The following is a 56,316-nucleotide window of genomic DNA, read 5'->3' on the forward strand; positions in this document are numbered from 1 at the left end:
ACGCCGGCCGCGGACCGGTCCCGCTCGAACAGCCGCGCCTTGCTGGCCCAGTACTGCTCGACGGTGCCGTGGTGGTCGAGGTGGTCCTCCTCGAAGCCGGTGAAGACGGCGACGTCGAAGGCCAGCGCGTCGATGCGGCCCATGTCGAGCGCGATCGACGAGGCCTCCACCACGGCCCGCCGGGCGCCGGCGTCGACCATCCAGCGCAGCAGCTCGTGCAGCTCGGGGGCCTCGGGCGTGGTGAGCGACGTCCCGCGCGAGCGCCCGCCGACCGTGGCGCCCAGGGTGCTGACCACCCCGGTGCACGCGCCCGCCGCCTCGAGCACGCCGCGCACAAGCGTGCTCGTCGTCGTCTTGCCGTTGCTGCCGGTGACCCCGACCAGCCGCAGCGCCCGGGCCGGGTCGCCGGCGAGCAGGGCGCCGAGCGGGCCGAGCTGCGCGCGCACCGACGGGACCCGCAGCTGGGGGACCGCCGACCCGACCGGCCGGTCGACCAGCAGCGCGGCCGCGCCGGCCCGCGCGGCCGCCGCGGCGTGGCGGTGCCCGTCGCTGGCGGCGCCGCGGACGCAGGCGAACAGCGAGCCGGGGACGACGCGGCGCGAGTCGGTCACCAGGCCGCGGACGGTCAGGCCGGCGTCGCCGCCGGTGCGCGTGACGGGGCCGCCGGAGACGGCGCGGGCCCGGCGTTCCACCTCCGACCAGGGGACCGTGGGGAGCACCCGGCCGACGCTAGGTGCGCCCGGGGCACCCCGCAGATCGGGAGGGTGCGATCCGGTGGCGCGCCGCCGGTCCCCCGTCCGGGGTCACGAGCTGGTCACTCACCGCAGCAGGCGGGCGACGCCGGTCGGGCCCGCGTCGGTCTCCTCGGCCGGGAGCACCTCGGTGCGCTCGGCCAGCCGGGGCCGCCACACCGCGGGTGCGGACGCCAGCCAGCCGGCGCCGGCGTCGGTGAGCCGGCCGTCGGACCGCAGCGGCGCCCACCCGCGCAGGAAGCGCAGCCCCTCGGCGGCGGTGACCAGCGTCCGGGCCACCCCGCGGCGGCGGTACACCGGCGCGACGGTCACCGCGTCGACCAGCCCGGACCGGGTCCACCAGCGGACCTCCCCGATCCGGTCGGCCGGGCGGACACCGGCGGCGGCCAGCTCGTGCGGGCCGACCAGCGCACCGGGGGCGAACGCCGGGCCGCGGTAGGCCAGCAGCGACGTCGCGGGCAGGGCGCTCGAGGCGTGGTGCAGCTCGGCGAACCACATCGGCGGGCACCGGTCCGCCAGCTCCTCGGCCACCTCGATCCGGGTCACCCGGCCGTCGGCGGCGCGGTGGCGGACGTCGACCACCCACCCGGCGGGGCGGCGGCCGCGGGCGTCGACGGCGGTCATGTCCACCGGGGTCCCGTCGGGGAAGCGGTCGGAGTTCACCGCGACGAGCGAGTACTCGACCGGGCCGGGGCCGCGGCGCAGCAGCCGCGCCCACCACAGCGTCTCCGTCGGCGGGACGTCGGCGGGCAGCGGCGGGACCGCACGCAGGCGGGGGCCGGCCGGCGCCGGGTACGTCGTGTCGTGGGCCGCTGCCGTCGTGCTCATGTCGTCCTCCGTTGTCCGCGTCCCGTGGTCCCGGGACCGTGCCGGGACCGACTCTCCGGACCGCACTTGCGGTGCCCTTGCGGTCCGCTAGCGCCGTCCGCGGGAGACGGCCCCGCCGCCTGACCGAGGCGGCAGGGGCGCCGGTGATACTGGGGACCCTCATGACCCTTCCGACCCTCACGACCCGGACCCGACGGTGAGCGCCCCGCTGAACCTGCTCAACCTCGAGCGGGTCACCAAGGCCCACGGCACCACCGTGCTGCTCGACGACGTCTCCCTCGGCGTCGCGGCCGGCGAGCGGATCGGCGTCGTCGGCCGCAACGGCAGCGGCAAGTCCACGCTGCTCGGCGTCCTGACCGGTGCGGAGGAGCCCGACAGCGGCCGGGTCACCCAGCGCGGCGACCTCGCCGTCGGCGTCCTCGACCAGTCCGGCACGCTGCCGCCCGGCGCGACCGTCCGCGACGTCGTCCTGCCCGCCAGCCTCTTCGCCGCGGAGCACGAGTGGGCCGCCGACCCGGCCGTCCGCAGCGTGCTGAGCGGCCTGGAGCTCGACCGGCTGGGCCTCGACAGCCCCGTGGCGCCCATGTCGGGCGGTGAGCGGCGCCGGGTGGCGCTGGCCGCGCAGCTGATCCGGCCGCTGGACCTGCTCGTCCTCGACGAGCCCACCAACCACCTCGACGTCGAGGGCGTCGCCTGGCTCGCCGACTTCGTCAAGCGGCGGGTCGGCGCGCTCGTCGTCGTCACCCACGACCGGTGGTTCCTCGACGAGGTGTGCACGCAGACCTGGGAGGTCGCCGGCGGCGCGGTGCACGCCTACGAGGGCGGCTACGCGGCCTACACGCTCGCCCGCGCGGAGCGGGCGCGGGTGGCCGCGGTACAGGAACAACGGCGGATGGACCTGGTGCGCAAGGAGCTGGCCTGGCTGCGCCGCGGCCCGCCGGCGCGCACCAGCAAGCCGCGCTTCCGCATCGAGGCGGCCGAGGCGCTCATCGCCGACGAGCCGCCGCCGCGCGAGACGATGGCGCTCAAGGGCTTCGCCGCCCGCCGGCTCGGCCGGACGGTCTACGACGTCGAGGACGTCGGCTACGCGGTGCCCACCGACACCGGCCCGCGGATCCTCTTCGACGACCTCACCTGGCACGTCGGTCCCGGTGACCGCATCGGCGTCGTCGGGGTCAACGGCGCGGGCAAGACCTCGCTGCTGCGGCTGCTGGTCGGCGAGGCCGAGCCCGACCGCGGCCGGGTGGTGCGCGGGCAGACGGTGGCACCGGCGTACCTGTCGCAGCACGTGACCGAGCTGCCGGCGCGGCTGCGGGTGCTCGAGGCGGTGCAGGAGATCGCCCGGATCGCGCGCATCGGCGGGCAGGAGATCTCGGCGTCGTCCCTGGCCGAGCGGTTCGGCTTCCCGGCGTCGCGGCAGTGGACGCCGGTCGGCGACCTCTCCGGCGGCGAGCGTCGGCGGCTGCAGCTGCTGCGGCTGCTCATGGCCGAGCCCAACGTGCTGCTGCTCGACGAGCCGACCAACGACCTCGACATCGACACCCTCACCCAGCTCGAGGACCTGCTCGACTCCTTCCCCGGCACGGTGCTGGTGGTCAGCCACGACCGGTACTTCGTCGACCGGGTGTGCGACTCGGTGGTGGCGCTCATGGGCGACGGCTCGCTGGCCGCGCTGCCCGGCGGGGTGGAGGAGTACCTCGCCCGCCGGGCCGCGGGTGAGGCCGCGCTGCCGTCGGCGGCTGCCGGGCCGGCCCCGGCCGCGGCGCCCGCGCCCGCCGGGCCCTCGGCCGCCGAGGTGCGGGCCGCCCGCAAGGAGGCCGCCCGGCTGGAGCGCCGGCTGGAGAGGCTCGGCGCCGAGGAGGAGCGGCTGCACGCCGACCTCGCCGCCGCGGCCACCGACCACGCGCGGGTGCTCGAGCTCGACGGCCGGCTGCGGGAGCTGCTCGCCGAGAAGGAGCAGGTCGAGACCGACTGGCTGGCCGCCGCGGAGCTCGCCGAGGGCTGACCCCCGGGTCCTGGCTCGGCCGCCCGGTCGCGCAGGCCGACGGGAGCGGCCCGGTCGCGCCCGACCGGTAGGCTGGGGGCACCGCCGGCCGTCGTCGACCGACGTCTGTGGTCCCCGAGCCGCCCATCGACTCCCGGGAGACCCGTGATCGCACTGCTGACCCTCTACCTGCTGGCCGCGCTGCTGGCACCCCTCGTCGTGCGGTGGTGGGGCAGGCAGGCCTTCCTCGTCCTGGCGCTGGTGCCCGGCGCCGGCTTCGTGTGGACGCTGCTGCAGCTGGGCTCGGTCCTCGCCGGGGACGACGTCCGCGAGACGGTGCCGTGGGTCCCCGCCCTCCAACTGGAGGTGGCGCTGCGGCTCGACGCCCTGGCCCTGACGTTCGCCGCGTTCGTCACCGGCGTCGGGGCGCTGGTGCTCGTCTACTGCGCCCGCTACTTCTCCCCGGACGACGAGGGCACCGGCCGGTTCGCCGGCTGTCTCACCGCGTTCGCGGGCTCCATGCTCGGCCTCGTCCTGGCCGACGACCTGCTGCTCCTCTACGTGTTCTGGGAGCTCACGACCGTCTTCTCCTTCCTGCTGATCGGCGGGTCGGGACGGCGGCTGGCGGCGCGGCGGGCGGCGTCGCAGGCGCTGGTCCTGACCACCGCGGGCGGGCTGGCGATGCTGGTCGGGCTGATCCTGATCGGCCAGGCCAGCGGCTCCTTCCTCCTGTCGGAGGTCGTCGCCGACCCCGGCAGCGGCACCGCCGTGGTGTGGGGCGCGGTGCTGGTCCTGGCCGGGGCGGTGACCAAGTCCGCGCTGGTCCCCTTCCACTTCTGGCTGCCCGCGGCCATGGAGGCGCCCACCCCGGTCAGCGCCTACCTGCACGCCGCGGCGATGGTGAAGGCCGGCGTCTACGTGGTCGCCCGCCTGGCCCCCGGGCTCGCCGACGTCCCCGGCTGGCGGCCGCTCGTGCTGGGTCTCGGCGTGGCGACCATGCTCGTCGGCGGCTACCGCTCGCTGCGGCAGAGGGACCTCAAGCTGCTGCTGGCCTTCGGCACGGTCAGCCAGCTGGGCTTCCTCGTCACGCTGGTCGGCGCCGGCAGCCACGAGCTGGCCGCGGCGGGGCTGGTCATGACGCTCGCGCACGCGCTGTTCAAGTCCACGCTGTTCCTCACCGTCGGCGTCATCGACCACGCCACCGGCACCCGCGACCTGACCCGGCTGTCGGGCCTGGGCCGGCGGCTGCCGGTGCTGGCCGTCGCCGCCACCGCCGCCGCGGCGTCCATGGCCGGCCTGCCGCCGTTGCTGGGCTTCGTCGGCAAGGAGGCGGCGTTCACCGCGCTGCTCGACGGCGGGCTGCCCGACCGCACCGCCGCCCTCACCGTCCTGGCCGGGCTGGTGGCCGGCTCGGTGCTCACCGCCGCCTACACCGCCCGCTTCGTGTGGGGCGCCTTCGCCCGCAAGCCCGGCGCCGCGGACACCGACGTCGGGCACGCGCCCGATCCGCTGTTCGTGGCCGCGCCCGTGGTCCTCGCGCTGACCGGGCTGGTCCTCGGGCCGGCCAGCCCTCTGCTCGACGGGCTGGTCGCCGCCTACGCCGGGACGCTGCCGCTGCTCGCCCCCGAGGCGGAGCACCTGGCCCTGTGGCACGGGTGGCAGCCGGCGCTGGCGCTCTCCGCGCTCACCGTCGCCGGAGGCGCGGTCCTGTTCGCCCTCCGCGCGCCGGTGCTGCGGCTGCAGAAGCGGTTCGCCGTCGGCGCCTCGGCCGACGAGGGGTACTGGAACGTCCTGCAGGGCGTCGACCGGCTCTCCGTGCTGGTCACCGGCACCACGCAGCGCGGGTCGCTGCCGGCCTACCTGGGCACCATCCTGGTCGCGGTGCTGGCGCTGCCCGGGGTGCTGCTGCTGACCCGCGCGCCCTGGCCGGGGGAGTGGCGGGCCTGGGACACCCCGGTGCAGGCGGTCGTCGGTGTCGTCGTCGTGACAGCTGCCGCGCTCACCCTCCGGATCCGCCAGCGGCTGTCGGCGGTGCTGGTCGTGGGCGTCACCGGGTACGGCATCGCCGTCGTCTTCGCGCTGCAGGGCGCCCCGGACCTGGCGCTCACCCAGTTCCTCGTCGAGACGCTCACCCTCGTGGTCTTCGTCCTGGTGCTGCGCAAGCTGCCCAAGGACATCACCGAGCGGCACCGGCCGCGCGAGCGCGCCGTCCGCGGCGTGATCGCCGTGGCCGTGGGGGCGTTCATGGCGGCGGTCGGGGCGGTCGCGCTGTCGTCCCGCACCGCGACGCCGGTGTCGGAGGACTACCCCGGGCCCGCGTACGACTTCGGCGGCGGCAACAACGTCGTCAACGTCACGCTGGTCGACATCCGCGCGTGGGACACCCTCGGGGAGGTCTCCCTCCTGGTCGTCGCCGCCACCGGCGTGGCCAGCCTGGTGTTCCTGCGCCGCCGCACCGGCGGGGTGGACCGGGCACCCCGCACCGAGCTCGTGCAGGAGCGCGAGCGCGCCCGCCGGGCGCCGCGCGACCGCTGGCTGGCCGCCACCGCGACGCTCGACCCGGCCCGCCGCTCGGTGGTGCTGGAGGTCGTGACCCGGCTGCTGTTCCACACGATCACGGTCTTCTCGCTGTACCTGCTGTTCTCCGGGCACAACGAGCCCGGCGGCGGCTTCGCCGGCGGCCTGGTGGCCGGCCTCGCCCTGGTGCTGCGCTACCTGGCCGGCGGGCGCTACGAGCTGGGGGAGGCGGCGCCGGTCGCCCCGGGCCTGCTGCTGGGCAGCGGACTGCTGTTCGCCGGCGGCACCGGGATCGTCGGCCTGGCGCTGGGTGCGGGGGTCCTGCAGACGGCGATCCTGCAGGCCACGGTGCCGGTGCTCGGCGACGTCAAGCTGGTGACCTCGCTGTTCTTCGACATCGGCGTCTACCTCATCGTCGTCGGGCTGGTGCTCGACGTGCTGCGCAGCCTCGGGGCGGAGCTCGACCGCCAGGAGGACCAGGAGGACCCCGTCGAGCTCGACCCCGGGGAGATGGTCCTCCGATGACCCCCACGATCGTGCTGCCGCTGATGATCGGCGGCCTCTACGCGGCAGGGGTCTACCTGCTGCTCGACCGCAGCCTCACCCGCGTGCTGCTGGGCTTCCTGCTGCTGGGCAACGCGACGAACCTGCTGCTGCTGTCCGGCGGCGGGCCCGCGGGCCTGGCGCCGATCCTCGGCTACTCCGACGCCGAGGAGATCAACGACCCGCTGCCGCAGGCGCTGATCCTCACCGCGATCGTCATCACCTTCGGCGTCGCGGCGTTCGTGCTGGCGATGATCCACCGCTCCTGGCGGCTGGTGCGCGAGGAGGTCGTGGGCACCGACGAGGAGGACCGCCGCGTCGCCGCCCGGCGCGCTCCCGACGCCGACGAGCTCGACCCGGACGACCTCGCCCCCGACGACCGCATCGCCGGGCACGCCGACAGCCTGGCCGGGGACGCCGAGGAGCTGGCCGACGACGTCGACCTGCCCGCGGGGAGCGCCGGCCGGTGATCGAGGTCCTCGCCCCCCTGCCGGTGCTGCTCCCGCTGCTGGGGGCCGCCGGCGCCCTGCTGGTCAGCGGGCACCCGACGTTCCAGCGCACGCTGAGCACGGCGGTGCTCGCGGCGGTGCTCACCGTCTCGGTGGCGCTGCTGTTCATCGCCGACGCGGAGGGCGCGGGCTCGGTCTCCGTCGGCGGCTGGCCGGTGCCGCTGGGCATCGTGCTGGTCGTCGACCGGCTCTCGGCGCTGATGCTGGTGGTCGCCTCCACCGTGGCGCTCGGCGTCCTCGTCTTCGCCGTGGGCCAGGGGTCGGCCGACGGGGACGAGGGCACGCCCGTGTCGATCTTCCACCCGACGTTCCTGGTGCTGGTCGCGGGCGTGAGCAACGCCTTCCTCGCCGGCGACCTGTTCAACCTCTACGTCGGCTTCGAGATCCTGCTCATGGCGTCCTACGTGCTGCTCACCCTGGGCGGGACGGCGGCGCGCATCCGCGGCGGCATCACCTACGTCGTGGTCAGCCTGACCAGCTCGCTGGTGTTCCTCGCCGGGATCGCGCTGGTGTACGCCGCGACCGGCACGGTGAACATGGCGCAGCTCGCCGTGCGGCTGGGCGAGCTGCCCGAGGGCACCCAGGTCCTGCTGCAGTCGATGCTGCTCATCGCCTTCGGCATCAAGGCCGCCGTGTTCCCGCTCTCGGCCTGGCTGCCCGACAGCTACCCGACCGCACCCGCCCCGGTCACCGCGGTCTTCGCCGGCCTGCTCACCAAGGTTGGCGTCTACGCCATCATCCGCACCCAGACCCTGCTGTTCCCCGACGGGGCCCTCGACGACCTGCTCATGTGGGCGGCGCTGGCCACGATGCTGATCGGCATCCTCGGCGCGGTCGCGCAGAGCGACCTGCGCCGGATGCTGTCGTTCACCCTGGTCAGCCACATCGGCTACATGGTGTTCGGCATCGCCCTCGGGACGGCGGCCGGGCTGGCCGGCGCGGTCTTCTACGTCGCCCACCACATCGCCATCCAGACGACGCTGTTCCTGGTCGCGGGGCTGGTCGAGCGCCAGGGCGGGACGACGTCGGTGCACCGGCTCGGCGGCCTGGCGCGGCGCTCCCCGCTGCTGGCCGTGCTGTTCTTCGTGCCGGCGATGAACCTCGCCGGCATCCCGCCGCTGTCGGGCTTCATCGGCAAGCTCGGCCTGTTGCAGGCCGGGGTCGCCGAGGGCAGCGTGCTGGCCTTCGCGCTGGTCGGCGGCGGCGTGGTCACCAGCCTGCTCACCCTGCTCGCCGTCGCCCGCGTGTGGACCCGCGCCTTCTGGCGGCCGCCGAGCCAGTCGCCGGCCGACGACACCGCCGCCGCCGCGGCGATGGACGCCGGGCCGAGCCGGCCGGGGAGCGACGGCGGGGAGTCCCCGGACGGCCGGCCGCGCACCGCGCTGCAGGACGCCTGGCGCCGGCACACGGCCGTGGCGACGGCGTCCCAGCCCGACCTGCCGCCCGCGGCGGGGGCGGTCCGGGCACTGCGCCCGCTGCCCCGGACGATGGTGGGGGCCACGGCCGCGCTGGTCGCGCTCACCGTCGCCCTCACCGGCCTGGCCGGTCCGCTGTACGGGCTGACCGACCGGGCCGCGACCGACCTGCTCGACCGCACGCCCTACCTCACCTCGGTGTTCGGGACGGAGGACATCCCGTGACCGTCGAGCCCGCGGCGACCCGGTTGCGCCACCAGGTCCCGCTGGTGGTCTGGCTCGTGCTGGTCTGGATGCTGCTCTGGGGCACCTGGTCGTGGGCGAACCTGCTCTCCGGCCTGCTCGTGGCGCTGACCGTGCTCATCCTGCTGCCGCTGCCGCACGTGATCGACGGCACCCGGGTGCGGCCGGTCCCGCTGCTGGTCTTCCTCGGCCACTTCGTCGTCGACCTGTTCACGTCCGGGGCCGAGGTCGCCTGGCAGGCCCTGCGCCCGGGTGGCGTGCACCGGACGGCGATCGTGCAGGTGCAGCTGCGCGCCGACTCGGACCTGCTGCTGACGCTGGTCGCCGAGGCGACCTCGCTCGTGCCGGGCTCCCTGGTGCTCGACCTGGACCGGGAGCACCGGGTGATCACGCTGCACCTGCTGCCCGTCCGCGACCTCGCGGACGTGGAGCGGAAGAAGGCCCACGTGCTGGTGGTGGAGCGGCGCCTGGTCCGGGCGTTCGGGTCGGCCGCGGACGTCGCCGCCCTCGAGGGGACCCGCAGAGAGGGGGTGCCGGCGCCGTGACGATCGTGGAGTCCGCGCTGTACGCGCTCATCGGCGGCGGGGCGCTGCTGTCCCTGGTCCGGCTGGCGCGGGGGCCCTCGCTGCTGGACCGGGTCGTCGCGACCGACACGCTGCTGGTCATCATCGCGGCCGGGCTGGCGGTGCACGCCGCGCTCGTGCAGGACCCCACCCTGCTGCCGGTGCTGGTCGTCGTGGCGCTGCTGGCCTTCGTCGGGTCGGTCTCCGTGGCCCGCTACGTCGGCGGGATGCTGCTGCGCTCGCGCACCGGGGACGGCCGGGACGTCGGCCTGCCGGTCGCGGCCGAGGAACGGGAGGCCTCGTCGTGACGGCGCTCGCCGACGTCGTGGCGTTCGCGTGCCTGCTGGCCGGCGCCGCGCTCTGCCTCACCGCGGGGCTGGGTCTGGTGCGCTTCCCCGACGTGCTGTCGCGGATGCACGCCGGCACCAAGCCGCAGGTGCTCGGCGTCCTGCTGGTCATGGTGGGTGCCGCCATCCGGCTGGACGGCTGGGCGAACGCCTGGATGCTGCTGCTCGTGGCGGCCTTCCAGATGCTGACCGCCCCGGTGAGCGCACACCTGATCAGCCGGGTGGCCTACCGCCGCCGCCACGTGCGCCGGGACCTGCTGCTGGTCGACGAGTTCGCCGGCACCGGCCACCAGGACCGGGTCTACGAGGGCGACGAGCCCGGCGACGCGCCGCCCGAGAACCCCGCGGTCCGGCCGGGCGGCTGAACCAGGGACCGGGGCGGCGCCGAGCGCCACCCCGGCCCCGGGACGTCAGCCGCGGTGGGCGCGGTTGACCGCGGACACCACCGCACGCAGCGAGGCGCTGACGATGTTCGGGTCGATCCCGACGCCCCACAGCACCCGGTCGCCGACGGCGCACTCGACGTAGGCCGCGGCGCGGGCGTCCCCGCCGGCGCTGAGCGCGTGCTCGGCGTAGTCCAGGACGCGCACGTCGACGTCCAGGGTCTTCAGCGCGTCGACGAACGCCGCGATCGGGCCGTTGCCGCGGCCCTGCACGCTGACCGGGACGCCGTCGTCGACCAGCTCCACGACCATCTCGTCGAGCTGGTCACCGTGCGCGGTGTGCCGGTGCCCGGCGAGGGCGAACCGGCCCCACGGGGCGTCGGGGTCGGGCAGGTACTCGCTGCTGAAGGCGGCCCACATCTGCCCGGCGGTGACCTCGCCGCCCTCGTCGTCGGTGTGCCGCTGGATGACCGCGCTGAACTCGATCTGCAGCCGGCGCGGCAGGTCGAGGTGGTTCTCGGTCTTCATGATGTAGGCGACGCCGCCCTTGCCGGACTGGCTGTTGACCCGGATGACCGCCTCGTAGCTGCGGCCGACGTCCTTGGGGTCGATCGGCAGGTAGGGGACCGCCCACGGCATCTCGTCGACGGCCCTGCCCGCGGCCTCCGCGTCGGCCGCCAGCGCCGTGAAGCCCTTGTTGATCGCGTCCTGGTGCGAGCCCGAGAACGCGGTGTAGACCAGGTCGCCGCCGTAGGGGTGCCGCTCGTGCACGCCGAGCTGGTTGCAGTACTCGACGGTGCGGCGGATCTCGTCGATGTCGGAGAAGTCGATCTGCGGGTCGATGCCCTGGCTGAACAGGTTCAGGCCCAGGGTGACCAGGTCGACGTTGCCGGTGCGCTCGCCGTTGCCGAACAGGCAGCCCTCGATGCGGTCGGCGCCGGCGCGGTAGCCGAGCTCGGCGGCGGCGACGGCGGTGCCCCGGTCGTTGTGCGGGTGCAGGGAGAGGACGACGGCGTCGCGGCGGCCCAGGTTGCGGTGCACCCACTCGATCTGGTCGGCGTAGACGGTGGGCTCGGCCATCTCCACCGTCGCCGGCAGGTTGATGATCGTCGGCCGGTCGGGGGTGGGCTCCCAGACGTCGGTGACCGCGTTGCAGATCTCGACGGCGAAGTCCAGCTCGGTGCCGGTGAAGGACTCCGGGCTGTACTGGAAGCGGATCTCGGTGTCGCCCATCTGCTCGGCCAGCTTGCCGACCAGCTGGGCGCCGTGGACGGCGATGTCGACGATCCCGGCGCGGTCGCTGTTGAAGACGACGCGGCGCTGCAGCGTGCTGGTCGAGTTGTAGAGGTGGACGATCGCCTGCCGGGCGCCGCGCAGCGACTCGAAGGTGCGCTCGATGAGCTCGTCGCGGGCCTGGGTCAGCACCTGGATGGTGACGTCGTCGGGTACCAGGTCGTCCTCGACCAGCTGGCGGACGAAGTCGTAGTCGGTCTGGCTCGCGGCGGGGAAGCCGACCTCGATCTCCTTGTAGCCCATCCGGACCAGCAGCTCGAACATCCGCCGCTTGCGGTCGGGGGTCATCGGGTCGATCAGCGCCTGGTTGCCGTCGCGCAGGTCGACGGCGCACCAGCGCGGGGCCACGGTGGTGACCCGCTCCGGCCAGGTGCGGTCGGGCAGGTCGACCGGCTGGAACGGCGCGTAGCGGTGGACCGGCATCCGGGACGGACGCTGGGGGTTGCGGGCGTGCGGGTGCTGCGGGGTGCTCACGGGGGACTCGACTCCTCTGGCGCGGGCTGGACTGTCGCTCCTGGGGGCGGTCAGCAGACGCCTGAGACGCGCTCACGTCGCGGCAGGACTCCGCGGCGAGGGGGCCGACCTAGGAGAGGGCCTCGCCGCGGCGGGTAAGCAGGAGGCTGCCGCGCACGACGACCACGGTAGCAGCGGGTCAGCTCAGGTCACAGCCACAGTCGCAGTCCCCGGCGTGCCTCGGCGGCCCCGACCGGTCGTCGAGCTCGTCGCACGCGGGCGGGCACGAGCAGTCGAAGCCCAGCTCGGCCGGCGCGAGCTCCCCGACCTCCAGACGCCGTCGGCGTTCCTCCTCCCGGGCCTGCCGGGCCGCCGCGCGCCGCGCCGCCGCCCGCTCGGCCAGGCCGTCCCCCGGCTGCGGTCGCTGGTGGTCCGGGGGTGTCCCGCGGAGCCTCCGGACGTCGTCGCGGTGCCGGCGGTCCCGGGTGAACGTGTAGGTGACCGGCGGCCGGTCGTACCGGTGCGGGCCGTGCCACCAGCCCTCGTCGCCGTGCCGGGTGTCGAGGTGAGCCGGATAGCGCCGCCCACCCTCGTCCCGGACGGCGTCCGCGTCCATCGGTGCGACCTCGGTGCCCTCGGCGTCCACCAGCACGAGCCGCAACCCGGCCAGGCCCGCCATGCGGGACAGCAGTCGAGCACCCACCTCGCGCTGACCGCTCTCGATCGCCGCGACCGTGGACTTCGACAGACCGCAGGCTCTCGCCAGGTCGCGCTGGGACCAGTCAGCTGCCCGGCGGATGCGCCGGAGGAGGCCGGGGATGTCGACGTCGGTCACGTCCCGAGCCTCCGACGCCCGACGGCCAGGAGGGAGGGGGCGTGTCCGCCTGGGGACAGTCGTGCTCTGCCCACAGGGGCGGGGCAGAGCACGAGCCTCCCGGTGGTAGGGAGTGCGCCCTCCCTCGTGCTCTGCTCACAGGGGCGGGGCAGAGCACGACATGGCTCAGGAGGACGTGGTGGCTCCGGCCCCCGCAGGGTCAGAAGTCGCCGCGGAGGCGGAGGCGCAGGGGCCGGCCGTCGGGGTCGTCGACCAGGCGGTAGACCGGCGTGGCCCAGAGGCGGGCGACGCGGGACAGCTTCTCGGGACGGTGGTGGCGCAGCCGCCCACGGGGGCGCGGGCCGCGGCAGCCGCCGTCGTGCCAGGCGTCCAGCTCGTCGGCGGCGGCCTCGAGCGTGGCCACGAACGCGGCGGGGTCGACCAGGTCGCCGTCCTCGCTGCCGTCGGCGGCCCGGTCGGTGTGCTCGCGGCCCAGCGCCAGCCGCAGGTCGCGGGCGAAGGTGCGGGCGCCGTCGCCGACGCCGGAGGGGTCGCGCGGCTCGCGGGGGTCGAGCGTGGTGTCCAGGACGGCGCTGGACAGCTCGCTGTCGTGCGTCCACGAGCGGCGGTTGAAGTTGTCGCTGCCGACGCTGGCCCACACGTCGTCGACCACGCACACCTTCGCGTGCACGTACACCGGGGTGCCCTCGTGGTTCTCCACGTCGAACACGTGCACCCGGTCGCGCCCGGCCCGGCGGCACATCTCGATCGCCTGCCAGCGCCCCACGTACTGCGGCCGCTCGGCGAAGGCACCCTCCTGGTCGGGGACGCGGGGGACCACGACCACCAGGTGCAGCTCCGGATGGGCGGCCAGCGCCTCGGCGAACAGCCGCGCCACCTCGCCCGACCACATGTACTGGTCCTCCAGGTACACCAGCCGGCGGGCCCGCTTGATCGCCTTGGAGTACCCCCGGGCCACCGAGCGCTCGCCCTGCGGCGCGAACCGGTACGGCGGGCGGATGGCCGGGTAGGTGCGCAGGTTCTGCACCAGGTGCGGCCCGGCCGGCGGGGGTGCCGGCAGCTGCGGCGGCAGCGGGTCGCCCTCCAGCCGGGCGTGGTGCAGCTTGTCCCGGATCCACGCGATCGGGTGGTCGGTGTCGGGGCTGTTCGGGTCGTCCCAGCGCTCGCGGAACACGGTGTCGAGCACCTGCACCGCCGGCCCGCGCAGCTCCAGCTGGACGTCGTGCCACGGCGGCGTCGGGCCGTAGGCCGAGGCCATCGCCACCGCCTGGGGGTCGCCGCGGTGGTCGGCGTCGTCGCGGCGGCTGTGGCACAGGTCGATGCCGCCGACGAAGGCGACGTCCTTCGTCGGGTCCTGGTCGTGCCGGCAGACGACGAACTTCTGGTGGTGGCTGCCCAGCCGGCGCACCCGCTGGTCGAGGATGACCTCGCCGCCGCCGTGCTCGACCTCGCGGTCGAGGGCGCGGTTCTCCTCCTTGGAGAACGACGCCGCGTCCAGGTGGGAGCGCCACACCAGGCCTCGGACGGTCACGCCGCGGCGCACCGCCTCGGTGAACAGCTGCGCCACCGTCGGCCCGCCGGGGCGCAGCAGCTGGTCGGGATCGCCCCGCCAGTCGGTGAAGAACAGGTGGTCGCCCTCGTCGAGCCCCTCGACGCACTCGACGAGCCGGTCGAAGTAGGCGGACCCGTGCAGCAGCGGCACGGCGAGGTTGCCCTCGGTGTAGGCGGGCAGGTCGGTCGCCGGGTTCCCCCGTTCCTCGGCGCTGAGCAGCCAGTCCTCGGGGTCGGTCACCGCTTGATCACATCGCGCGCGGCGGGGCGACGCAACGGGGTGCGACCGGACGTGAGCACGGGATCCCGCGCACCCATCGGTAGCCTCATGCCCCGTGGCCCTCGTCGTGCAGAAGTACGGTGGCTCCTCCGTGGCCTCCGCCGCCCACGTCAAGCGCGTCGCGCAGCGCATCGTCGCGGAGAAGGAGGCCGGCAACGACGTCGTCGTGGTCGTCTCCGCGATGGGTGACACCACCGACGAGCTGCTCGACCAGGCCAGCCAGATCACCGACGAGCCGCCCGGCCGCGAGCTCGACATGCTGCTCACCGCGGGCGAGCGGATCTCCATGGCGCTGCTGGCCATCGCGATCAGCACCCACGGCTACGAGGCCCGGTCGTTCACCGGCTCGCAGGCCGGGGTGATCACCACCTCCAGCCACGGCAAGGCGCGGATCATCGACGTCACGCCCGGCCGGCTGCGCTCCGCGCTCGACGAGGGCTCGATCGTCATCGTCGCGGGCTTCCAGGGCGTCAGCCAGGACACCAAGGACATCACCACGCTCGGCCGCGGCGGCTCGGACACCACCGCGGTCGCCGTCGCCGCGGCGCTGCGGGCCGACGTCTGCGAGATCTACACCGACGTCGACGGGGTCTTCACCGCCGACCCGCGGATCGTGCCCAACGCCCGGCGGCTGGAGACGGTCACCTACGAGGAGATGCTCGAGCTGGCCGCCTCCGGCGCGAAGGTGCTCATGCTGCGCTGCGTCGAGTACGCCCGCCGCTACGGCATCCCCGTGCACGTCCGCAGCTCCTACTCACAGCTCCCCGGCACCGTCGTGACCGGCTCGATGGAGGACCTCAGCGTGGAACAGGCGATCATCACCGGCGTCGCGCACGACCGCAGCGAGGGCAAGATCACCGTCTACGGCGTCCCGGACCGCCCGGGCGAGGCCGCGCAGCTCTTCCGCGTGCTCGCCGACGCCGAGATCAACATCGACATGATCGTGCAGAACGTCTCGGCCGAGGCCAGCAAGCTCGCCGACATCTCCTTCACGCTGCCCAAGAGCGACGGTCCGGCGGCCATCGCGGCGCTGGAGAAGGTCAAGCACACCGTCGGCTACACCGACGTCCGCTTCGACCAGCACATCGGCAAGGTCAGCCTGGTCGGCGCCGGCATGCGCAGCCACCCCGGCGTGTCGGCCCGCTTCTTCGGCGCCCTGGCCGACGCCGGCGTCAACCTCGAGCTGATCAGCACCTCCGAGATCCGCATCTCGGTGGTCTGCCGCGACACCGACGTGGACGTCGCCGTCCGCGCCGTGCACGACGCCTTCGACCTGGGCACCGAGGAGGCCGAGGCCGTGGTCTACGGAGGGACCGGACGATGACCAGTACGAGTGGGGACGGCCTGCGGGTCGGGATCGTCGGCGCGACCGGCCAGGTCGGCGCCGTGGTGCGGCGGCTGCTCGCCGACCGGCGGTTCCCGCTGGCCGAGCTGCGCTTCTTCGCCTCCGCCCGCTCCGCCGGCAGCACCCTGCCCTGGGCGGACGGCGAGATCACCGTCGAGGACGCCGCCACCGCCGACCCCGCCGGCCTCGACATCGCCATCTTCTCCGCGGGCGCGTCGACCTCCCGGGCGCAGGCCCCGCGGTTCGCCGCGGCGGGCGTCACGGTGATCGACAACAGCTCGGCGTGGCGGCGCGACCCCGACGTCCCCCTGGTCGTCAGCGAGGTCAACCCGCACGCCCTCGACAGCATCCCGAAGGGGATCGTCGCCAACCCGAACTGCACCACGATGGCCGCGATGCCGGTGCTGCGGCCACTGCACGACGAGGCGGGGCTGGTCCGCATCGTGGCCAGCACCTACCAGGCCGTGTCGGGCAGCGGCATCGCGGGCGTCGAGGAGCTCGACTCGCAGGTCCGGGCCGTCGTCGACAAGGCCGCCGAGCTCACCCACGACGGCGCGGCCGTGGCCTTCCCGGAGCCGCAGAAGTACGTGCGGCCGATCGCGTTCAACGTGCTGCCGATGGCGGGCTCGGTGGTCGACGACGGTTCGTCCGAGACCGACGAGGAGCAGAAGCTCCGCAACGAGAGCCGCAAGATCCTCGACATCCCCGACCTGCGGGTCTCGGGCACCTGCGTGCGGGTGCCGGTCTTCACCGGCCACTCGCTGTCGCTCAACGTCGAGTTCGCCCGGCCGCTGTCGGCCGAGCGGGCCACCGAGCTGCTCTCCGCCGCGCCCGGCGTGCAGCTCACCGACGTGCCGACCCCGCTGCAGGCGGCCGGTCAGGACCCCAGCTACGTCGGCCGCATCCGGCAGGACCTCGGTGTCGACGACGGCCGCGGCCTGGCGCTGTTCGTCAGCAACGACAACCTGCGCAAGGGTGCCGCGCTCAACACGGTGCAGATCGCCGAACTGCTGCTCGACCGGCGCCGCTAGCCCGCGCGACGGCGGCCCGGTGCGCCGCAGGACCCGCCCCCGGGCCGCCGCGTCCCGGGTCGGCGCGGTCCGGGTCGCCGCGCAGGCGGGGGTCGTGCTGGCCCTGGTCGCGCTCGCCGCCGTCGTCTCGGTGGTGGTGCCCAACGACCCCTGGCACGACTTCTTCGACCTGCGGGTCTACCGGGGCGCGGTCGCCTCGTGGCTGGAGGGCCGGCCGCTCTACGACTACACCTACGGCCGCACCCCCTACGGGTTCACCTACCCGCCGTTCGCCGCGCTGCTGGTGGCGCCGATGGCGCTGCTGCCCCCCGCCGCCGTGGCGGCCGGGCACACGCTGCTCAACCTCGCCGTCCTGACCGGGCTGACCTGGTGGCTGGTCACCCCGCTGGCCCGGCGGCACGGCTGGCCGCTGCCGTCCGCGTGGCTGGCCGCGCTGCCGGTGCTGTTCGTGCTCGAGCCGGTGCGGGAGACGATCGGCTACGGGCAGGTCAACCTGCTGCTCGCCGCGCTGGTGCTGGCCGACGTCGCGGCGCTGCGCCGGGGCTCCCGCTGGGCGGGGGTGGGCACCGGCCTGGCCGCGGCGGTGAAGCTGACCCCCGGCCTGTTCGTCGTGTACCTGCTGCTCACCGGACGGCGGCGCGCGGCGGGGGTCGCCACGGCCACCACGGCGGCGGCCACCCTGCTGGCGTTCGCGGTGGCGCCGGCGACGTCGTGGCGGTTCTGGACGCAGACGCTGTGGCAGACCGAGCGCGTCGGCCGGCCGGACAAGACCTCCAACCAGTCGCTGCTGGGCGGCCTGGCCCGGCTCACCGACCCGGCCGACCCGCCGCGGCTGCTCTGGCTGCTGGCCGCCGTCGTCGTCCTGGTCGCCGTCGTGGCCCGCGCGGTGCGGGTGGCGCGGGCCGGTGACGACCTGGCCGGGGTGGCGCTCACCGGGCTGGCCGCGTGCCTGGTCAGCCCGATCTCCTGGTCGCACCACTTCGTCTGGCTGGTGCCGGCGCTGGTGGTCCTCGTCGACGTCGCCGCGGGCACCCCGACCGCCCCGGGCCGGTGGCAGGCCCGCTCCCGCGCCGCGGCCGGGACGCTGGCCGCCGTCACCACGGTGGTGCTGGCCTCCTCGGCGATCTGGTTCGCCGAGGCCGACCCCGGCCACCACCACGACCTCGGCGTCGCCGGCCTGCTCGTCGAGGACCTCTGGCTGCTGCTGACCCTCGCCGTGGTGGTGGCGCTGCCGGTCAGGGCCGGACGTGCCGCAGCGCGAACGACAGCGCCGTCTCCACCTGCCGGATCGTCTCCTCGATGACCAGGGAGCCGTGGCCGGCGTCGAAGCGGTACACCTCGTGGGGCTTGCCGAGCTCCTGCAGCCGGCCCAGGTAGTTGTCGATCTGCCGGATGGGGCAGCGGGGGTCGTTGGCGCCGGCCACCACGAGCACCGGCGCGGCGACGTCCTCGACGTAGGTGATCGGCGAGGAGCGCACGTAGACGTCGCGCACCTCCTCCGGCGAGCCGCCGAACAGCGCCCGGTCGTAGGCCCGCAGGCCCTCCATCTCGTCCTCGTAGGCGGCCAGGTAGTCGGCCACCGGCACCTCGGCGATGCCCGCGGCCCACCGCTCCGGCTGGGTGCCCAGGCCCAGCAGGGTGAGGAAGCCGCCCCACGAGCCGCCGGTGAGCACCGCGCGCGCGGGGTCGAGGAAGCCCTCGGCGGCCAGCGCGTCGTACACCGCGGCGACGTCCTCGAGCTCGGTCAGCCCGGGCCGGCCGGTCAGCGCGTCGCGCCAGGCGCTGCCGTAGCCGGTGGAACCGCGGTAGTTGACGTGCACGACCGCGTACCCGGCGTCCACGTAGGCGGCGCGGCGGGCGCGGTAGGAGTCGTCGTCGGCGGCCTCGGGACCGCCGTGCACGAGGAAGGCGGTGGCGTACGGGGCCGGGCCGGCCGGCCGGACGACGAGCGCGTGCACGTCCCCGCCCGGGCCGGGCACCCAGCGGTCCTCCACCGGGTGGGCCGCGGGCGGCTCCTCGCCGGGCGCGGCGAGCACCACGGGCCCGTCGGCGCGGCGGATGACCGGGGGCCGCTCCGACGACGACCAGGCGAGCTCGACCGTGCCGTCGGGCCGGGCGGTGGCCCCCCGGACGACGCCGGTCGGGGTGTCCAGCCGCTCCAGCGTCCCGGTGGCCAGGTCGTAGCGGTAGAGCTCGCTGCGGGCGGCGTGGTCGTGACCGACCAGCAGCGCCGACCCGTCGGGGTACCAGCCGGCGGTCACGTCGCCGGGCAGGTCGAGGACGATCTCGGTCTCGGTGCCGTCGGCGACGTCCCAGACCAGCAGCTCCTCCCGGCCGCGGCGCTCGTGGCCGACGAGCAGCCGCCGGTCGCCGGGCAGCGGCGCGAACTCCAGCGCGTGCAGGCCGCGGCCCTCGCCGTCCCACTTCTCGGCCACCACGTCGGGCGCGTCCTCGGTGGTGGTCGCGGTGCGCAGCACCCGCAGCGCCGGGTAGCGCGGGTCGCCGTGCTCGGAGTGCGAGATCACCAGCAGCTCGTCGTCGAGGGTGAGCGCGTCCACCGACGCCGGGTCGGCGTGCCGGTAGACCACCCGCGGCGTGCCGCCCGCGGGCGCCAGCCACAGCTCGCTGCCGTCGTCGGTGGACCGGCCGACCGCCACCAGCGACGCGCCGATCTCCAGCCCGGCCGGGTAGGCGGGCCCGACCTCGGGCACGGCGGCCCGGTCCTCGCCGCCGGCGAAGGGCTGCACCATCCAGACGCCGAACTCGTCGCCGTCGGTGTCGGCGAACCACCAGATGGTCTCGCCGTCGGGCGACAGCGTGCCGATCAGCGTGCCGTTGGGCCGGTCGGTGACCTGGCGGTGGGCGTCGGTGGTGCGGTCCCAGGCGTACTGCTCGACGACGCCGCTGACGTCGGAGGCGTACAGGTTGCGCTGCGGGGCGTGCAGCGCCCAGTCGGGCAGGCTCACGCGGGGCGCGCGGAACCGGGCCTGCCAGCGGGCGGTGACCTCGGGCGGGAGGGCGGCGGTCTCGGGGGCGGCGGGCTCGGCGTTCACCGGCCCATCGTGCCCGTACCCGCCGAGCGCGCCGGGACCGACCGCCCCGGCGCCGGGAGCGCCCCTCCGGTCCGGTGCCTCAGGCCTCGCCCATCACCAGGCCCTCGATCGTGTGCTTCTGCGTGATCGGCCGGAGTTCCTCGACCACGGGGCAGCTGAGGTGGTCGCGCACCCTCGGGGGGAGCTGCGCCCAGTACTCCCGGGTCACGGCGAGGTCGTGGTGCTCGGCGTTGCCGGCCCCGGGGGCGTCGACGCCGAGGACGAGCACCGGGCGGGAGAGCTGCGAGCGGTTCTGCGTCCCGCGGTGCAGCGTCAGGGCGGAGCGGACCGAGATGTCGCCCATCTGCGGGTACTTGCGGACGGCGAGTGCCTCGTAGCGGCCGTACTCGGACCTCGGCGGGAACATCCCGTGGTCGAAGTCCTCGCCGGTCTCCCACTGCGTCCCCGGCGCGACCTCGAAGGGACCCATGTCCTCCGTCGTGTCGACCGTGGTCACGTTGAAGGCGAGCGACGTCAGGCGGTGCTCCTCCCGCGTCTCCCGCGGGCTGGGGAAGTCCCGGTGCCAGGGCTGGTCCTCCGCGCCGGGGAACGGCGTGTCGAAGCCCACCTCGACGATCGTGTGGTCCGGTCCGAGGACGGCCTCGCAGGTCGCCCGCACCCAGGGGTGCTCGACGAGGTCGACGAACCCGCGCAGCGCCTCGGGGTGGATCTCCACGTACCAGCGGTTCGGCCCGCGGCCGACGGCGCCGCCCTCGCGGCCGCGCGCCTCCTCGAAGGCGGCGTCCACGTCCTCGCGCAGCTGCTGCACCCAGGCGCGCGGGAAGGCCCCCCGCAGCGCGGTGATCCCGTCGGTGTACAGGGCGTCGCGGATGGCGGCCCCGTCGACGGCGTCGGCCGTGGGCACGCTGTCCCCGCTGTCGGTGGATGCGTCCGTGCTCGTGTCCGTCCTCCCCTCGGTGCGGCGTCCCTGCGCCGGTGCGGCCCCGCCTCAGCGTCCCCCGGCGCCCGCCCCGGCCGGGGACCCGCTCCGGCCGCCCCGCGCGGCCAGCGCGCGGGTGTGCTCGGCCGCGGCGTCGCGGACGTCGCCGATCAGCAGCTCGAGCACGTCCTCCAGCGCCACCAGGCCCACCGTCCGCCGGTCGGCGACGACGCCGCCCAGGTGCGCCCCCTGCGCGCGCATCTCGGCGAGCACCTCGGGCAGCTTGGTGCCCGGCGCCAGCGGCACCAGCGGGGTGACGTGCTCCTCGGGGATCGGCCGGTCGCGGCTCTCCGGGCCGATGCCCAGCACGTCCTTGACGTGCACGAAGCCGCTCAGGCGGCCGTCGTCCTCCTGCACCGGGTAGCGGCTGAAGCCGTGGTCGGCGACGACGGCCTCCAGCTGACGCGGCGTGGTGGAGCGCGGCACGGTGACCACGGTGTCCATCGGCAGCACCACGTCCTCGACGGCGTGCTGCTCGAACTGCAGCGCCCCGGCGGCCAGCTCGCTGACCTCGGTGCCCAGCAGGCCCTCCCGCCGCGACTGGGTGATCATCGAGCGGATCTCGGTCTCGTCGAAGCTGGCCGCCACCTCGTCGGTGGGCGTCGCGCCGAAGAGCCGCACGAAGGCGTTGGCCGTGGTGTTGAAGAACCAGATCGCCGGCTTGAGCAGCCGGGTGAAGCCGGCCAGCGCCGGGCCGAGCACCATGGCCGCGCGGTCGGGCCCGGCGATGGTGATGTTCTTGGGCACCATCTCGCCGAGCACCATGTGCAGCACGGTCACGATCGACAGGGCGATGACCAGCGCGATCGGGTGCAGCAGCGCGTCGGGGACGTGCAGCGCGTGCAGCGGCGCCTCGATCAGGTGGGCCACCGCGGGCTCGCCGACGGCGCCCAGGCCCAGCGAGCACAGCGTGATGCCCAGCTGCGCGCCGGCCATGTTCTGCGAGACGTTGCGCATCGCGGCGAGCGTCTTGACCGCCCGGGGGGAGCCCTCCGCGACGCGCGGCTCGATCTGGTCCACCCGGGCCGAGACCAGCGCGAACTCCGCGGCCACGAAGAACGCGTTGCCCAGCAGCAGGCCCACCAGGATCAGCAGGCTGACGACGTCGCTCACGCCGCCACCTCCGCCCGCACCCGGGAGGCCGTCGCACCGGGGGGCAGGAACACCGTCCGCTCGGCCCGCACCCGTGACACCCGCCGTCCGTCCAGCGTCTCGACGGTGAGCCGGGCGCCGTCGAGCTCCACGGTGTCGCCCACCTCGGGCAGCCGCTGCAGCTCCTCGGCGAGGTAGCCGGCCAGCGTCTCGTAGCGGCCCTCGGGCACCGGGATGCCGGTGCGCTCGAGCACCTCGTCGGGGCGCAGCAGCCCCGACAGCAGCCAGCGCCCGTCGTCGACCCGGCGCAGCGTGCGCAGCGGACGGTCGGTCTCGTCGGTGATCTCGCCGACCAGCTCCTCGACGATGTCCTCCAGCGTCACCACGCCGTGCGTGGCGCCCCACTCGTCGACCACCAGCGCGATCTGCAGGCCCTGCTCGCGCAGCAGGTCCAGCAGCCGTTCCAGCCGGAGGGACGAGGGGACGGCGAGCACGGGGTCGGCCAGCTCGCCGGCGGTGCGCCGCTCCCGTTCGGCCTCGGGGACGGCGACCGCGCGCTTGACGTGCACCACCCCGGTCACCTCGTCGAGGTCGGAGCCGTAGACGGGGAAGCGCGAGTTGCCCGACTCGGTGGCCGCGGCCAGCACGTCGGCCGCCGTGGCGCTGGCCCGCAGCGTCCACAGCCGGGTGCGCGGGGTCATGACGTCGGTGGCGTACTTCTGCCGCAGGTCCAGCGAGCGCTCCAGCAGCCGGGCGGCGACGGGGGAGAGGTCGCCCTCCTCGGCCGAGCGGCGGGCCACCGCGGCCAGCTCGTCGGCGCCGCGGGCGGAGTCGAGCTCCTCGCGCGGCTCGAAGCCCAGCCGCCGCACGATGGCGTTGGCCAGCCGCTGCAGCGCGTTGACGACGAACCCGGCGACGGCGGTGAACGCCCGCATGCCCGGCGCCACGACCTTGGCGGTGCCCAGGGGGTCGGCGATGGCGAGGTTCTTGGGGCCGAGCTCGCCGAGCAGCATCTGCAGCGTGGTGGCCAGCGCCAGCGCCAGGCCGTAGGAGACCGCGGTGACCGCGCCACCGGACAGGCCGACGGCCTCCAGCGGGCCGCGCAGCAGCTGGCCGAGGGCGGGCTCGGCGAGGTAGCCGACCACCAGCGTGGTGAGGGTGATGCCCAGCTGGGCGGCCGAGAGCTGCGTGGACAGCGACTTGAGCGCGGTCACCACGCTGCCGGCACCCGCGTCACCGGCCCGGGCGGCCTCCTCGGCGCGCCCGCGGTCGACGGTGGTGAGCGAGAACTCGGCGGCGACGAAGAAGCCGGTGAGTGCGGTGAGCACCACGGCGGCGAGGAGGAGCAACCACTCGGTCATCGGGCTCCCCGGTGCCCGCCACGGGGGCTCCCCAACCGGGAACGGGCGATCCTGGCCCGGATACGACTCAGGGGCCGCCCGAAGGCGGCCCCTGAGCGGGAGTCGGGGTGACAGGATTTGAACCTGCGGCCTCGTCGTCCCGAACGACGCGCGCTACCAAGCTGCGCCACACCCCGGGTGCCGGGACCACTGTAGCCGAGCCGCGCCGCCGGCCCGGCGCCGGGTCACGACTGCCGCGGGGTGAGCGTGAGCAGCGTCGCCTCGGGCGGGCAGGCGAAGCGGGCCGGCGCGTACGGGCTGGTGCCGAGCCCCGCCGAGACGTGCAGCCAGGTGCCGTTCGGGCGGCCGGGCGAGGGCTGCGCCCAGCGGTGCAGCCAGCGGGCGCGGGCCCGGTCGATGCCGCAGTTGGTCACCAGCGCGCCGTAGAGCGGGATGCGCAGCTGCCCGCCGTGGGTGTGCCCGCACAGCAGCAGGTCGTAGCCGTCGCCGGCGAACCGGTCGAGCACCCGGGGCTCGGGGGAGTGCGCCAGGCCGACGCGCAGGTCGGCGGTCGGGTCGGCCGGCCCCTCGACGAGGTCGTAGCGGTCGCGCTGCAGGTGCGAGTCGTCGACGCCGGCGAAGGAGATCCGCCGTCCGGCCACGGTGAGCTCGCCGGCGGCGTTGGTGAGGTCCAGCCAGCCGCGGGCGGTCAGGCCGTCACGCAGGTCGCGCCAGGGCAGCTCCTGGCCGTGCACCCGCTTGTGGCTGCGGGTGAGGTAGCTGACCGGGTTCTTCGGCCGCGGCGCGAAGTAGTCGTTGGACGCCGTCACGAACGCGCCGGGCAGGTCCAGCAGCGGGTCCAGGGCGCGCAGCGTCGGGCCGACGGCGTCCACGCCGGCCAGGTTGTCCCCGGTGTCGACGACGAGGTCGGGCTCGAGCTCGGCCAGCGCGGCCACCCACTCCTGCTTCGAGCGCTGGCCGGCGGTCATGTGCAGGTCCGACAGGTGCAGCACGGTGAGCGGCGCGGAGCCGGGCGCCAGCACCGGGACGTCGAAGCGGCGCAGCGTCCACCGGGTGCGCTCGTACAGCGAGGCGTAGGCCAACGTCGTGGTGCCCGCCGCGACGGCGGCCGTGGGCAGCGTGTACCAGCGCACGGCGCCGAGGGTACGGGCCGGGCAGGACCGGGGTGCTTGCCCGTCGTGCCAGGCTGGGGCCGTGTCCGCCCTCAAGGACCGGCTCCGCGCCGACCTGACCAGTGCCATGAAGTCCCGCGACGAGCTGCGCACCGCGACGCTGCGGATGGTGCTCGCCGCGGTCAGCGCGGAGGAGGTCGCCGGCAAGGAGGCCCGGGAGCTCTCCGACGACGACGTGCTGGCGGTGCTGCGCCGGGAGGCCAAGCGGCGCCGCGAGGCGGCCGAGGCGTTCGGCGCCGCCGGCCGCGCCGAGCAGGCCGAGCGGGAGCGCGCCGAGGGCGAGGTCGTGGCCGGTTACCTGCCCGCGCAGCTCGACGACGCCGACCTCGCCGCCCTGGTCGCCGACGTCGTCACCCGCACCGGCGCCACCGGCATGAAGGACATGGGCCGGGTCATGGGCGCGGCCAACGCCGAGGTGGCCGGCCGCGCCGACGGCTCCCGGGTGGCCGCGGAGGTCCGCCGCCAGCTCGGCTGAGGAGTACCTGCCTCCTGCGGGCGGCCCTCCTGCAGGAGCCCGCCCCCAGCGGAGCGAGGGGTGGGGGGCAGGAGGGCCCTTCCTCAGTTGCCGCGGCCGCCGCCGTTGCCGCCGCCCCAGTTGCCGCGGCCGCCGCCGTCGTCCCCGCCGCCGTCGTCGTCCCCGCCGTCGTTTGCGCCGCCGCCACCGGCCTGCGGAGCCGGGGCCGGGGCCGGAGCGGGGGCCGGCGCCGGGCCCAGCAGCGCCGGGTCGCTCGGCGGGAACGGCGAGGTGGGCTTGTCGGCCAGGTAGGGCGTGAAGGTGTCGCGGAAGATGGTGGCCGGCATGTTGCCGCCGAAGCCCCCGACGTCCTGCTGCTGCTTGGGGTTGAACACCATGACGCTGGCGGCGTACTCGGGCATGACCCCGACGAAGGCCACCGAGTCCCGGCCCTGCGAGGTGCCGGTCTTGCCGGCGATCGCGCGGCCGGGGATGTTGGCGTTCTGGCCGGTGCCCTCGGGGCTGGCGGTGTCGCCGACGAGGATGTTGGCCAGCGTGTTGGCGATGTTCGGCGGGATCGCCTCCGGCGTGCAGTTGCTGCCGTCGGTGACCACCGGCTGGCCGTCCTCGCGGGTGAGCGGCTGGCCGGCGCGGTCGAGCACCTGCACCACCGGCACCGGGTCGCACTGGGTGCCCTGCGCGCCGAGCGTGGCGTAGGCGGTCACCAGGTCCAGCGGGCTGGTGGCCTCGGCGCCGAGGGTGAACGAGCCGAAGTTGCCGTCGATGATCTCGTCCGCCGAGTTCTGGGTGGGCTGGTCGAAGTTCATGCCCATCCGCTCGGCCATGCGCACCGGGCCCTCGACGCTGCCGAGGCGGTCCTCCAGCGCGAGGAAGTAGGTGTTCGAGGAGCGGACCAGCGCGCCGACCATGTCCAGGGTGTCGGGGTAGTTGCCCACGTTCTGCACGCAGTACATGCCGTCGCCCTGCTCGCGGTCACCGCCGCAGGAGGGGCCGCGGAAGACCCGCGAGGTGTACTGGTTGCCCGGCGTGCTGATCACCGTGCTGGCCGGGATGCCGGCCTCGAGCGCCGCGGCGGCGGTGAACACCTTGTAGGTCGACCCGGCGCCCTTGCTGGCCGCCGCGTGCAGCACGACCGACTCGCACTGGGGTTCCGAGCAGCCGAACTGCCGGTTGACGCTCATCGCCAGCACGTCGCCGGTGCCCGGGCGGACGGCGGTGAACATGCCGGCGAGCTGGTCGCCCATCGGCAGCGTGCTCAGCACGGCCTGGTCGCCGAGGGCCTGCAGCTGCGGGTCCAGCGTCGTCTGGATGGTCAGCCCGCCGTTGTCCAGCTGCTCCTGGCTGATGCCGAGGACGCCGGTGAGGTAGCCCTGCAGGTAGGCACAGAAGAAGCCGCCGAGGGCGGCGTCGATGCAGCCGTTGGGCGGGTTGATGCCCGGCGCCACCTGCACCGGCTGGGCGGAGATCTCGGTCAGCTCGGCCTCGGTGATGTGGCCGAGGTCGAACATCCGCTGCAGCACCTGGTTGCGGCGGGTCTGCGCGTTCTCCGGGTTGGTGATCGGGTCGTCGTTGGCCGGGCTCTGCACCAGGCCGGCCAGCATCGCCGCCTGCGGCAGCGTGAGGTCGGCGGCGTTGACGCTGAAGTACTTCTGGGCGGCGGCCTGGATGCCGTAGGCGCCCTGCCCGAAGTACACGATGTTGAGGTACCGGGTGAGGATCTCGTCCTTCGGGTAGGTCTCCTCGAGCGCCAGCGCCAGCCGGGCCTCCCGCAGCTTGCGGGAGATGTCCTGCTCGGTGGCGGCCTGCCGCTCCTCCGGGGTGTCGGCGGTCTCCAGCAGGGTCTGCTTGACCAGCTGCTGGGTCAGCGTCGAGCCGCCCTCCTGCACCGACCCCGCGGCGACGTTGGTCACCGCGGCGCGCAGCGTGCCCTGCACGTCGAGGCCGTTGTGCTCGTAGAAGCGCGAGTCCTCGATGTCGACCAGCGCCTGCTTCATCACGTCGGCGATCTGGTCGGCCGTCGCCACGGTGCGGTTGTTGGCGTAGAAGTTCGTGATCAGCGAGCCGTCGGCGGCGAGCACGCGGGAGTTGCCCGCCGGGGTGGCGTCGGTGAGCTCCACCGGCAGCGCGTCGAGCAGCGAGGCGGAGTTGCGGGCGGCGATGCCGCCCCCGGCGACGGCAGGCGCCAGCACGCCCGCGACGAGGGCGCCGGCGACGACGATCATCAGGGCGAGCTTGGCCAGAACCCTGGCGCGGGCAGGAGTCGACATCACCCGGAAGGGTACGGCGCGCGGAGGCCTCGAGCCGCCGCTCAGGCGCGGCGCGCGGGGAGCACGCGGGTGCGCGGGACGCCCGTCGGCGTGTCGCCGTCGGGACCGGTCAGCGCCTCGGCCATCACCCGCAGCCCGTCGAGGTCGTGGACGTCGCCGGCGGCCGCCGGCACCGTCCGCATCGCGACCTCGGGGTGGGCGCTGGTGAACCGGTCGGCCAGCCGCTGCTCCCGGGTGGCCAGCGTCATCCGCTCGGCGTGCACCCGCAGCGCCCCGGCGGCCAGCGCGCCGGCCGGGTCGCCGCCGTCGTCGCCGATCGCCTCGGCGGCGGCCTCCGCCCGGGTGGCCGACAGCGCGGTGCTCGCCGGCGGGTGGGTGCGGTTGAGCACCAGCCCGGCCAGCGGCATGCGCTCGGCCGACAGCCGGTCGACGAAGTAGGACGCCTCGCGCAGCGCGTCGGGCTCCGGTGTGGCGACGACGACGAACCAGGTGCCCGGCCGGCGCAGCAGCTCGTAGGTGGCGGTGGCCCGTTCGCGGAACCCGCCGAACATGGTGTCCAGCGCGGTGACGAACGCGGAGATGTCGCGCAGCAGCTGGCCGCCGAGGACCTTGCTGATGATCCGGCTGAAGAACAGGAAGCCCGCGCTGGCGAACCGGAACCCGGCCCGGCTCGGCGCGATCAGCAACCGGATCATCGTGCCGTCGAGGAAGCGGCTCATCCGGTTGGGCGCGTCGAGGAAGTCCAGCGCCGACCGCGACGGCGGGGTGTCGACGACGATGAGGTCCCACTGGTCCCCGGACCGCAGCTGGCCCAGCTTCTCCATCGCCATGTACTCCTGCGTCCCGGCGAAGGACGACGACAGGGTCTGGTAGAAGGGGTTGGCCAGGATCTGCTCGGCCCGCTCGGGGGTCGAGTGCGCCACGACGATGTCGTCGAACGTGCGCTTCATGTCCAGCATCATCGCGTGCAGCTCACCGGCGGCCCCCGGGACGTCGACCGGCCGCGGCTCGTTGTCCAGCTCCACCAGGCCGAGCGACTGCGCCAGTCGACGGGCCGGGTCGATGGTCAGGACGACGACCCGCCGGCCGGCCTCCGCGGCGGCCAGGGCCAGCGCGGCCGACGTCGTCGTCTTGCCGACGCCGCCGGAGCCGCAGCACACCACGATCCGGGTGTCCGGGTCGCCGATGAGCGCGGCGAGGTCCATCGGCGGGGCCAGCCGGTCGGCGGCCGTCCGCGCGCCGCGGGCCGGGCGCGCGGACGCCGCGGGCGCCTCCTCCGCGGCGCTCACGCCGCCACCTCCGCGCCCAGGTGGTCCTCGAGCCGGCCGGCGAGCTCGAACAGGCAGCCGAGGTCGATCGGGGCGGCCAGCAGCGGCAGCTCCACGGTCGGCCGGTCCAGCGACTCGACCCGGGCGCGCAGCGCGTCCTGCGCGGCCCAGCGCTGGGCGTGCTCGACGGCCTCGGCGGCGAGCGCGTCGGCCAGCCGGCCGTTGCCGGGCAGCCCGGCGGCCGCCAGCCCCGGCGCGAGGTCCGCGCCGGTCAGCAGGCCCTCGACGGCGCGGACCAGCTCCGGCTCCGGCAGCACCGGCTCGGTGGCCATGTTGACGATCACCGACCCGACCGGCAGGCCCGCCGCGGTCAGCTCGGCGATCGCGTCGGCGGTCTCCTGCACCGGCATGTCCTCGAGCAGGGTGACCAGGTGCACCGCCGTCTGCGGGGAGCGCAGCACCGCCATGACGCCGTCGCTCTGCGTCTTGATCGGGCCGGAGCGCGCGAGGTCGGACATCTCGCCGGTGACGTTGAGGAAGCGCGTGATCCGGCCGGTCGGCGGGGCGTCGACGACGACGGCGTCGTAGACCGGCCGGCCGCCGTCGCGGCGGGTGACCGCCTCCTTGACCTTCCCGGTGATCAGCACGTCGCGCAGGCCCGGGGCGATCGTGGTGGCGAAGTCGACCGCGCCCATCTTGCGCAGCGCCCGGCCCGCCCGGCGGAGGTTGTAGAACATCTCGAGGTACTCCAGCAGGGCCTCCTCGACGTCGATCGCCAGGGCCCGGACCTCGCCGCCGCCGCGGGTGACCGCCACCCGGCGCTCCTCGTAGGGCAGCGGCGGGGTGTCGAAGAGCTGGGCGATGCCCTGGCGGCCCTCGCACTCCACGAGCAGCACGGTGCGGCCCTCCGCGGCCAGGGCGAGGGCGAGGGCGGCCGCGACCGTCGTCTTGCCGGTGCCGCCCTTCCCGGTGACGACGTGGCAGCGCACGGGCAGGGGCGAGGGGCTCACCCCGACCAGCGTAGGAGGACCGCGTCTTCCCCACCCTCGCAGGTCCGCAGACCGGCCCCGGACCAGGGCTGCCGGCCTGCGCTAGCGTCGTCCCCCATGAGCGAACCGGCCCGCCGCCGCTGGGAGTACGCCACCATCCCGCTGCTGATCCACAACACCAAGGCGATCCTCGACTCCTGGGGCACCGACGGGTGGGAGCTGGTGACGGTGCTGCCCGGCCCGGGCGGCGCCGAGCAGCTGGTCGCCTACCTCAAGCGCCCGGTCGGCTGAGGCGGCCGCGATGACCCAGGCGCAGGGCGCCCCGGCGCCGGCCCAGAGCTGGACGCAGCGGCTGGCCCAGCTCGGCATCCGGCTGCCCCCCGTGGCGGCACCGGTCGCCTCCTACGTGCCCGCCGTGCGCAGCGGCCAGCTGGTGTTCACCTCCGGCCAGCTGCCCTTCGTGGAGGGCGGCCTGCGGCGCACCGGCAAGGTGGGCGGGTCGGTCGACCCCGAGGACGCCGCCGCCGACGCCAAGCTGTGCGCGCTCAACGCGCTGGCGGCCGTGCACGAGCTCGTCGGCCTGGACTCGGTGGCCCGCGTGGTGCGGGTGGTCGGCTACGTGGCCAGCGCCGAGGGCTTCACCGGCCAGCCGCGGGTGGTCAACGGGGCCAGCGAGCTGCTGGGCAAGGTGTTCGGCGAGGCCGGCCGGCACGCCCGCAGCGCCATCGGCGTCGCCGAGCTGCCGCTGGGCGCCCCGGTCGAGGTCGAGCTCACCGTCGAGCTGCGGTGAGCCCGGAGATCAGGCCCGCGGCCACGGTGCTGCTGCTGCGCGACGGCGCGGCCGGCCTGGAGGTCCACCTGCTGCGGCGCACCCGCGGCATGCCCTTCGCCGGCGGCATGACCGCCTATCCCGGCGGCGGGGTCGACCCGCGCGACGCCGACACCGACGTCGCCTGGGCCGGGCCCGAGCCGGCCGACTGGGCCGCCTCGCTGGGCTGCGACGAGCCGCTGGCCCGCGAGCTGGTGTGCGCCGCCGTCCGGGAGACCTTCGAGGAGGCCGGCGTGCTGCTGGCCGGCTCGCCCGACAGCGCGGGCGGGATCGTGCCGTCGGTGTCCGGCGACGACTGGGAGGCGCAGCGGCAGGCACTGCTGACCCGGGAGCTGTCGCTGGCCGAGCTGCTGGCCACCCGCGGCCTGGCGCTGCGCAGCGACCTGCTGCGGCCCTTCGCGCACTGGGTGACGCCGCCGGCGGAGAAGCGGCGCTACGACACCCGCTTCTTCGCCGCCGCCCTGCCGGTGGGCCAGGAGGCCCGCGACGTCTCGGGGGAGGCCGACGAGGTCAGCTGGCTGACGCCGGAGGCCGCGCTGACCGAGATGCGCGCCGGCACCCGGCCGATGCTGCCGCCGACGATCCACACCCTCGGCCAGCTCGCCGCCTTCCCCGACGTCGCCTCGGCGCTGGCCGGCAGCCCGCCCGAGCCGCTGAACCCGATCATGCCGACCTTCACCGAGGAGCCCGACGGCCGCTGGGCGGTGCTGCCCGACGGCACCCGCATCCGCATCGTCGTGCCACTTCCTTCGTGACCCTCCGGGTCACACCGCGGCCAGGTGCCCGGAAGGACCTCGGTGCCCCCCACGCCTCGCGAGCTCGGCGCGGGCCCCTGCACCGAGGCCGACCGCGGCGCTGAGCCCCCTCGCCGTGCCCGGCGAGGACCCTCCGGGCCCGTCCCCGCGCACGGCAGAGACGCCGGTGGCCCGGGACCTCGCGGGTCCCGGGCCACCGGCGTCCAGCGGTCATCGCGCGCGGCGGCGCAGCCGGTCCTCGTCGAGGACGACGACCGACTTGCCCTGCAGCTGGATCCAGCCGCGGTGCACGAAGTCGGCCAGCGCCTTGTTCACCGTCTCGCGGGAGGCGCCGACCAGCTGGGCCAGCTCCTCCTGGGTGAGGTCGTGCTTGACCCGCAGGCCGTCGGCCTCGCGGCTGCCGAAGCGGTCGGCCATCTGCAGCAGCGCCTTGGCCACGCGGCCGGGGACGTCGGTGAAGATCAGGTCGGCCACCGAGTCGTTGGTGCGCCGCAGCCGCCGGGCCAGCACCCGCAGCAGCTGCTCGCCGATCTCCGGGTGCGCCTCGATCCACGGCCGCAGCACCGACTGCGGCATCTTGGCCAGCCGGACGTCGGTGACCGCGGTGGCGGTGGCGGTGCGCGGGCCCGGGTCGAACACGGACAGCTCGCCGAACTGGTCGGAGGGCCCCATGACGGCGAGCACGTTCTCCCGGCCGTCGGGGGAGCGGCGGGACAGCTTGATCTTGCCGCTCAGCACGATGTAGAGGCTGTCGCCGGGCTCACCCTCGTTGAAGACGACCCGGCCCCGCGGCAGGTTGATCGTCTCCAGACGGTCGGCGACCGGGTCGACGGCCTCCTCCGAGAGCCCCTGGAAGATCCCGGACTGGGCCAGCACCTCGTCCACCACGTTGTCTCTCCACCCCACCGTCGCTCGACCTGCGGGGCAGCAGCACCCGCGTCCGTAGCGAGTCTAGGGGGCTGTGCCGACCGTCACCCCTCCGGCGGGGGGAGGCCGACCCCCGCGGGGGAGGCGGGTGCTGCGGGGAGGGGTGACCTCAGACCAGCGGCTCGGTGCCGCGGCGCACCCGTGACCGGCGGCGACGGCGCCAGCGGGCCATGGCGCGGCGGATGCCGGAGGCGGCCAGCGTGTCCACCTCGCCCGGCGTCGCCGACTGGAGGAACTCGGCCACCTCGCGCGGCGACGTCGGCCGGCGCAGCGGCTCCTCGACGCGCTCCATGACCAGCAGGAAGGCGATGACCATCGGGGGGAAGAGAATGACGATGAGCGCGACCACGTCACCTCCCGGTCCGGTCGCAGCGGGCACGCCCTGGTGGGGCCCGGTACGACCATGGTGGCACGGCCCCGGCGGTGTCGCCGACGACGCCTACCCTCGACCGCGTGTCCTCGCCGGCCCCCGTGCAGCCCTACGCGCGTCCCGCGGCGCGCCGCGCTCCCGCCCGCCGCCCGGCCGCCGCGCCGTTCGACCCCGACGAGACGCCCCTGGCCCGCACCCGCCGCGCCCGCCGGATGGCGCGCGAGCTGGCGGTCCTGCACCCCGACGCGCACTGCGAGCTGGACTTCACCAACGCCTTCGAGCTGCTGGTGGCCACCGTGCTGTCGGCACAGACCACCGACAAGACGGTGAACAAGGTCACCCCGGCGCTGTTCGCGCGCTACCCCGACCCGGTGGCGCTGGCCGGGGCCGACCGCGCCGAGGTGGAGGCCATCCTCAAGCCCACCGGCTTCTTCCGCGCCAAGGCGAACTCGGTGCTGGGCCTGGCGCAGGCGCTGGTCGAGCGGTTCGACGGCGAGGTGCCCGGCCGGATGGCCGACCTGGTCACCCTGCCCGGCGTCGGCCGCAAGACCGCCAACGTCGTCCTCGGCAACGCCTTCGGCGTCCCGGGGCTGACCGTCGACACCCACTTCGGCCGGCTGGTCCGCCGCTTCGGCTGGACCGCCGAGGAGGACCCGGTCAAGGTCGAGGCCGAGATCGCCGAGCTCGTCCCCAAGCGCGACTGGACGATGTTCAGCCACCGCGTGATCTTCCACGGCCGCCGGGTGTGCCACGCCAAGAAGGCCGCCTGCGGGGCGTGCGGGCTGGCCCGCTGGTGCCCGTCGTACGGCATCGGCCCCACCGACCCCGAGGCGGCGCTGAAGCTGGTGAAGACGCCCGCGGCGTCGGACACCGAGTGAGCACCGGACGGCGGACGGCGGTGCTGCTGGGGCTGGGCCTGCTCCTCCCGGCCTGCACCGCGTCGGGAGCGGACGAGCCGGCGCCCGCGGCGCCGACGACGTGGAGCGCCCCGCTGCGCGCGTGCCCCGAGCAGCCCGACCGGCCCGCGGCCGGCGCCGCGACGCTGCCCCCGGTGACGCTGGAGTGCCCCGGCGGCGGCAGCCTCGACCTGGGCCGCGCCCCGGGCACGCCGACGGTGGTCAACCTCTGGGCGAGCTGGTGCGGCCCGTGCCGGGAGGAGCTCCCGCTGGTGCAGGACCTCGCCGACCTGGCCGGCGACCGGCTGTCGGTCGTCGGCGTGATCAGCAAGGACGGCGTGCCGCAGGCCGACGCCTTCGCCGCCGACGCCGGGGCCACCTTCCCCAGCGCCTACGACCGCGACGGCGCCCTGATGGACGAGCTCGGCATCCGCGCGCTGCCGTTCACCTACCTCCTCGACGCCGACGGCGCGCTGGTCCACACGCAGGTCGGGCCGGTCGCGTCGGTGGACCAGCTGCGCGCGCTCGTCGCCGAGCACCTGGGGGTGCAGCTGTGACCGGCCTGCTGCCGGGGGCCGACCTCACCGGCCTGCCGGGACCCGTGCTCCGGCTGCTCGCCGCCGGTCCCGACCTCCCGCTGCGCCACCGGATGCCGCGCCCCTCGGCCACCGCGCGGCGCTCGGCGGTGCTGATCCTCCTCGGCGAGGGGCCGCACGGCACCGACGTCCTGCTCATCGAGAAGTCGGCGCGGCTGCGCACCCACGCCGGGCAGCCGGCCTTCCCCGGCGGCGGCGCCGACCCGGGGGAGGACTACCCGGTGGGGACGGCGCTGCGCGAGGCGCAGGAGGAGGCCGGCGTCGACCCGGACGGCGTCCGCGTGCTGGCCACGCTCCCGGAGCTGTTCCTCGGCCCGTCGGACAACCTCGTCGTCCCGGTGGTCGCCTGGTGGGACGACCCGAGCGACGTCGTCGTCGGCGACCCGCGCGAGGTGGCGCGGGTGGCCCGCGTGCCGCTGGCCGAGCTCGCCGACCCCGCCAACCGGTTCCGGGTGCGCCACCCGTCGGGCTACGTCGGCCCGGCGTTCGGTGTAGCCGGGATGGTCGTCTGGGGGTTCACCGGTGGGCTGCTCGAGGCCCTGCTCGAGGCCGCCGGGCTGGCGCGGCCGTGGGACGTCCGCGACGTGCGGCCGCTGGAGGAGTCCGGCACCCGGCCCGCCGCGGCACCCGGCTCGCTCGGCGAGGGAGGCGTCGAGGACGCCGCCGCGCCGACGGTGGCGAGCCCCGCACCGGACGGCGGTCCGGCGCGTACGGTTCCCCGGCGATGAGCGCGACGAGGGGACCGGCCGTCCGCGGCCGGGCGCTGCTGGGCGGCCTGCTCCTGGCGGCCGGCCTGCTGGCCGGCTGCGGGTCCGGCGACGGCGGGTCCGCCGCCGCACCGGCCACGACCGACCCGTCGCTGGGCACCGTGACCGTCGCCGAGGACGGCGTCCAGGAGGTCACCATCCAGACGCCGGAGGAGTACGTCTGGCTCCCGGCCACCTTCACCGTCGCGCCCGGCCGGGTCCGGCTGACCGTCGAGAGCACCGCCACCGAGGCCACGCACAACTTCCGCTTCACGCCCGGGGCCGGCGCCGAGGAGATCCCCGAGGAGATCCCGCTGCTCGCCGCGGGGGAGACCCGGACCATCGAGTTCGAGGTCACGGTGCCCGGTGAGCACCCCTACGAGTGCAGCTTCCACGTGCAGCTCGGGCAGACCGGCGTCATGACGGTGTCGGGCTGAGCCGTGTCGCTGGTCGACCTCGTCCTCGTCGCGCTCGCGCTGGTCTTCGCCTTCTCCGGCTTCCGCCAGGGCCTGCTGGTCTCGGCCACCTCCTTCCTGGGTTTCCTGGGCGGCGCGGTGCTCGGCGCGCAGCTGTCCGGCCCGGTCGCCGACCGCCTCGACGGCTCCCCGGTCACCCGGACGTTCGCCGCGCTGGTCGTGGTCCTGGCCGGTGCGCTGCTCGGGCAGCTGGTGGCCGGCGCCGTCGGCCGGGCGGTGCGCCGCCGGGTGACCTGGGAGCCCGCCGAGGTGCTCGACGCCGTGGCCGGCGCGGTCGTGTCCGCGGTCGCCGTGCTGCTCGTCGCGTGGATGGTGGCCACCCCGCTGGCCACCGCGCCGTTCCCGGAGGTGGCCGGCCAGGTGCGCCAGTCGGCGCTGGTGCAGGTGGTCGACCGGGTGGTGCCCGACAGCGTCCGCGCGGTGTACGACTCGCTGCGGGAGGCCATCGACCGGCGGGGGCTGCCCGACGTCCTCGACCCGCTCACCCCCACCGAGGTCCGCGAGGTCGAGGTCCCCGACGCGGCGCTGGCGGCCAGCCCGGTGGTCGGCCGGGTCGAGGGCTCGGTCGTGAAGATCAGCGGGGTCGCGCCCTCCTGCTCGCGGCAGATCGACGGGTCGGGCTTCGTCTACGCCCCGGAGCGGGTGATGACCAACGCGCACGTGCTGGCCGGGGTCCCGGACCCCGTGGTGCTGGCCGAGGGCGGGGAGTACGAGGCGACGCCGGTCTACGTCGACCAGGAGATCGACATCGCGGTGCTCGCCGTCCCCGGCCTGCCGCAGCTGCCGCTGACGTTCGCGGCCGGACCCGCGGCCACCGGCGACGACGCGATCATCATGGGCTACCCCGGCGGCGGGGACTTCTTCGTCGGCCCGGCCCGCGTCCGCGACCGCGGCGACATCAGCGGCCCCGACTTCCGCAACACCCGGACCGTCCAGCGCGAGGTCTACGCCCTCTTCGGCGAGGTGCGGGCCGGCAACTCCGGCGGGCCGCTGTTCGACCCCACCGGCCAGGTGCTCGGCGTCGTCTTCGCCTCGGCGATCGACGACCCGTCGACCGGCTACGCGCTGACCGCCGAGCAGGTGGCCCCCGCCGCCCGCCAGGGCCTGGCCGGCAGCGCCCCCGCGGACACCGGCCCGTGCGAGTGACGGGGGGTCAGCCGGCCGCCCACGTCAGGATCGCGTCGCTGACGTCGGCGGTGGCCTCCTCGGGTGGGAAGTGCCCGATGCCGGGCAGCTCGCGCCAATCGTAGGCGCCGGCGACGTAGCGGCCCGACCCGCGGGCGGTGTGCGGCAGCACCAGCGGGTCGGCGGTGCCGTGCAGCTGCAGGGTCGGCGCGGTGACCGGCGAGGCCATCCGGCGGGCGTAGCGCAGCCCGTCGGGGCGCAGCTGCGAGCGACCGGCCCAGCGGAAGTACTCCATCGACCCGTAGGCGGCCTGCGGGATCCGCGCCGCCGACCGGTAGCGCTCGACCGCCTCGGCGAAGTCGGCGGTCTGCGTCCACGCGGGCCCCGCCCACCGGCGCAGGTACTCCGCGACCGGGTCGTCGTCGGCCCGGGTCAGCCGGTGCTCGGGCCAGCGCGGCACCTGGAAGCCCAGCACGTGCCGCAGCGCGCGCCGCTGGGCCCGGTCGGCGAGCCCGGCGCGCAGCAGCCGGGGGTGGGCCATCGACACCACGACGAGCCGCCGGACGCTGCGCGGGTGCAGCGCGGCCATCGTCCAGGCCACCAGCGCACCCCAGTCGTGCCCGACGACGACGGCGTCGCGCTCGCCGAGGGCCCGGACCAGCGCCGCGGCGTCGCTCGCCGCCGTCGGCAGGTCGTAGCCGCGCGGCGGCTTGTCACTGGCGCCGTAACCGCGCAGGTCCGGGGCGACGGCCCGGAAGCCGGCGTCGGCGAGGGCGGGCAGCTGGGCGCGCCAGGTCCACCAATACTGCGGGAAGCCGTGCAGCAGCAGCACCAGCGGGCCCTCGCCGGCCTCGGCCAGGTGCAGCCGGACCCCGTTGGCCGAGGCGTCGCGGTGCACCCACGACCCCGGCAGCAGGACACTGGTGGCGTCGGGCCGCTCGTCGGTGGGGACCGCGACCGGCGCCGCGCGCCCGCCGCGCCGCCCGGGAGCGGGGCTCAGACCAGGTAGGTGTCGGGGCCGCGGCGCTCCACGCGGCCGTTGCTCACCGTCGGCAGGGCGCGGCGGCGCTGACCGGGCTCCTCGCGGTGCATGACCTCGGGCAGCTCGCGCAGCGACTCGAGGGTGCGCTCCGGCTTGTCGATCCGCTTGAGCATCCGCAGGCCGACGAGGCCCGCCAGGCCGGCGACGACGAGCAGGAGGACGGCGACGATGAGGTAGGACACCCAGCGCGGCAGGCCGAGCGCGGTGAGCGCCTCGGCCAGGCTGACGAACAGGTAGATGCCGGCGAACGCGAGCAGCACGCCGGCGACGGCGAACAGCCCGACGCTGACGCCGGCCTTCTTCGCCGAGCGGCCGACCTCGGCCTTGGCCAGCTCGATCTCGCTGCGGACCAGCGTGGACACGTCGGCCATGGCGCTCTGCACCAGCGCGCCCACCGAGGGGTCGGTGTGGGCGGAGGCGGCGGACGCGGCATGCCGCCCGTTGGCCGGGGTGGACGAGGACACGCTGTGGGCCACGGGGGCTCCTCCCTGCTCAGGCGACCGCGGAAGCGGCCTGTCGCAGGTGATCGTCCCGCATCACGGGCAGGACCGCGCCCCGACCTCCCCGATCGTGCACGGGGAGGTCGGGGCTGGAACGGCCTCGCTGCAGGGGCCCGCCCCGGGCGGAGCGAGGCGTGGGGGCAGCGAGGTCCTTCCTCAGTCGTCGGACGAGGAGCTGGCGGGCAGCTTGTCCTTGATCAGGTTCATCACCGAGGAGTCGGTGAGGGTGGTGACGTCGCCCAGCTCCCGGTTCTCGGCGATGTCGCGCAGCAGCCGGCGCATGATCTTGCCCGAGCGGGTCTTGGGCAGTTCCTGCACCACCATGATCTGGCGCGGCTTGGCGATCGGGCCGATGTCCCGGGCCACGTGGGAGCGCAGCTGCTGGACCAGCTCGTCGCCCGAGTCCTGGGCGTTCCCGCGGAGGATGACGAACGCGACGATGCCCTGGCCGGTGGTCGGGTCGCTGGCGCCGACCACCGCGGCCTCGGCGACGGTGGGGTGGGCCACCAGCGAGGACTCGACCTCGGTGGTGGAGATGCGGTGCCCGGAGACGTTCATGACGTCGTCCACCCGGCCGAGCAGCCAGATGTCGCCGTCGGCGTCCTTCTTCGCGCCGTCGCCGGCGAAGTAGACCTGGTTGCCGAACCGCGACCAGTAGGTGTCGACGTAGCGGTCGTCGTCGCCCCAGATGGTGCGCAGCATCGACGGCCACGGCTCGGTGAGCACCAGCAGGCCGGTGGCGTCGTCGCCGAGCTCGTTGCCCTCGTCGTCGACGACCTTGACGGAGATCCCGGGGAAGGGCGCCTGCGCCGAGCCGGGCTTGAGGTTCGTGACGCCGGGCAGCGGGTTGATCATGTGCGCGCCGGTCTCGGTCTGCCACCAGGTGTCCACGATCGGGCAGCGGCCGCCGCCGATGTTCTGGTGGTACCAGAGCCAGGCCTCGGGGTTGATCGGCTCGCCGACCGAGCCGAGCAACCGCAGGCTGGTCAGGTCGAAGCCGGCCGGGATGTCCTCGCCCCACTTCATGAAGGTGCGGATCACCGTGGGGGCGGTGTACATGATCGTCACCCGGTACTTCTCGATGATCTCGAACCAGCGCCCGCGGTGTGGCGTCTCCGGCGTCCCCTCGTACATGATCGACGTCGCCCGGTTGGCCAGCGGCCCGTAGACGATGTAGCTGTGGCCGGTGACCCAGCCGATGTCGGCCGAGGTCCAGAACACGTCGGTGTCGGGCTTGAGGTCGAACGACGCCCAGTGCGAGTACGCGACCTGGGTGAGGTAGCCGCCGGAGGTGTGCAGGATGCCCTTCGGCTTCGCCGTCGTCCCCGACGTGTACATGATGTAGAGCGGGTGCTCGGCGTCGAAGGCCTCGGGCGTGTGCTCGGTCGACTGCCGGTCGACGACGTCGTGCCACCACAGGTCGCGGCCCTCGGTCCACTCCACGTCCTGCTCGGTGCGGCGGACGACGAGCACGTTGCGGACGCTCTCGGTGCGCGACACCGCGTCGTCGACGGCGGGCTTGAGCGCGCTGGGCGCGCCGCGGCGGTAACCGCCGTCGGCGGTGACGACGACGACGGCGCCGGAGTCGGTGATCCGGCTGGCCAGCGCGTCGGCCGAGAAGCCGCCGAAGACGACCATGTGGACGGCGCCGATGCGGGCGCAGGCCAGCATCGCCACGACCGCCTCGGGGATCATCGGGAGGTAGATCGCCACCCGGTCGCCGGCCCGGACACCGAGCTCGAGCAGCGCGTTGGCGGCCTGGCACACCTCGTCCTTGAGCTGGGCGTAGGTGATCGTGCGGGTGTCGCCGGGCTCGCCCTCCCAGTGGTAGGCGACCTGCTCACCGTGGCCGTCCTCGACGTGCCGGTCGACGCAGTTGTAGGCGATGTTGAGCTTGCCGCCGACGAACCACTTGGCGAAGGGCGGGTTGCTCCAGTCGAGCACCTGGTCCCACTCCTGCGCCCAGCTCAGCCGGCGGGCGGCGCTCTCCCAGAACGCCAGGCGGTCGCGCTCGGCCTCCGCGTAGACGTCGGGGCCGACGTTCGCCTGGGCGGCCAGCTCCTCCGGCGCCGGGAAGCGACGGCCCTCCTGCACGGTCGACTCGCTCACGGTGCGGCTCCCTCCATGTCGTGCGCGGGGTCGCCCCGTCGCGACCCGGCGTGTCCCAGCACACACCGTAGGGCCCGGCCGGGAACCGCGTGAGCCCCCGCCGACGTCGGCGCAGCGGGACGGCGAGACTGGGCGGGTGGACGGCGGCCCGCAGGCGCAGGTGACGGCCCGGGTGCCCGGTGCCGCGGGTCTCGGCCTGCTCGCCCCGCCGTCGGCCCGGCCGCTGCCCGCCGCGCTGCTCGCCGACCCGGCGTGGACCGCGCAGCGGGTGTCGGCGCTGGGCCGCCGGTACCGCAGCACCGACCGCCGGGTGCTGGCCACCGTCTGGTGGTACTCGGCGTCGGCGGTGCTGCTCGCGCCGGTGGTCGCGGGCCTGGCCACCGGGCGGCCGCTGTCGGCGCGGCTGGCCGACACGACGCTGTACGAGCTGGCCGGCGGCACGCTCGTCGCCGCGGTCTCCGCCGCGCCGGCCGGGCCGGACCCGGCGGGCGAGCTGCGGACGGCGCTCGGCGCGGCGGTCGCCGCGGTGGCCGAGGCCGGCGGGGTGCGCCCCCGGCCGCTGTGGGCGGTGGCCACCGACTCGCTGGCCGGCCGGCTGCTCGCCGTCGGCCGGGCGGTGGGCGCCGTCGGGCCGGTCACCGCGCTGGCCGCCCCGGTGGCCGCGGCCGTGGGACCCCCGCTGCCGGCGCCCCGGTTCACCGACGTCGGCGGCGTCCGGTTCGTGCGGCGGGCCTCCTGCTGCCTGCTGTACCGGCTGCCGGCCGAGCCGATGTGCACCGCCTGCCCGGGCCGGTCGCCGGAGCACCGGCGGGTGCTGCTGGAGGACGCCGCCGGCCTGTGGTGAGACGGAGGCGGGGAGGTCCTCCCTCAGGGCAGGAACAGCATCGAGTCGCCGTACTCGTGCCAGAGCCAGCCACCCGCGGTGGCCACCCGGTAGGCCGCGGCCACCAGGTCCGGCCCGGCCACGGCCTGCAGGAGCAGCAGGTGGCTGGCCTCGGGGGCGTGCAGGCCGGTGACCAGCCCGGTCACCGCGCGCGCCGGGCGGTCGGGGCCGAGGACGAGGTCGGTCCACCCCTCGCCTGGGCGGGTGACGCCGTCCTCGCCGGTGACCGTCTCCAGCGCCCGGGTCGCCGTCGTGCCCACCGCGACCACCCGCCGTCCCGCCGCCCGGGTGGCGTTCACGAGTCGCGCGGTGACCTCCGGGACGCGGTAGCGCTCGGGCGCCGGGGGCTCGTGCAGCTCCGGGCTGGAGACGCCGGCGTGCAGCACCAGCGGCACCACCGGGACGCCGCGGGCCAGGAGCCGCACCAGCAGCCGGTCGGTGAACGGCCGCCCGGCGCTGGCGTTCTCCGCGCTCCCGGGCTCGGTGGCGTACACGTTCTGCGCCTCCGCCAGGCGCACCGGCGCCCGCAGGTAGCCGTAGCGCACCGGCTGCCCGTGCTCGGCGAGGTAAGGGACCAGCGCGACGGCGGGCTCGACCCGGGCCCGCCACAGCCGGGACGGCCGTGCCGGGTCGGGGAAGCCGGTGCGCAGCCGCAGCCGGACGCCGCCGGGCAGGTCGAGCTCGGTGCCCGGCTCCAAGCCGGTCTCGGGCCCGTCGTTGCCGGGACGGCGCACCTCGACCACCCAGCTGCCGTCGTCGAGCGCCGTCGACACGTGCAGCGGGACGACCCGCCCGTCGGCGCGGCGGGCGTCGAGCCGGGCGGCCAGCGTGGCGGAGGTGTTGACCACCAGCAGGTCGCCGGGCTCGAGCAGGTCGGGGAGGTCGGCGAAGCGGGCGGCGGTGGTGCTGCCCGGCCGGACGGCCATCAGCCGGACGCCGTCGCGGGACAGCCCGCGGTGCTCCGGCGGCTCGGTGGCCTCGCTGCCGGGCGGGAGGGCGAACGCGGTCACCGGCGGGCCTCCACCAGGAGCAGGTCCGCCGCGCGCAGCCGGCCGCCGGGCGGCGGGTCGTCGAGCAGCCGCAGGAACGCCGGGACGACGTCCTCCGGGTCGGGCAGGTCCTCGTCGTCGGGGGCGGCGGCGCGGTGCATGTCGGTGGCCATGTCGCCGGGGTCGACGGCGTACACCCGCAGCCCCGGGTGCTCGACGGCGAGGACGGCGGTCAGCCGGTCGAGCGCCGCCTTGCTCGCGCCGTAGCCGCCCCACCCCGGGTAGGCCTCGACCGCGGCGTCGCTGCTGACCGACACGACCGTGCCGCCGGCCCGCTCGAGCGCGGGCAGCACCGCCTGCACCAGGGCCAGGGGCGCGACGGTGTTCACCGCGAGCACCCGCTCGAGGTCGGCGGGCGGGAGGTCGGCCAGCCGGGGGAGCGGGGTGGGGCCGAGGTCGCTGGCGTTGTTCACCAGCAGGTCGAGCCGGTCGCCGACGGCGGCGGCCAGCGCGGCGCGGTGCGCGGGGTCGGCGACGTCGCCGGGGACCGCGGTCACCCGGTCGGGTGCGGGCAGCCCGGCGACGGTGCCGGCGAGCCGGCCGGCGTCGCGGGCGTCGACGACCAGGCGCCAGCCGCGGGCGGCCAGGGCGGCGGCGAGGGCGGCACCGAGGCCACGGGAGGCGCCGGTGACGAGTGCGGTGGGAGGTGTCATGGGGCTACCGTCGGACCTCAAGTGGACTTGAGGTCAAGGGGGGTGCCGTGGACGGGCTGACGATCGGCGAGGTGGCCGCCCGGGCGGGGCTGGCGCCGTCGGCGCTGCGCTACTACGAGGCGCAGGGCCTGGTCACCGCCACCCGGACGGCCGGGGGCGCGCGGCGCTTCCCGCGCTCGGTGCTGCGGCGGCTGGCGTTCGTGCGGGCGGCGCAGAACGTCGGGCTGTCGCTGCCGGAGATCCGCGCCGCCCTCGGCACGCTGCCCGAGGGGCGGACGCCGTCGGCGCGCGACTGGGCCCGGCTGTCGCGCGGCTGGCGCGACCGGCTCGACGCGCAGATCGCCGCGCTGGAGCAGCTGCGCGACGGGCTGTCCTCCTGCATCGGGTGCGGGTGCCTGTCGCTGACCGCCTGCGCGCTGTCCAACCCCGGCGACGCCGCCGCGGGGGAGGGGGCCGGCGCGCGCCGGCTCTCACCGCTGCTGCGCCGCACGCCGCCGGGGAGCAACGCCGGCGTCGCGCCTCGCGCGCCCCGGCCCGTCGGGGCAGGATCCGGGACGGAGCCGTCCACCCCGCCCGCCGGATGAGGAGAGCCGCGTGACGCTCATGCCCGCCGCCTTCATCGGTCACGGCAACCCGATGAACGCCCTCGAGCGCAACCGCTACACCGACGCCTGGCGCGCCCTCGGCCGCGCGGTGCCCCGGCCCCGGGCCATCCTGGTCGTCTCGGCCCACTGGTACGTGCACGCGACCGCCGTGACGGCCATGGCGAGGCCCCGCACGATCCACGACTTCTTCGGGTTCCCGCCCGAGCTCTTCGGCGTCAGCTACGACGCGCCCGGGCTGCCGGAGCTGCACGAGCAGGTGGCCGACGTCGTCTCCCCGACCTGGGTGGGCGCCGACCTCGACAGCTGGGGCATCGACCACGGCACCTGGTCGGTGCTGCTGCACGCCTTCCCCGAGGCCGACATCCCGGTCGTGCAGCTGTCGATCAACGCGCTCAAGGGCGCGGACTACCACCTGCAGATGGGCGCGGCGCTGGCCCCGCTGCGCGAGGACGGCGTCCTGGTGGTCGGCAGCGGCAACGTGGTGCACAACCTCGGCGGGGTCAGCCGGGCCATGCCCGACGCCGGCTTCGACTGGGCGCAGCGCTTCGACGAGCGGGTCAAGGAGCTCATGCTCACCGACCCCGCCGCCGTGGCCCGCCTCGACGGGCACCGCGACTTCGACCTCGCCGTCCCCACGCCCGACCACTTCCTGCCGCTGCTCTACGTGGCCGGCATGGCCGGCGCGACCGGGACGACGGCCGAGGTGCTCGTCGACGGCTACGCCTACGGGTCGCTGTCGATGACCTCCTACACCGTGGGCATGCCCGCGCCGAGGGCCGAGGGCAGCGGCTTAGCCGCCCCGCTGCCCGAGGCACCACCCCCGGACGGCGCCAACATCTGAGCGCTGCTGCCTCAGCGGGACCGCGCGGGCTCCGCGGAGAGCCGCACGACCTCGCCGACCACCCAGACGGCCGGCGGGCGGACGCCCTCGTCGGCGAGCGCCTTCGCCAGCCCGGCCAGCGTGGTGCGGACGACCCGCTGGGTGGCGGTCGAGCCGTCGGCCACGACGGCGACCGGGGTGTCCGGCGCGCGGCCGTGCTCGACGAGCGCCGCGGCGATCGCGCCGGCGGTGTCGACGCCCATGAGCACGACGACGGTGCCGCGCAGCCGGCCCAGTGCCGGCCAGTCGACCAGCGACGCGGGGTGGCCGGGGGGTACGTGCCCGGAGACGACGACGAACTCGTGGGTCAGCCCGCGGTGGGTGACCGGGATGCCGGCCAGGCCGGGGACGCCGATCGCGCTGGTCACCCCGGGGACGACCTCGACCGGCACGCCCGCGGCCACGCACGCCTCGAGCTCCTCCATGCCCCGGCCGAAGACGAACGGGTCGCCGCCCTTCAGGCGCACCACCCGCCGGCCGGCCAGCGCGTGCTCGACGAGCAGCGCGTTGATCTGCTCCTGCGCCATCGACCGGCCGCGCGGCAGCTTCGAGGCGTCGATGACCTCGACCTCCGGCGGGAGCGAGGCGAGCAGCGACTGCGGCGCCAGGTGGTCGGCGAGCACGACGTCGGCCTGCGCGACCGCCTGCTGCCCGCGCACGGTGATCAGTCCCGGGTCGCCGGGCCCGCCGCCGACGAGCACGACGCTGCCGGCCCGGCCGCCCTCCGGCTCGCGGGCCGCGCGGTCGCGGATGCTGCCGTCGGTCAGCCCGGCGACCACCGCGTCGCGGACACCGACCGCCCGCTGCGGATCGCCGCCGCCGTGCACGCCGACGACGAGGTCGCCCTGCCGGCCGACCGCCGGCGTCCACACGCTGGAGGCCGACCGGTCGTCGGCGCGGGCGCAGAACACCCGCAGCCGCTCGGCCTCCCCGGCCACGGCCGCGTTGACGGCGGGGTCGTCGGTGGCGGCCACGGCGTACCAGGCGCCGTCGAGGTCGCCGTCCCGGTAGCGGCGGCGGACCCAGGTCAGCGAGCCCGGCGCCACCAGCGCCTCCAGGGCGGGGGTCACCTCGGGGCTGACCACGGTGACGCGGGCGCGGGCCTCGAGCAGGCCGGCCACCCGCCGGTGGGCGACCTGCCCGCCGCCGACCACGACGACGCGGCGGTCGAGCAGCCGCAGGCCGACGGGGTAGACGACGCCGCTCACGGGATCGACGGGCGTGGCGTTCAGCGGTGCTCCTCCGGGACGGGGGCCGGCTGCGACGTCGTCGTCGGCATCGGGGCCAGGATCTCCTCGGCCTCCAGGATCGCAGCGAGGTCCGCGGCGAACGCACGCGAGGTGCCCGGGTCGCGGACGGCGACCCGCAGGTGGTCGGCGTCCAGCCCCGGGAAGGTGTCGCCGCGGCGCACCGCCCAGCCCCGTTGCCGCAGCGCCGCCCGCACCCGCGCGCCGCCGGGGACGCGCAGCAGCACGAAGGACGAGCGCGGCTCCCCGACGACCAGGCCGTCCGGCAGCGCGGCCAGCAGCGCGGCGCGGTGCGCGGCGAGCTCCCGCGCCGCCGCGTCGGCCTCCGCGCGGGCGGCGGGCGCCGTGCACGCGACGGCGGCGGCCAGCGCCGGCGTGGACAGCGGCCAGTGCGGCTGGGCGGCGGCCAGCGCGGCGACGAGCTCCGGCGGGCCCAGCGCGTAACCCACCCGCAGGCCGGCCAGCCCCCAGGTCTTGGTCAGGCTGCGGACCACGAGCAGGCCCGGCAGGTCGCGGCGGGCGGCCACCGAGTGCGGCTCGCCGGGCACGGTGTCGGCGAACGCCTCGTCGACCAGCAGCACGCGGCCCGGGCGGGCCAGCGCGGCGACCTCGCCGGCCGGGTGCAGCACCGAGGTCGGGTTGGTCGGGTTGCCGAGCACCACCAGGTCGGCGTCCTCGGGCACCTCGCGCAGCCGGTAGGCGGGTGCCTCGAGCAGCAGCCGCTCCACCGGGTGCCCCGCCGCGCGCAGCGCCGCCTCCGGCTCGGTGAACGACGGGTGCACCACCACCGCCCGCCGGGGCGTGAACGCCCGTGCGACCAGCACGAACGCCTCGGCGGCACCGGCGGTGAGCAGCACCTCGGCGGGGTCGCGGCCGTGCGTGGCGGCCACGGCGGCCCGGGCCGGTCCGGCGTCGGGGTAGGCGGCGACGTCGTCGAGGGCCGCGCGCAGCACCGCCCGCAGCCAGGGCGGGGGCGTGCCGGCGCGGACGTTGACCGCGAGGTCGACCAGGCCGGGGGCCAGCTCCCGGTCGCCGTGGTGGTCGAGGTCGGCCCAGGTCACGCGGCCACCGCCACGGTCACCCGCCCGTGCACGGTCCTGCCGACCACCAGCCGGGCGCCGCCGAGCAGGGCGGCCGCCTCGGCCACCGACGGCGTGCCCACCGCCGCGGCCACCCGCGCCGACGGCGCGGGCACGGGGACGGCGGCGAGCGCGGCGGCCGGGTGGCCGGTGAGCGGCCAGCCGCGGGCGGCCGCCGCGGCGCGGACGCCGGGCTCGGCGGCGCGGGTGTCGAGGGTGGCCAGCCCGGTGACGCGGGCGCCGTCGGGCAGCACGGCGTCGACCGCGGCGAGCACCTCCGCGGCGGTCACCCCGGCGACGGCGCCCACGCCGACGGTCACGTCCACGTGCCGACGCCGGGCCGGTCGGGCAGCGCGGCGAGCAGCGCGGCGGCGTCACGGGGGAGCGGGCCGTCGGGCAGCAGCCCCAGCGCCCGCAGCCGCGCGCCGACGGACAGCGCCCAGGGCCGGTCGAGGCGGGCGCGGGCGAGCAGGTCGTCGTCGGCCAGCAGGCGCTCGGGCGGGCCCTGCACCACCCGGCGGTCGACGACGACGGCGACCTCGTCGGCCCAGCGCAGCGCCAGGTCGACGTCGTGGGTGCTCATCACCACCGTGGAGCCCGACGCCTGCAGCCGCTCCAGCGCGGCCAGCGCCTCGGCGACGGCGGAGGGGTCCAGGCCCGCGGTGGGCTCGTCGAGCAGCAGCACGCAGGGGCGCATCGCGACCGCGCCGGCGATCGCGACCCGCTTGCGCTCGCCGTAGGACAGCTGGTGGGTGGGCCGGGCGGCCAGCGCCTCGACGGCGAGCAGCCGCAGCGCCTCGGTCACCCGCTCGCGGACGGCGTCGTCGGGCAGGCCCAGGTTGAGCGGGCCGAAGGAGACGTCCTGCGCCACCGAGGCGCTGAACAGCTGGTCGTCGGGGTCCTGCAGGACCAGCTGCACCTCCTGCCGGTGCGCGCGCAGCCCGCCGCGGGTGTGGCGCAGCAGCGCGCCGTCGACGGCGACCGCGCCGGCATCGGGCCGCAGCGCCCCGGACAGGCAGCGCAGCAGCGTCGTCTTGCCCGAGCCGTTGGCGCCCAGCACCGCCAGCCTGCGTCCGGCCGGGACGGCGAGCGAGGCGCCGTCGAGCACCCGGCGGCCGCGCTCGTAGCCGACGACCAGCCCCTCGGCGGTCAGGCTGCGGTGGCTCACGCCAGCAGCCCGACGGCCAGCAGGGCGCCGAGCCCGGCGGCGGAGGCGGCCAGGAAGCGCGAGGACGACGGCAGCGCCTCCGGCAGGACCCGCAGGCCCGTCTCCATGCCGCGGCCGGCCAGCCCCTCCTGCATCCGGCGGGCGCGGTCGAAGGAGCGGGTGAGCACCGCGGCGGCCAGCGCGCCGGAGGACCGGTAGGAGCGGCGCACCGAGGAGTAGCCCATGCGGTTGGCCTGCGCCTCGCGGATGGTGCGCAGGCTGTCGAGCAGCACGAACAGCAGGCGGTAGGTCACCGACGCGACCTCGACCACGGCCGCCGGGACGCGCAACCGGCGCAGCGCCGGCAGCAGGTCCGACACCGGCGTGGTGGTGGCCAGCAGCAGCACCGCCGCACCGCCGGCCACCGAGTGCCCGACCAGGTCGCCGGCCCGCGCCGCCGCGTCGGGCGCCCAGCCGAGGCCGCCGCCGTCCACGGAGACGACGGCGGTCAGCGCGCCGGTGGCGACGAAGGCCAGCGGCCAGCGCACCGCCCGGCCGAAGGTGCGCGCCGGCACCCGCGCCGGCCCGAGCGCCAGGACGACGGCGGTCAGCGCGACCAGCACGCCGCCCGGCCAGGCGGGCAGCACCAGCGCGCAGACCACCAGGCCGCCGCAGAGCAGGAGCTTGTCCAGCGGCGCGCGCGTGCGCCAGGCGCTGGCCCAGGCGGCGTCGTCGACCGCCAGACCCGCGCTCACGGGCCGGCGTCCTCGGTGCGGCCGGCGTCCCGGGGCGCCGCGCGGCGGCCGCGCAGCCGGCCGAGCACGTAGCCGAGCACGCCGCCGCCGATCGCCGCCTGCAGCGCGAACAGCCCCGACTCCACCTCCGCCGACGACGGCGAGAACACCGACTCGAACCACGGCGTGTAGCCCGACTCCTCGATCGCCGCGGTGGCCTGGCCGTCGGTGCCGGCGTACCCGGCCTCCCCGCCGCCGAGGGCGAGCGGGAGGGTGACCAGCGCCAGGACCGCGAGCACCAGCAGCGCGGTGACCAGCCGCCGGCGGGTCACCCGCGCTCCTCGGCCGGCTCGGGTGCCAGCAGGCCGAGGCGCTCGAGCTCGGGCCGGGCGCTGGTGGTGAGCACCCGGAACAGCAGCACGCCGAGCAGCCCCTCGGCCAGCGCCAGCGGCACCTGGGTGAGGGCGAAGACGCCGAGGAACTTCACCACCGCGCCGGCGAACCCGCTGGACGCGTCGGGGAACGCCAGCGCGAGCTGCAGCGACGTCGTGACGTAGGTGGCGAGGTCGGCCAGCGCGAGGGCGACGAAGACGCCGGGCAGCAGCCCGGCACCGAGGGCCCGGGCCAGCCGGTAGGCGCCGTAGCCGGCCCACGGCCCCACGACGGCGAAGGCGAACGCGTTGGCGCCCAGGGTGGTCAGCCCGCCGTGGGCCAGCAGCAGCGCCTGGAACAGCAGGACCACGGTGCCGAGCAGCGCCATCACCGGTGGCCGGAACAGCACCGCGCCGGCGCCGGTGCCGGTCGGGTGGCTGGAGGAGCCGGTGACCGAGGGCAGCTTGATGGCGCTGAGCACGAAGGTGAACGCGCCGGCCGCGCCGAGCAGCAGCGTGGACTCGGGGTGCTCGCGCACCTCCCGCACCACCGCGCGGGCGCCGTGCACCACGAACGGGGCGGCGGCGACCGTCCAGCCGATCGCGTGCGGCGCGGGGAGGAACCCCTCAGCGATGTGCACGCCGCACCTCCTCGGGCACGGCCGCCGCGCAGGCGGCCACGAACCGCTCGGGCAGGGCCGGGGACCCGGCCCAGTTCAGGTGCAGGTAGGAGGCGTGCACCGAGCCGGTGGCGAAGCCCTCGGGGCCGGCCCCCGCCCACTGCCAGGCGGGGGTGGCCCCGGCGCCGGGCCGCGCGTGCGTGCGGTGGAACTCGTGGCCGCGCACCCGGGTGCCGGCCGGCGCCAGCACGCTGTCGGTGAGGGCGACCGCGGCCCGGTAGCCCAGCGTCAGCCGCGGCGACATCGCCGTCGCCACGTCCAGGACGCCGCACATCGGGTGCCCGTCCAGCTCCCGGGAGAGGTAGAGCAGTCCGGCGCACTCGGCGGCGACCGGGCCGCCGCGGGCGGCGAGCGCGGCGACGTCGGCGCGCAGCCCCGCGTTGGCCGACAGCGCCTCGGCGTGGACCTCCGGGAAGCCGCCGCCCACGACCAGCCCGGCGGTGCCCGCGGGGAGCGCCTCGTCGCGCAGCGGGTCGACGGTCACCACCTCGGCGCCGGCCGCGGCCAGCAGCTCGGCGTTCTCCGCGTAGCCGAAGGTGAACGCGGGCCCGCCGGCGACGGCGATCCGCGGCTGGCCCTCGACCGGGGTGACCTCGGCGGCCGGGTCCCAGGTCACGGCGTCCAGGGCGGGGGCCGTGCGGGCCAGCCGCAGCACGGCGTCGAGGTCGACGCCGGCGGCCACCACCTCGCCCAGCCGCGCGACGGTGGCCAGCGCCTCGGCCGACCGCTCGGCCGCCGGGACCAGGCCCAGGTGCCGCGACGGCGTCCCCAGCTCGGCGAGACGGCGGACGGCGCCCAGCACCGGCACCCCGGAGGCACCCAGCGCCTCGCGCAGGATCTCCTCGTGCCGGTCGCTGCCGACCCGGTTGAGCACCACGCCGCCCAGCCGGACCCGGGGGTCGAAGGTGGCGAAGCCGTGCACCAGCGCCGCGACGCTCTGCGCCTGCGCGCTCGCGTCGACGACCAGCACCACCGGCGCCCGCAGCAGCCGGGCCACGTGCGCGGTGGAGGCGAACCCGGGCTCGACGTCGGGTGAGGTGGCGCCGTCGAACAGGCCCATGACGCCCTCGACGACGGCGACGTCGGCCCCGCGCGCGCCGTGCAGGAACAGCGGGACCACCCGCTCCTCGCCCTGCAGCACCGGGTCGAGGTTGCGGCCCGGGCGCCCGGCGGCCAGCCCGGTGTAGCCGGGGTCGATGTAGTCGGGGCCGACCTTGTGCGGCGAGACGGCCAGCCCGCGGGCGGTGAGCGCGGCGACCAGGCCGGTGGCGACCGACGTCTTGCCCGCGTTGCTGGTCGGCGCGGCGACGACGACCCGCGGGACGCTCACCACCGCCGTCCTCCCCGTCCGTGCACTTCCGCGGAGTTGCCCGGGGCATCTCCGCGGACGTGCACGACCCGGCTCACCACTCGATCCCCCGCTGGCCCTTCTGGCCGGCGTCCATCGGGTGCTTGACCTTGGTCATCTCCACCACGAGGTCGGCGGCCTCGACCAGCGCGGGCGGGGCGTCCCGTCCGGTGACGACGACGTGCTGGGTGCCCGGCCGGTGTGTCAGCGTCCCGACGACGTCGTCGACGTCCACCCAGCCCCACTTCAGCGGGTAGGTGAACTCGTCGAGGACGTAGAACCGGTGCGCCTCGGCGGCCAGGTCGCGCTTGATCTGCGCCCAGCCCTCGGCGGCGTCGGCGGCGTGGTCGACCTCGGTGCCCTGCCGGCGTGACCAGCTCCAGCCCGAGCCCATCTTGTGCCAGACCACCGGGCCGCCCTCGCCGGTCTGCTCGTGCAGCCGGCCGAGCGCGGTGAGCGCGTTCTCCTCGCCGACCCGCCACTTGGCGCTCTTGACGAACTGGTAGACCGCGATCGACCAGCCCTGGTTCCACGCGCGCATCGCCATGCCGAACGCGGCGGTGGACTTGCCCTTCATCTCGCCGGTGTGCACCGCGAGCAGCGGGCGGTTGCGCCGCTGCCGCGTCGTCAGCCCGTCCTGCGGCGTGACCGCGACCTGTCCCTGGGGCATCAGGCGGCCTCCCGGACGCTGCGGACGGTGGCGGCCAGCGCGTCGGCGGCCAGTTCCTCCAGCCGCAGGGTCTGCGCGCCCAGGTGGACGCCGAGGACGCCGGCCAGGCCCAGGCGCACCGGCCCGGACTCGCAGTCGACGACGACCGCGGCGGTGCCGTCGGCGGCCAGCCGCTGCGCGGCCGTGTGCGCAGCGCCGAGGGCGTCACTGCCGCGCGTGCCGGTGGCCCGCCCGTCGGTGACGACGACCAGCAGCGGCCGGCGCTGCGGGTCGCGGACGCGCTCGACGCGCAGCACCTCGGCGGCGCGCCCGAGGCCCGCGGCCAGCGGGGTGCGGCCGCCGGTGGGCAGCTCGCGCATCCGGGCCGCGGCGGCCTCGACCGACCAGGTGGGCGGCAGCGCCAGGACGGCGTCGGTCCCGCGGAAGGTGACCAGGCCGACCTTGTCCCGCCGCTGGTAGGCGTCGAGCAGCAGGGAGAGGACGGCGCCCTTGACCGCGCCCATCCGCGCCCGCGACCCCATGGAGCCGCTGGCGTCGACGACGAAGAGCACGAGGTTGCCCTCGCGGCCCTCCAGCGTGGCCTGGCGCAGGTCCTCGCGGGCGACCCGCAGGCCCGGGCCGCTGCGGCCGCGGGCCACCTGGTGCGGCGCGGCGGCCAGCACGGTGTCGACCAGGTGCAGGCGGGTCACCGGCCCCGACGGGCGGACCGAGCCCACGACCCGGCCGCGCTCGGCGCGCGCCTTCGACCGCCGCCCGGCCGCACCCGCGCCGATGCCGGGCACCTCGAGCCGGCGCGCGCGGAACGGGTCCGCCGGCGCGACCGCCGCCCGCTCGCCCGCCGGCCCGCCCGGGGCCCCGCCGCCCTCGTTCGCCCCGGCCTCCGCCGGCGCGCCGGCGTCCTCGCCCGCGCCGTCGCCAGGGGGAGGCGGGGGAGCGCCGCCGTCGTCCGGGCCGCCGTCCGGGCCGCCGTCCGGGCCCTCGGGCGGGTCCTCGTCGGGGCGGGAGTCCTCGAGCGCCCGGTCGAGGGTGTCGTCGTCGAGGCCCGGGGCGTCGAAGGGGTTGCGCCGCCGCCGGTGGGGGAGGGCGAGGCGGGCGGCCACCCGGACGTCGTCCTCGGTGACCTCGTCGCGGCCCGACCAGGCGGCGTGCGCGATGGCGGTGCGGGCGGTGACCAGGTCGGCCCGCAGCCCGTCGACGTCGAACGCGGCGCAGACGGCGGTCACCTGCTGCAGCGCGGCGTCGGAGAGGACGACGTGCGGCAGCCGGCCGCGGGCCTCGGCGATCCGCGCGGCCAGCCCGGCCTCCTCACCGGCCCACGCCGCGGCGAACCCGGCCGGGTCGGCGTCGTACGCGAAGCGGCGGCGCACCACCTCGGCGCGCTCGGCCGGGTCGCGCGGGGCGGCCACCTCGACGGTGAGGCCGAAGCGGTCGAGCAGCTGCGGGCGCAGCTCGCCCTCCTCGGGGTTCATCGTCCCGACCAGCAGGAACCGCGCGGCGTGCCGCACCGAGACGCCCTCGCGCTCGACGTAGGCGGTGCCCAGCGCGGCGGCGTCCAGGAGCAGGTCGACCAGGTGGTCGTGCAGCAGGTTGACCTCGTCGACGTAGAGCACCCCGCGGTGCGCGGCGGCCAGGAGCCCGGGCTCGAAGGCCTTCACGCCCTCGGTCAGCGCCCGCTCGAGGTCCAGCGAGCCGACGACGCGGTCCTCGGAGGCGCCCACCGGCAGCTCGACCAGCCGGGCCGCGCGGGCCTGGCCCGGGACGCCGGCGTCGTGCGGGCCGTCGGGACAGGCGGGGTCGGGGGCGGCCGGGTCACAGGCGAACCGGCACCCGGGCACGACGGCCATCGGTGGGAGGACGGCGGCCAGCGCGCGCACCGTCGTCGACTTCGCGGTGCCCTTCTCGCCGCGGACGAGCACGCCGCCGATGGCCGGCGAGACGGCGTTGAGCAGCAGGGCCAGCCGCATGTCGTCCATGCCGACGACGGCGCCGAAGGGGTACGTCATGCGGGGGCACGGGTCCTCTCCCCGGGTGTCCACGCCCGGAGGTGGCAGGAGGCGACGGCGGGAGTTCCTGACTCCCCGGCGGCTGCCGGGTCACAGTGGCGGGACCGCGCCGGAGTCGCACCGGGCTTCCTCCACTGCCGTCGCTGTGGCGGCGCCCATGGAACCACGCCGGGTCGCGCCGGCGACAGGCCGGGCCGATGACTTGACGGAACGGAAAGTGAGAGTCCACTCTTGCCGGCATGGAAAGTCACGACGTGGACCGGGACGCCGCCGCCGCGCAGCTCGCAGCACTGCAGGCCGACCGGGCGGCGCTGGCCGACCGGGTGCTGCAGCCGTGGTGGTACGACGTCGCGCTGGGACTGCTGCTCTTCGGCTTCCTGGCGTCCCGCGCACTCGACTCGCCCTGGGTCACGCTCCCCGCCCTCGTCCTCTTCGGCGCGGGGCTCGGGGCCCTGGTCGCGGCCTACCGGCGGAGGACCGGCGTGTGGGTCGGCACGCCGCCACGCCTGATGGCGCTGTGGGCGGCCGTCGTCCTGGTCGTCCTCGTGCCCGCGTTGGTGCTGGCCGACGGCTTCGGGCAGCGCTGGGCGATGGTGGTCGCCGGCGCGGTGCTGGGGACCGCCGTCGGCGTCCTCAGCCGGGTGTGGGGCCGCCGGTGGGTCGCCGAGCTGCGCGGGCAGCCGTGACCGCGGTCGCGCCGCACTTCGACGCGGTCATCCACCCGCCGCCGCGGCTGCAGATCTGCGGGCTGCTCGCCGCCGTCGACACGATGGAGTTCGCCGCCGTCCGCGACCGGGTGCAGGTGAGCGACTCGGTGCTGTCCAAGCACGTCAAGCAGCTGGAGGAGGCCGGCTACGTCCGGGTGAGCAAGGCGACGATCGCCTCCCGCCAGCGGACCAGCCTGTCGCTGACCAGGGAGGGCCGGCGCGCGTTCGACGCCCACGTCGCCGAACTGCGCCGCATCGCCGGCGTCTGAGGGTGGCGCGCGTCCCCCTGCGCCGGCTCGCCGACGCCGCCGCCCTCGTCGCCGGGGCGGTGCTGGCCGGCGTCCTGCTCGACCTCGCCGGGGTCCCCTCGGCGCCGCTGTTCGGCGGGCTGCTCGCCGGGCTGGTCCGGGGCCTGGCGGGCCGCACCCGGCTGGCCGTGCCCCGGACCGGCACCGCCGCGGCGCAGGCCGTCGTCGGCGTCTCGATCGGGGCGCTGGTCGACCTCGACACCCTGGCCGCGCTGGGCGAGGACTGGCTGCCGGTCCTGCTGGTCACCGTCGCCACCCTGCTGCTCACGGTGACCGCCGGGCTGCTGCTGCGACTGCAGCCGGGGATCGGCCCGGTCACCGGCGCCTTCGCGATGATCGCCGGCGGCGCCTCCGGCATCACCGCGATGGCCCGCGACCTGGGCGCCGACGACCGCATGGTCGCCGTCCTGCAGTACCTGCGGGTGCTGCTCATCGTCGTCGCCATGCCGGTGGTGGCGACCGTGGTCTACGGCGCCCACCCCGGCTCCGGCGGCACGGTCGCCACCCCGGACGGCCCCGGGTGGCCGGCCGGGCTGGCGTTCACCGCCAGCTGCGCGCTGGCCGGGTACGGGCTGGCCCGGCCGGTGCGCCTGCCGGTCCCCGCGCTGCTCGGCCCGATGCTCGTGGCCGCGGCCGTCGACCTCGGCGGGCTCTCCGCCGGCGCCACGGTGCCCGGGGCGGTGGAGGCGGTGGCCTTCGGGCTCATCGGCCTGCAGGTCGGGCTGGCCTTCACCCGGGAGAGCCTGCGCACCATCGGCCGCGCGCTGCCGCTGGCCCTGGCGATCATCGTCGGGCTGGTCGTCGCCTGCGCCGGCCTGGGCGAGGTCCTCGCCGCGGCCACCGGCGCCACCCGGCTGGACGCCTACCTGGCGACGACGCCCGGCGGCCTCTACGCCGTCCTCGCCACGGCCGCCGGCACCGGTGCGGACACGACCTTCGTGCTCGCCGTCCAGGTGCTGCGACTGTTCGTCATGCTGCTGGCCGCGCCGCTGATCGCCCGCCGGCTGCGCCGCCGCCCCGCCTGAGCGGTGGCCCGGACGAGTGGCACGGCACGCCTACCCTCGACCGGGTGAGCCGCGCGCCGAGGGAGGAGACGGAGCTGTCCGACGTGGAGACTGCGGTCGTGGACGACCCGGCCACGGACGAGCAGGACGCCGTCCTGCTGTTCGTGGGCGGCCCCCTCGACGGGCGGGTCGAGGTCCGCGCCGCCCGCCACGGCGACCCGCTCCCCACGGTCACGCACGTGCACCTGCACGACGGCCCGAAGGTCGTCTCGCGCTACGACCTGCAGCCGCTGCCCGGCCGCGCCGGCGTCTACCGCCTGCGCCCCGCGGGGCCCCGGCCCGGCCCCGCCGACCGCGCCTGCTGACACCCGTCACCACCGGGCGGGGACGGCCGGCACTGCCGTCCCGGCGGACCCGCGGCCACCGTGGGTGCGTGCGCGAGACGGTGCTGCTGCTCCACGTCGCGGCCGAGAGCGCCGGCCTCCTGCTCGGCCCGCTGTGGCTGCTGGCGCGGCTGCGCGGGCGGCGGGGCGCGGCGACGGCGGCCGGCTACCTGGCCGCGGTCGCGGTCGTGGCGGCGACCGGCTGTGCCCTGGCGCTGACCGCACCGGGGCTGGGCTGGCTGGTCGGCTCCGGCGTCCTCACCGCGGCGCTCGCCGGCGCCGGCGCACTGGCCCGGAGGCGGGCCTGGCCGCACTGGCCGACCCTGCAGCCGCACCTGCTGGGCGGCTCCTACGTCGCGCTGACCACCGGGCTGCTCGTCGCGCAGACCGGGAGCCCGGCGGCCTGGGTCCTGCCCTCCCTCGTCGCCCAGCTGCCCATCGCGCTCGCGAAGCGGCGGCTGGCCGCGGCCGCCTGACGCCTCACCAGCCCTGGGTGCGCCGCGCGGCGGCGACCACCTGCTCGAACAGCTCCCGGTCCAGCGCCGCGCCCTCCCGCCGCACCGCGGCCGGGTCGAGCACGAGCAGCCGGTCGAGCCGGACCTCGCTGGGACGGCCGCGGCTGTCCCACCGGCCGGTGCCCACGTCCATCCAGGACCGGCCGAACCG

The 56,316-nt window shown here is 76.1% G+C and carries 58 protein-coding genes, 1 tRNA gene and 1 riboswitch (2 of these 60 running past the window's edge); of the genes, 27 read left to right on the forward strand and 32 right to left on the reverse strand.

Going from position 1 to position 56,316, the window contains the following annotated elements:
* Window positions 1–719: the 5' end (the start) of a Mur ligase family protein gene (locus LY71_RS13975; RefSeq protein ID WP_106278516.1), read on the reverse strand. It extends 835 nt beyond the left edge of the window; only the first 719 of its 1,554 coding nucleotides appear in the window; it begins with the start codon at window positions 717–719; its stop codon lies off the left edge, out of view.
* A 99-nt stretch (window positions 720–818) separates the two neighbouring features.
* Window positions 819–1,580 carry a hypothetical protein gene (locus tag LY71_RS13980; protein WP_106278518.1) on the reverse strand — a complete coding sequence of 254 codons (762 nt, stop codon included), beginning with the start codon at window positions 1,578–1,580 and terminating at the stop codon, window positions 819–821.
* A gap of 196 nt (window positions 1,581–1,776) precedes the next feature.
* On the opposite strand from LY71_RS13980, the gene LY71_RS13985 reads away from it, so the two are divergent.
* The 7 genes from LY71_RS13985 (at window position 1,777) to mnhG (ending at window position 10,066) form a co-directional block, all read left to right on the forward strand.
* A complete protein-coding gene (locus LY71_RS13985) occupies window positions 1,777–3,585 on the forward strand; it encodes an ABC-F family ATP-binding cassette domain-containing protein (RefSeq protein ID WP_106278521.1) in 1,809 nt (602 codons plus the stop codon).
* Window positions 3,586–3,729: 144 nt separating this feature from the next.
* The gene (locus tag LY71_RS13990) at window positions 3,730–6,606 is read left to right on the forward strand and encodes a Na+/H+ antiporter subunit A (protein WP_106278523.1); all 2,877 of its coding nucleotides are present in this window, start codon (window positions 3,730–3,732) and stop codon (window positions 6,604–6,606) included.
* Window positions 6,603–7,094 carry a Na(+)/H(+) antiporter subunit C gene (locus tag LY71_RS13995; protein ID WP_106278525.1) on the forward strand — a complete coding sequence of 164 codons (492 nt, stop codon included), beginning with the start codon at window positions 6,603–6,605 and terminating at the stop codon, window positions 7,092–7,094. The genes LY71_RS13990 and LY71_RS13995 overlap by 4 nt, the downstream gene beginning before the upstream one ends.
* Window positions 7,091–8,773: a Na+/H+ antiporter subunit D gene (locus LY71_RS14000; RefSeq protein WP_106278527.1), complete on the forward strand. Its 1,683-nt coding sequence runs from the start codon at window positions 7,091–7,093 to the stop codon at window positions 8,771–8,773. Before LY71_RS13995 ends, LY71_RS14000 begins: the two co-directional genes overlap by 4 nt.
* Window positions 8,770–9,336, forward strand: a complete 567-nt coding sequence (locus tag LY71_RS14005; RefSeq protein ID WP_106278529.1) for a Na+/H+ antiporter subunit E — start codon at window positions 8,770–8,772, stop codon at window positions 9,334–9,336. The genes LY71_RS14000 and LY71_RS14005 overlap by 4 nt, the downstream gene beginning before the upstream one ends.
* The gene (locus tag LY71_RS14010; protein ID WP_106278531.1) at window positions 9,333–9,662 is read left to right on the forward strand and encodes an MrpF/PhaF family protein; all 330 of its coding nucleotides are present in this window, start codon (window positions 9,333–9,335) and stop codon (window positions 9,660–9,662) included. The genes LY71_RS14005 and LY71_RS14010 overlap by 4 nt, the downstream gene beginning before the upstream one ends.
* Complete coding sequence (gene mnhG, locus LY71_RS14015; protein WP_106278533.1) at window positions 9,659–10,066, forward strand: monovalent cation/H(+) antiporter subunit G; 408 nt, start codon at window positions 9,659–9,661, stop codon at window positions 10,064–10,066. The genes LY71_RS14010 and mnhG overlap by 4 nt, the downstream gene beginning before the upstream one ends.
* A gap of 45 nt (window positions 10,067–10,111) precedes the next feature.
* On the opposite strand, the gene leuA is transcribed toward mnhG, so the two are convergent.
* From leuA to LY71_RS14030, 3 genes are all read right to left on the reverse strand, one after another.
* Window positions 10,112–11,851, reverse strand: coding sequence for a 2-isopropylmalate synthase (leuA, locus tag LY71_RS14020; RefSeq protein ID WP_245887889.1), 1,740 nt, complete (start codon window positions 11,849–11,851; stop codon window positions 10,112–10,114).
* Between the two features lie 178 nt (window positions 11,852–12,029).
* Window positions 12,030–12,665, reverse strand: a complete 636-nt coding sequence (locus LY71_RS14025; protein WP_106278535.1) for a helix-turn-helix domain-containing protein — start codon at window positions 12,663–12,665, stop codon at window positions 12,030–12,032.
* A gap of 199 nt (window positions 12,666–12,864) precedes the next feature.
* On the reverse strand, window positions 12,865–14,457 hold the full coding sequence (locus LY71_RS14030; protein ID WP_106278537.1) for a phospholipase D family protein: 1,593 nt from the start codon (window positions 14,455–14,457) through the stop codon (window positions 12,865–12,867).
* A 94-nt stretch (window positions 14,458–14,551) separates the two neighbouring features.
* Here LY71_RS14030 and LY71_RS14035 point away from each other — a divergent pair, with 94 nt between their 5' ends.
* Genes LY71_RS14035 through LY71_RS14045 form a run of 3 tightly spaced genes read left to right on the forward strand, consistent with a single transcriptional unit; the run spans window position 14,552 to window position 18,175 of the window.
* A complete protein-coding gene (locus tag LY71_RS14035; protein ID WP_106278539.1) occupies window positions 14,552–15,820 on the forward strand; it encodes an aspartate kinase in 1,269 nt (422 codons plus the stop codon).
* On the forward strand, window positions 15,817–16,872 hold the full coding sequence (locus LY71_RS14040; RefSeq protein ID WP_106278541.1) for an aspartate-semialdehyde dehydrogenase: 1,056 nt from the start codon (window positions 15,817–15,819) through the stop codon (window positions 16,870–16,872). Before LY71_RS14035 ends, LY71_RS14040 begins: the two co-directional genes overlap by 4 nt.
* Window positions 16,873–16,891: 19 nt before the next feature.
* A complete protein-coding gene (locus LY71_RS14045; RefSeq protein ID WP_146146148.1) occupies window positions 16,892–18,175 on the forward strand; it encodes a glycosyltransferase 87 family protein in 1,284 nt (427 codons plus the stop codon).
* On the opposite strand, the gene LY71_RS14050 is transcribed toward LY71_RS14045, so the two are convergent.
* The 6 genes from LY71_RS14050 to LY71_RS14075 form a co-directional block, all read right to left on the reverse strand.
* Entirely contained in the window at window positions 18,108–19,925 is a 1,818-nt protein-coding gene (locus LY71_RS14050) for a S9 family peptidase (protein ID WP_106278545.1), read from the reverse strand. The genes LY71_RS14045 and LY71_RS14050 overlap by 68 nt on opposite strands.
* 79 nt (window positions 19,926–20,004) lie before the next feature.
* Entirely contained in the window at window positions 20,005–20,829 is an 825-nt protein-coding gene (locus tag LY71_RS14055) for a phytanoyl-CoA dioxygenase family protein (RefSeq protein WP_106278547.1), read from the reverse strand.
* Between the two features lie 84 nt (window positions 20,830–20,913).
* Complete coding sequence (locus LY71_RS14060; RefSeq protein ID WP_106278549.1) at window positions 20,914–22,017, reverse strand: hemolysin family protein; 1,104 nt, start codon at window positions 22,015–22,017, stop codon at window positions 20,914–20,916.
* Window positions 22,014–23,357, reverse strand: a complete 1,344-nt coding sequence (locus LY71_RS14065; protein WP_106278551.1) for a hemolysin family protein — start codon at window positions 23,355–23,357, stop codon at window positions 22,014–22,016. The genes LY71_RS14060 and LY71_RS14065 overlap by 4 nt, the downstream gene beginning before the upstream one ends.
* A 102-nt stretch (window positions 23,358–23,459) precedes the next feature.
* A tRNA-Pro gene (locus LY71_RS14070) sits at window positions 23,460–23,533 on the reverse strand.
* Between the two features lie 48 nt (window positions 23,534–23,581).
* Complete coding sequence (locus LY71_RS14075) at window positions 23,582–24,490, reverse strand: metallophosphoesterase (RefSeq protein ID WP_106278553.1); 909 nt, start codon at window positions 24,488–24,490, stop codon at window positions 23,582–23,584.
* 61 nt (window positions 24,491–24,551) lie between these two features.
* Here LY71_RS14075 and LY71_RS14080 point away from each other — a divergent pair, with 61 nt between their 5' ends.
* Window positions 24,552–25,004: a GatB/YqeY domain-containing protein gene (locus tag LY71_RS14080; protein WP_106278555.1), complete on the forward strand. Its 453-nt coding sequence runs from the start codon at window positions 24,552–24,554 to the stop codon at window positions 25,002–25,004.
* Window positions 25,005–25,087: 83 nt separating this feature from the next.
* Here the strand turns inward: LY71_RS14080 and LY71_RS14085 are convergent, their stop codons facing one another.
* The 3 genes from LY71_RS14085 to bagA are packed head-to-tail and all read right to left on the reverse strand — an operon-like array spanning window position 25,088 to window position 29,549.
* Window positions 25,088–27,271 (reverse strand): transglycosylase domain-containing protein, encoded by a 2,184-nt coding sequence (locus LY71_RS14085; RefSeq protein WP_106278692.1) that lies wholly within the window; start codon window positions 27,269–27,271, stop codon window positions 25,088–25,090.
* Window positions 27,272–27,312: 41 nt separating this feature from the next.
* Complete coding sequence (bagB, locus tag LY71_RS14090; protein WP_245887890.1) at window positions 27,313–28,560, reverse strand: ATPase BagB; 1,248 nt, start codon at window positions 28,558–28,560, stop codon at window positions 27,313–27,315.
* Window positions 28,557–29,549, reverse strand: coding sequence for an ATPase BagA (gene bagA / locus LY71_RS14095; RefSeq protein WP_106278557.1), 993 nt, complete (start codon window positions 29,547–29,549; stop codon window positions 28,557–28,559). The genes bagB and bagA overlap by 4 nt, the downstream gene beginning before the upstream one ends.
* A 96-nt stretch (window positions 29,550–29,645) precedes the next feature.
* Here bagA and sp36 point away from each other — a divergent pair, with 96 nt between their 5' ends.
* The 3 genes from sp36 to LY71_RS14110 are packed head-to-tail and all read left to right on the forward strand — an operon-like array spanning window position 29,646 to window position 31,112.
* Complete coding sequence (gene sp36, locus LY71_RS14100) at window positions 29,646–29,819, forward strand: Sp36 family protein (protein ID WP_091109157.1); 174 nt, start codon at window positions 29,646–29,648, stop codon at window positions 29,817–29,819.
* A 10-nt stretch (window positions 29,820–29,829) separates the two neighbouring features.
* A complete protein-coding gene (locus LY71_RS14105) occupies window positions 29,830–30,318 on the forward strand; it encodes a RidA family protein (protein ID WP_106278559.1) in 489 nt (162 codons plus the stop codon).
* Entirely contained in the window at window positions 30,315–31,112 is a 798-nt protein-coding gene (locus tag LY71_RS14110) for an NUDIX hydrolase (RefSeq protein WP_106278561.1), read from the forward strand. The genes LY71_RS14105 and LY71_RS14110 overlap by 4 nt, the downstream gene beginning before the upstream one ends.
* 210 nt (window positions 31,113–31,322) lie before the next feature.
* Here LY71_RS14110 and LY71_RS14115 read toward each other — a convergent pair whose 3' ends face one another.
* Window positions 31,323–31,997: a Crp/Fnr family transcriptional regulator gene (locus LY71_RS14115; RefSeq protein ID WP_106278697.1), complete on the reverse strand. Its 675-nt coding sequence runs from the start codon at window positions 31,995–31,997 to the stop codon at window positions 31,323–31,325.
* 151 nt (window positions 31,998–32,148) lie between these two features.
* Window positions 32,149–32,388, reverse strand: coding sequence for a hypothetical protein (locus LY71_RS14120; protein ID WP_106278563.1), 240 nt, complete (start codon window positions 32,386–32,388; stop codon window positions 32,149–32,151).
* A gap of 104 nt (window positions 32,389–32,492) precedes the next feature.
* On the opposite strand from LY71_RS14120, the gene nth reads away from it, so the two are divergent.
* The 5 genes from nth to LY71_RS14145 are packed head-to-tail and all read left to right on the forward strand — an operon-like array spanning window position 32,493 to window position 36,269.
* Window positions 32,493–33,287, forward strand: a complete 795-nt coding sequence (gene nth / locus LY71_RS14125; protein ID WP_245887891.1) for an endonuclease III — start codon at window positions 32,493–32,495, stop codon at window positions 33,285–33,287.
* Complete coding sequence (locus LY71_RS14130) at window positions 33,284–33,862, forward strand: TlpA family protein disulfide reductase (protein WP_106278567.1); 579 nt, start codon at window positions 33,284–33,286, stop codon at window positions 33,860–33,862. Before nth ends, LY71_RS14130 begins: the two co-directional genes overlap by 4 nt.
* The gene (locus tag LY71_RS14135) at window positions 33,859–34,629 is read left to right on the forward strand and encodes an NUDIX hydrolase (protein ID WP_245887892.1); all 771 of its coding nucleotides are present in this window, start codon (window positions 33,859–33,861) and stop codon (window positions 34,627–34,629) included. The genes LY71_RS14130 and LY71_RS14135 overlap by 4 nt, the downstream gene beginning before the upstream one ends.
* A complete protein-coding gene (locus tag LY71_RS14140; protein ID WP_106278569.1) occupies window positions 34,626–35,084 on the forward strand; it encodes a plastocyanin/azurin family copper-binding protein in 459 nt (152 codons plus the stop codon). Before LY71_RS14135 ends, LY71_RS14140 begins: the two co-directional genes overlap by 4 nt.
* 3 nt (window positions 35,085–35,087) lie before the next feature.
* Window positions 35,088–36,269, forward strand: coding sequence for a MarP family serine protease (locus LY71_RS14145; RefSeq protein WP_106278571.1), 1,182 nt, complete (start codon window positions 35,088–35,090; stop codon window positions 36,267–36,269).
* Between the two features lie 7 nt (window positions 36,270–36,276).
* On the opposite strand, the gene LY71_RS14150 is transcribed toward LY71_RS14145, so the two are convergent.
* The 3 genes from LY71_RS14150 to acs form a co-directional block, all read right to left on the reverse strand.
* A complete protein-coding gene (locus LY71_RS14150) occupies window positions 36,277–37,146 on the reverse strand; it encodes an alpha/beta fold hydrolase (protein WP_245887893.1) in 870 nt (289 codons plus the stop codon).
* A gap of 98 nt (window positions 37,147–37,244) precedes the next feature.
* Window positions 37,245–37,766, reverse strand: a complete 522-nt coding sequence (locus LY71_RS14155) for a phage holin family protein (RefSeq protein ID WP_106278575.1) — start codon at window positions 37,764–37,766, stop codon at window positions 37,245–37,247.
* Window positions 37,767–37,946: 180 nt separating this feature from the next.
* Entirely contained in the window at window positions 37,947–39,899 is a 1,953-nt protein-coding gene (gene acs / locus LY71_RS14160; protein WP_106278577.1) for an acetate--CoA ligase, read from the reverse strand.
* Window positions 39,900–40,035: 136 nt separating this feature from the next.
* Here acs and LY71_RS14165 point away from each other — a divergent pair, with 136 nt between their 5' ends.
* Window positions 40,036–40,743 (forward strand): (2Fe-2S)-binding protein, encoded by a 708-nt coding sequence (locus LY71_RS14165; RefSeq protein WP_106278579.1) that lies wholly within the window; start codon window positions 40,036–40,038, stop codon window positions 40,741–40,743.
* A gap of 23 nt (window positions 40,744–40,766) precedes the next feature.
* Here the strand turns inward: LY71_RS14165 and LY71_RS14170 are convergent, their stop codons facing one another.
* Both LY71_RS14170 and LY71_RS14175 read right to left on the reverse strand, forming a co-directional pair.
* Window positions 40,767–41,792, reverse strand: coding sequence for an S-adenosylmethionine:tRNA ribosyltransferase-isomerase (locus LY71_RS14170; RefSeq protein ID WP_106278582.1), 1,026 nt, complete (start codon window positions 41,790–41,792; stop codon window positions 40,767–40,769).
* Window positions 41,789–42,484 carry an SDR family NAD(P)-dependent oxidoreductase gene (locus LY71_RS14175; protein WP_106278585.1) on the reverse strand — a complete coding sequence of 232 codons (696 nt, stop codon included), beginning with the start codon at window positions 42,482–42,484 and terminating at the stop codon, window positions 41,789–41,791. The genes LY71_RS14170 and LY71_RS14175 overlap by 4 nt, the downstream gene beginning before the upstream one ends.
* 47 nt (window positions 42,485–42,531) lie before the next feature.
* Between LY71_RS14175 and soxR the strand changes: the two genes are divergently transcribed.
* Together soxR and ygiD are read left to right on the forward strand one after the other, a co-directional pair.
* Window positions 42,532–43,068, forward strand: a complete 537-nt coding sequence (gene soxR, locus LY71_RS14180; RefSeq protein ID WP_106278587.1) for a redox-sensitive transcriptional activator SoxR — start codon at window positions 42,532–42,534, stop codon at window positions 43,066–43,068.
* 19 nt (window positions 43,069–43,087) lie between these two features.
* Complete coding sequence (gene ygiD, locus LY71_RS14185) at window positions 43,088–43,930, forward strand: 4,5-DOPA-extradiol-dioxygenase (protein WP_106278703.1); 843 nt, start codon at window positions 43,088–43,090, stop codon at window positions 43,928–43,930.
* Window positions 43,931–43,941: 11 nt separating this feature from the next.
* Here the strand turns inward: ygiD and cobA are convergent, their stop codons facing one another.
* From cobA to LY71_RS14235, 10 genes are all read right to left on the reverse strand, one after another.
* A complete protein-coding gene (gene cobA / locus LY71_RS14190; RefSeq protein ID WP_245887894.1) occupies window positions 43,942–45,177 on the reverse strand; it encodes a uroporphyrinogen-III C-methyltransferase in 1,236 nt (411 codons plus the stop codon).
* Window positions 45,178–45,197: 20 nt separating this feature from the next.
* Window positions 45,198–46,277: an Rv2231c family histidinol phosphate aminotransferase CobC gene (gene cobC / locus LY71_RS14195; RefSeq protein ID WP_106278589.1), complete on the reverse strand. Its 1,080-nt coding sequence runs from the start codon at window positions 46,275–46,277 to the stop codon at window positions 45,198–45,200.
* Window positions 46,274–46,621 carry a cobalamin biosynthesis protein gene (locus tag LY71_RS14200; RefSeq protein WP_245887895.1) on the reverse strand — a complete coding sequence of 116 codons (348 nt, stop codon included), beginning with the start codon at window positions 46,619–46,621 and terminating at the stop codon, window positions 46,274–46,276. Before LY71_RS14200 ends, cobC begins: the two co-directional genes overlap by 4 nt.
* A complete protein-coding gene (locus tag LY71_RS14205) occupies window positions 46,612–47,463 on the reverse strand; it encodes an energy-coupling factor ABC transporter ATP-binding protein (RefSeq protein WP_106278591.1) in 852 nt (283 codons plus the stop codon). The genes LY71_RS14200 and LY71_RS14205 overlap by 10 nt, the downstream gene beginning before the upstream one ends.
* Window positions 47,460–48,197 carry a cobalt ECF transporter T component CbiQ gene (cbiQ, locus tag LY71_RS14210; protein ID WP_106278593.1) on the reverse strand — a complete coding sequence of 246 codons (738 nt, stop codon included), beginning with the start codon at window positions 48,195–48,197 and terminating at the stop codon, window positions 47,460–47,462. Before cbiQ ends, LY71_RS14205 begins: the two co-directional genes overlap by 4 nt.
* A complete protein-coding gene (locus LY71_RS14215) occupies window positions 48,194–48,508 on the reverse strand; it encodes an energy-coupling factor ABC transporter substrate-binding protein (protein WP_106278595.1) in 315 nt (104 codons plus the stop codon). Before LY71_RS14215 ends, cbiQ begins: the two co-directional genes overlap by 4 nt.
* On the reverse strand, window positions 48,505–49,188 hold the full coding sequence (locus tag LY71_RS14220) for an energy-coupling factor ABC transporter permease (protein WP_106278597.1): 684 nt from the start codon (window positions 49,186–49,188) through the stop codon (window positions 48,505–48,507). Before LY71_RS14220 ends, LY71_RS14215 begins: the two co-directional genes overlap by 4 nt.
* A complete protein-coding gene (locus LY71_RS14225; protein WP_211297339.1) occupies window positions 49,175–50,557 on the reverse strand; it encodes a cobyrinic acid a,c-diamide synthase CobB in 1,383 nt (460 codons plus the stop codon). Before LY71_RS14225 ends, LY71_RS14220 begins: the two co-directional genes overlap by 14 nt.
* 73 nt (window positions 50,558–50,630) lie before the next feature.
* Entirely contained in the window at window positions 50,631–51,245 is a 615-nt protein-coding gene (cobO, locus tag LY71_RS14230; RefSeq protein WP_106278601.1) for a cob(I)yrinic acid a,c-diamide adenosyltransferase, read from the reverse strand.
* A complete protein-coding gene (locus LY71_RS14235) occupies window positions 51,245–53,248 on the reverse strand; it encodes a putative cobaltochelatase (RefSeq protein ID WP_106278603.1) in 2,004 nt (667 codons plus the stop codon). Before LY71_RS14235 ends, cobO begins: the two co-directional genes overlap by 1 nt.
* Before the next feature lie 61 nt (window positions 53,249–53,309).
* Window positions 53,310–53,380: riboswitch (cobalamin riboswitch) on the reverse strand.
* Window positions 53,381–53,487: 107 nt separating this feature from the next.
* On the opposite strand from LY71_RS14235, the gene LY71_RS14240 reads away from it, so the two are divergent.
* The 5 genes from LY71_RS14240 (at window position 53,488) to LY71_RS14260 (ending at window position 56,126) form a co-directional block, all read left to right on the forward strand.
* Complete coding sequence (locus tag LY71_RS14240; protein WP_146146150.1) at window positions 53,488–53,934, forward strand: hypothetical protein; 447 nt, start codon at window positions 53,488–53,490, stop codon at window positions 53,932–53,934.
* A complete protein-coding gene (locus tag LY71_RS14245) occupies window positions 53,931–54,224 on the forward strand; it encodes a transcriptional regulator (RefSeq protein WP_106278607.1) in 294 nt (97 codons plus the stop codon). Before LY71_RS14240 ends, LY71_RS14245 begins: the two co-directional genes overlap by 4 nt.
* Window positions 54,225–54,226: 2 nt before the next feature.
* Window positions 54,227–55,288, forward strand: coding sequence for an AbrB family transcriptional regulator (locus LY71_RS14250; RefSeq protein ID WP_106278609.1), 1,062 nt, complete (start codon window positions 54,227–54,229; stop codon window positions 55,286–55,288).
* 44 nt (window positions 55,289–55,332) lie between these two features.
* Window positions 55,333–55,632 carry a hypothetical protein gene (locus LY71_RS14255; protein WP_245887896.1) on the forward strand — a complete coding sequence of 100 codons (300 nt, stop codon included), beginning with the start codon at window positions 55,333–55,335 and terminating at the stop codon, window positions 55,630–55,632.
* Window positions 55,633–55,700: 68 nt separating this feature from the next.
* The gene (locus LY71_RS14260; RefSeq protein ID WP_245887897.1) at window positions 55,701–56,126 is read left to right on the forward strand and encodes a hypothetical protein; all 426 of its coding nucleotides are present in this window, start codon (window positions 55,701–55,703) and stop codon (window positions 56,124–56,126) included.
* 4 nt (window positions 56,127–56,130) lie between these two features.
* On the opposite strand, the gene LY71_RS14265 is transcribed toward LY71_RS14260, so the two are convergent.
* On the reverse strand, window positions 56,131–56,316 hold the 3' end of the coding sequence (locus tag LY71_RS14265; RefSeq protein WP_106278612.1) for a type II toxin-antitoxin system PemK/MazF family toxin. Its footprint extends 324 nt past the window's final position; only the last 186 of its 510 coding nucleotides appear in the window; its start codon lies off the right edge, out of view — the gene reads right to left on this strand; the stop codon is at window positions 56,131–56,133.

The organism is Geodermatophilus tzadiensis (assembly GCF_003002915.1).
Classification (GTDB): domain Bacteria; phylum Actinomycetota; class Actinomycetes; order Mycobacteriales; family Geodermatophilaceae; genus Geodermatophilus; species Geodermatophilus tzadiensis.

Bases quoted from the DNA above. Each gene is read 5' to 3' on its own strand.
- LY71_RS13980 (WP_106278518.1), bottom strand. From the start codon at position 1,580: ATGAGCACGACGGCAGCGGCCCACGACACGACGTACCCGGCGCCGGCC.
- LY71_RS13995 (WP_106278525.1), top strand. From the start codon at position 6,603: ATGACCCCCACGATCGTGCTGCCGCTGATGATCGGCGGCCTCTACGCG.
- LY71_RS14040 (WP_106278541.1), top strand. From the start codon at position 15,817: ATGACCAGTACGAGTGGGGACGGCCTGCGGGTCGGGATCGTCGGCGCG.
- LY71_RS14065 (WP_106278551.1), bottom strand. From the start codon at position 23,357: ATGACCGAGTGGTTGCTCCTCCTCGCCGCCGTGGTGCTCACCGCACTC.
- LY71_RS14085 (WP_106278692.1), bottom strand. From the start codon at position 27,271: ATGTCGACTCCTGCCCGCGCCAGGGTTCTGGCCAAGCTCGCCCTGATG.
- sp36 (WP_091109157.1), top strand. From the start codon at position 29,646: ATGAGCGAACCGGCCCGCCGCCGCTGGGAGTACGCCACCATCCCGCTG.
- LY71_RS14105 (WP_106278559.1), top strand. From the start codon at position 29,830: ATGACCCAGGCGCAGGGCGCCCCGGCGCCGGCCCAGAGCTGGACGCAG.
- LY71_RS14140 (WP_106278569.1), top strand. From the start codon at position 34,626: ATGAGCGCGACGAGGGGACCGGCCGTCCGCGGCCGGGCGCTGCTGGGC.
- LY71_RS14175 (WP_106278585.1), bottom strand. From the start codon at position 42,484: ATGACACCTCCCACCGCACTCGTCACCGGCGCCTCCCGTGGCCTCGGT.
- ygiD (WP_106278703.1), top strand. From the start codon at position 43,088: ATGCCCGCCGCCTTCATCGGTCACGGCAACCCGATGAACGCCCTCGAG.
- cobO (WP_106278601.1), bottom strand. From the start codon at position 51,245: ATGCCCCAGGGACAGGTCGCGGTCACGCCGCAGGACGGGCTGACGACG.
- LY71_RS14235 (WP_106278603.1), bottom strand. From the start codon at position 53,248: ATGACGTACCCCTTCGGCGCCGTCGTCGGCATGGACGACATGCGGCTG.
- LY71_RS14240 (WP_146146150.1), top strand. From the start codon at position 53,488: ATGGAAAGTCACGACGTGGACCGGGACGCCGCCGCCGCGCAGCTCGCA.